The sequence below is a fragment of the Tetzosporium hominis genome, assembly GCF_002265435.1.
Taxonomy (GTDB): domain Bacteria; phylum Bacillota; class Bacilli; order Bacillales_A; family Planococcaceae; genus Chryseomicrobium; species Chryseomicrobium hominis.
In genome coordinates this window covers 1-56612 of sequence record NZ_NOKQ01000134.1, presented here as the reverse complement: position 1 = coordinate 56612, position 56612 = coordinate 1, and the positions used below count along the sequence as shown (strand labels likewise).

Genomic DNA, 56612 nt, shown 5'->3' with positions numbered 1-56612 from the left:
GTTGAAGCACTTCACATTCACGTTTAGTCAGTAAGTGGAACGGTCGGCGAATGTCCGTTTGGTGGAAGTTGCCTTTGTTCTCACGTTCGCTTAAACGCTTAAACTCATTGACCAAGTTCTTTGTCACTTTTGGATGTAAGTAGTTGCCACCTTTATCAACAACTTTAATCCCTTGCACAATCGCATTGGCATCCATTTCTTTTAGCATGTAGCCAGAAGCTCCTGTTTTAAGTGCTGTCGAAACGAATGATTCATCGTCATGAATAGAAAGCATGATCACTTTTGCTTCAGGATGTTCGGCAATCAGTTCAGCAGTCGCATCAATTCCGCTTTTATTTGGCATATTGATACCCATTAAAATAATATCTGGCTGGTAATTCTCGTACAAACGCATTGCATCTGTACCGTCATCTCCTTCAGCCACCACTTCAAATGTCTCTTCGAAATCTAAAATGCGTTTAACTCCTTCACGGAATAACTGATGATCATCTATAATTACAATTTTCGTCATATGAATATCCTCCTATAGCAACACTTCAATTATCATTCTTATTCCTCATTTAGCTAAGAAATAAACGTACTTCCCAGTATTGCGGGTTCTTTTACAAAAACAGATGTTTCCACGTATAATAGGACGGTCTAAACGCCTTGAAAGTTCCGTATATCCACTCCTGCACGAGAGATCTACTCTTTCGCGTTACTAAGTCCAGAGTATCTAGCTTGATGATTAGTAGTGTTCAACTCCTAGTTAGAAGGTGCAAATCTATATCTCAAGTTACTCAATTTTAAGACCTGACAGAAACCATTATAGCACTAATTTCCCAAAAGCATATTAAAATTACATTACAGAACCATTTCATTTTTCGGAAGGAGTAGGCAATGAATTCAAATTATTATACAATCAAAAAGTCGTGCCAGCACGAAATACTGATTCAACGCTCACGATTTATCTGCCATTTAAAACGCACAAATAATGAACAAGAAGCACAAAAATTTATCAATTCGATTCGTTCTGAACATAAGTCAGCGAATCACAACTGTTTTGCTTATGTTATAGGAGAAAACAACGCCATTCAAAAAGCTAGCGATGACGGGGAACCTACCGGCACAGCAGGCGTCCCTATGTTAGAGGTTTTGAAAAAACAAGACCTCCGAAACGTTACAGCGGTTGTGACCCGTTATTTCGGTGGGATCAAGCTAGGCGGCGGCGGTTTGATCCGTGCCTACGGTAGTTCTGTCTCAGAAGGCCTCAGTGTAGCTGGAATTGTTGAACGTGTTCGTCACGTCCTCTATACGATAAGTGTCGATTATACACTCCTTGGTAAGCTTGAGAATGAATTGCGTCAAAATGTTTATCAGTTGCATGAAATTAGGTATACAGATAAAGTAGAGCTTTTGGTTTATGTTAATGAAAAGTCTACGGAAGAATTTGAGGAATGGATTACCTCCTTGACGAATGCGAATGCAGAAGTCTCTAAAGGAGAAATCTCATTTTTAGAACTCGATAACTAAGCAAAAAAATACTACTAACACTTAGATTGTGAAATTAACGAAGGGCTCGTCCCTTCAGGAGGCGTTAACAAATGAATAGATTATCTAAAAAGCAAAAATCTCGTTCACGCAAGAAAACCATTTTGTATTCTATCCTAATTGCGTTGGGAGCTTTTGCTATCTTATCTGCAACATACGGTGTCTACCTAGCAAAACGAGCTGAAGTGGCTGCTGACAGGAGTTATCAAGCACTCGCAGATCGTGAAAATGGTTCTGAACTTCGTGAAGAACAAGTGGAACCGCTGACGGACAATGTATCCATATTATTTGTTGGAATTGATGATAGTGAAAAACGTGGCTTTGGAGATGAAACCAGTCGCTCTGATGCTCTTATGGTCGCTACCTTAAATAATGAAGATAAGACAATTAAGCTTGTGAGTATCCCCCGTGATTCTTACGTATATATTCCTGAAGTTGGATATAGCGATAAAATCACTCATGCGCATGCACATGGAGGCACTCGAGTCTCTATAGAGACAGTAGAAGAATTACTCGACATCCCAATTGATTATTATGTAAAGATGAACTTCAATGCGTTTATTGATACGGTGGATGCACTCGGTGGCGTCACTGTAGATGTTCCTTATGATCACTTAGAACTTGATGAAAACGATGAATATACAGTTGAATTAAAAGAAGGTACTCAATTACTAGACGGTCGCGAAACACTCGCTTTAGCTCGTACCCGTAAACTTGATAACGATATCGAGCGTGGGAAACGCCAACAGATGATTTTGGAAGCGATTATTAAAAAAGCTGCTTCTGTTTCTTCGTTTACGAAATATGGAGATGTCATAGACGCTGTTGGAAGCAACATGAAAACGGATTTAACATTCGATCAAATGAAGTCATTCTTTGATTATGTTTCTAAAGGAAAGCCGCAAGTGGAAACACTGTCGCTAACTGGCTACGATGATATGACTACTGGAACGTATTACTGGCAGTTAGATGAAGAAAGCCTTGAGACAACTAAAACGGAATTGCAAACGCACCTTGAGTTAAAACCAGGCAGCTCTGAATATGCGGGAGATGCTACTAACAACGATAGCGAATAATTATCAAGCCTTTATCCCTTATGGATAAGGGCTTTTTTTGACGAGTGACAGCCATTTTTGAAAATGGTACGCTAAAGTGGTGGAGGGATGGAAATGGAAACTTTATTGTTTGAACAGAAAGAGCATGTTGCAGTTGTTACCTTAAATCGACCAGAAGCTATGAATGCATTTAACTACGACATGCTTGCAGAGCTTGGTCAAGTGGTAGACGCAATCCGCATTAATCCGGATATACGACTTGTAATTTTTAGAGGAGCTGGGGGCCGGGCATTTAGTGTCGGAGCTGATCTAAAAGAGCGCAAGACGTTGACTACGGAACAAGTGAAACGAAATCTTTATAAAATTGGTGAAGTCTTTACTACAATTGAAAATTTACCTCAACCTACTGTGGCTATGTTAAATGGATTCGCATTTGGTGGCGGTATGGAATTAGCACTCGCATGTGACTTCCGAATCGCTTCCGAAAAAAGTGTGATGGGTCTAACAGAAACGAGCCTTGCTATTATTCCAGGTGCAGGAGGAACACAACGACTCCCACGCTTGATAGGAGAATCAAAAGCACTCGAACTGATTCTTACAGCTAGAAAGTTATCAGCTAAAGAAGCGCTTGATTACGGACTTGTGACGAAAGTCAGCTCGGATTCTACGATTGTTGAAGAAACTGAAGCTTTCGTGATGTCGATATTAGCGAATGGCCCCATCGCCTTACAGCAAGCCAAGTTTGCTGTAAAAAATGGGATGAACGCAGATTTACAGACAGGTCTACAAATTGAACGCAAAGCTTACGAGCTTACGATTCCAACGGAAGACCGTGTAGAAGCCTTAATCGCTTTCGGTGAAAAACGGAAACCTCAGTTTAAAGGAAAATAAAAAGACGTCCAGCCGTTTAAGCTGGACGTTTCTTTATTTTATAGATACTCGTTGAACCATCCAATGATTTGCTCTAGACGTTCTTTACGTAAGTTTGGAAGTCCTGTTCGAGACAAGTTGTGGTCAGCTTGTGGGAAGCGGACAAACTCTACTTCTTTCCCCATGCGCTTGAGCGTAATATACAACTGTTGTGCTTGCTCGATTGGACAACGTAAGTCGTCCTCTCCGTGCAATATGAGGAGTGGCGTCTTCACTTGTGCTGCATATTTGAGAGGTGAGTGATCCCATAGCTTGTCGATATCATTCATATCGCTTTGAATCTGCCATTCCGTGAAGTAATAGCCAATATCAGATACTCCGTAGAAACTGATCCAGTTTGAAATGGAACGTTGAGTCACGGCCGCTTTAAATCGGTCCGTGTGTCCTACGATCCAGTTCGTCATGAACCCTCCATAGGAACCTCCTGTCACGCCCAAACGATCGGCATCGATCCAGTCATATTGTTTTATAGCATAATCTACTGCTGCCATGATATCTAAATAATCATTACCACCGTAGTCTCCACGCACTGCGTCAACAAACTCTTGACTATAGCTGTGACTGCCTCGTGGATTCACGTACAGGACTCCAACGCCTTGTGCAGCAAGAAGCTGCATCTCATGGAAGAACGTATTAGCGTAAAATGCGTGAGGTCCACCATGGATATTCGTGACTAAAGGAACTTTCCCTTCTGCCGCTTCTACTGGTTTGATGATCCAACCGTGAACGTCCCAACCTTTTGGCCCTTTGAATACAATCGCTTCTGGCGCAATCAAGTCTCGCGAAGCTACGTACTCTTCATTATGATGCGACAACAAAGTACGTTCTCCTGTAGTCACGCTTTGCACAAACAGTTCTCCGGGGAATGTCGGATCGCTGACTGTGATAGCTAGTTTCGAGCCATCCGGTGTCACATCATATCCGTAAACATGTTCCCCTTCTTGTGTCACTGGATACAGTTCGCCTTCTAGGCTTGCAAAGTATACTCGCACGTCTCCGTATGTCGACACTTGGAAGTATAAGTGGTCATGCTCCGTCCATACGACTGCAGGTGCACTTGCCCCTTGCTGGATATCTGCCACCACATAATCTCCTACCGGTGCATCAAGGCCCTCTGTTAACGACTGAACTTGTTCCGTTTTAAAGTTGTAAACATAGAGTTGACTGTGAGTAGCATTCTCAAAAGTACGAGTGGCGCCGACAAACGCTAAATGGTCTCCAGACGGACAGAATGCAGCTCCACCGTAATAACCTGGCTCGAGTGAAAGAGTTTTGGATGACTTCGACTCGATATCGACTACCGTGAGATCGGATTCAAAAACGTCATCATTCTCTAATGGCGATGTAGAGGTAACGATTTGTTTACCGTTTGGAGATACGGCATGTACTTGTTGATGATCATTGTCTGATGACCATCTTTCAAAAGTGCCTGCCTCCACTTCTACGACTCCAATTTGAGAAAAACGGTCTTGTTTTACTAACCCACTACCATCTTGAATATATTTCATCTTGCCTGCTTTATACGGCTTTGGAAACTCCTCTTTCTTATCTTCTTGCTTCTCCCAACCAGTCTCATTATGATAGCTAGCTGTAAACCAAATCTTTTCTTCTGTTGGATGCCATACATAAGAGGATACTCCATAAGGTAGTTCCATGACTTGTTTAGCTTCTCCCCCGTTTACTGGAAGGATGTATAATTGATTGCCTTCATCACGAGTCGATAAGAAAGATAAATAACTTCCTTCAGGCGACCATTTGATAGAAGAGATACGTTCTTTGCGTGTCGTCCATTTGTTCTCTTTCTTAGTTTCTTCGTCCACCACATAAATACTGCTTTCGTATGTATTCTTTTTAGAATCAATTGATGTTTTTACATACGCGACCTGGACACCATTTGGATGCCAAATTGGAGTTGTAACGGAATGAATCTGTTCGATATCGGATATAGTAACTTTTTCTTTTTTCATGGTGATGCCTCCCAATTATTTCGACTATCAAAATACCTTTTCAGTATACTGTAATTTATGCAAATAGCCAAACTATTCACAATAAGACCCTTTTCTCTATGAGAGAAAAGGGTCTTTGGTTATACAGATTGTTCTTTTAGAGTTCTGCGTAAAATCTTACCTGTAGTATTTTTCGGTAATTCTTCTAATACTTCAATACGAGTCGGCACTTTGTATTTAGCTAACTTCTCCCGGCAGAAGGATTGAATTTCTTCAGTCGATAAAGTTGCATCTTTTAAAACAACAAACGCTAACACTTGCTCTCCAAAGTTCGGGTCTGGAACGCCGACAACGGCTGCTTCCAAAATCCCTGGATGCGCAAATAGCACTTCTTCTACTTCTCGTGGATACACGTTATAGCCACCCACTATGATCATGTCTTTTTTGCGATCGACAATATAGAAATAGCCTTCTTCGTCCTTTTTAGCTAAGTCCCCTGTGTACAACCAGCCGTCACGAATAGCATTTGCAGTTTCTTCAGGCATTTTGTAGTAGCCTTTCATCACGTTAGGACCACGTACAATCAGTTCTCCAACTTCACCAATAGGAAGTTCTTCACCTAGCTCGTTAACGATTTTATTCTCGACATTGATGATCGACGTACCAATAGAACCTGCTTTGCGTTCACGATCGAGTGGGTTAAAGCAAGTTACAGGAGACGCTTCTGAAAGCCCGTAACCCTCTGAAATTCGCACGTTGAACTTGTCTTCGAAATTATGAAGAAGCGCAACTGGTAAAGAGGATCCGCCTGAAATAGCAAGGCGAACCGTTGAAAAGTCCTCAGGGTTTGCATCTGGGTATTGGTATAAGAAGTTGTACATAGTTGGGACACCTGCAAATACTGTAGCTTGCTGCTCTTTCGCCACTGTGAACACATCTCCTGGAGAAAACTTTGGCACAAGAAGAATCGTAGCACCTGTCACTAAAGGAGCGTTGACGACTACTGTCAATGCGAATACGTGAAAGACCGGTAACGTAGCAAGGACACGATCATCTGGTGAGAACCCTAAGTATTCAGCTACATCTCTTGCATTTGAGAAGATGTTCTCGAACGTTAACATAGCACCTTTTGGATGACCTGTTGTTCCTGAAGTATATAAGATGACTGCCGTATCGTGATCCTCTACCTCCACAGGCTCAACAGCTTGACCTTGATGAACTAATACTGAAAACGGTTTCACTTTTGACTGCAGATCACTTGGAAGTGCTCGTAGTTTGTCAGCCGTCTCCGCAGCAGTTTCACAAATAACATACTGTTCTACTTTAGGGAATGCACCGGCTGCACGTTCAACTAGTGGCAATAGGAGATCCAGTGCCACGACTACCTTAGCATCACTGTTTTTGATGATATACGAAATCTCATCTGGTGTATAAATAGGGTTGATTGGAACCGCTGTTGCTCCGATACGCATTGTAGCGTAGAGCGAGATTAAAAAATGTGGTGTGTTGCCTAATAAAAATGCAACATTGTCTCCTTTTGCTACGCCAAGCGATTGAAGAGCTCCGGCAAACTTTGCAACGGTTCCTTCGAATTCTGCGTAACTCGTGTCTTTCCCCATAAAATTGTAAGCAGCTTTTGTTGGATTTTGAGCAGCCTGTTGCTGCACGCGTTGAACTAAACTCATACGATACCCCTTTCAAAATTGAATGAATAGTCATTCATTTCATACAACTTATTTTACTAGATATTCTGGGGAAACGCAATGCTTCAATTAGATGTGGAAGGCGTTCGCTCAGAAATGCTTCGGAAATCAGGCGCTCCAATTGAGGCGCTCTTTGCCTCGGTTGGAGTGAATGATTTGTGAATGTATTTCTAACGCCTGCAACTCGATTACTCCAGATGTGGAAGGCGTTCGCTCAGAAATGCTTCGGAAATCAGGCGCTCCAATTGAGGCGCTCTTTGCCTCGGTTGGAGTGAATGATTTGTGAATGTATTTCTAACGCCTGCAACTCGATTCCAATTAGATGTGGAGCCAACTGTCTTAGTAATAAGGTATTCCCCATCAAAAAACCCATCTTCACCGAAGCGAAAATGGGTTTGAACGTAGTATGGAAATACTTTAGTTAAGTGATTATTACATTAAGTACTTTCATTATGACATTAAGTCCGCCCACTATGACATTAACTGGCTTCATTATGACATTAACTTCACCCATTTTGACATTAGTCGCTTTATGGAAACCAATATCATCCTGTATGAAGCTGGAGATGCGCAAAATAACGCCAGCGAATCAAGAAATAATAAACTGCCTGGATACAAGTAAAGGCACCTAGAACAATCAGCATCTCCATCGCAATAGACATCGCTGCAATATCTACCCACACAGCTTGTAAAAATAAGAACGAGAACGTGGCATGTAGCATGGCAAGTCCCCATGGTAAAAAGAATTGAGGATATAACTGTCTATTCGCGATCCGTCGCAGTTCTTGATTAGTCAGACCCATGTGGCGAAGTACTTCAAATTGACGCCGATCTTTTTCAAGATTGGTATAAAACTTAAAGTAAATGAAACTTCCGGCCGCTAAAATCAATACAGCTGCCACCAGCAGCCCCGTAACTAACAGCAAAGAGAAAGTGGAACTGATATAACTGTAATTGAGTCCTGGATTATCAAAATAAAACGGGAGCTTTTCATCACCTTCATAAGAAGCGATCATTTCTCGGTCTAGTGTCAATCCCACCTTATCTGTCCGTAACCAATCGGGTACATGAAAGGCAAAAATAGTCGTCACACTAGACGCCCAATCACCATACAAATAGGGGTTCACGACGCGCTCAAAGTCTTCATCAGACAAGACATAGGCGGGTCCATCAAAAGCGGCCTCTGGTAACGGGAAGTATTGATAGCCTTCATCTACATGAAAATAGATCGTGTTTTCTCTAAGATGAATGAGTTGCTCTTGACCGTCTTCAACTTCTTGGCCAAATCGCATTCCTTCCCCCGGTTCTAAATCAATCAGGGGCTCTTTCAAAACGGCCGCTATCGTATTGATATCCGTTTCTCGCAAAAGCTGTACCGGTCGATTCGTAGCAGCGGAAGTCTGTTTAGTGACAGGTGCAGTGAGTAACGTATACGTTAAATTCTCTTTGTAGAAATCACTGGTGAGTTGATCGATATGAGTGGCTTCATAGGGATTTCCAGACTCACTTACATAAAGAACACTGATAGGATTGATTTCCCGATACTGATTGGCAAAACTCGTTAGTGATGCCACCACTCCTACCGAAATAATGGCCAGAGTAGACACCATAGTGACGATGAAATACATCCGTGCATTTTCACGAATTTTCTCGATGGCGTCTGAAAAGGTCACGATTCGTAACGAACGCCAATAGAGCTGTTTATTTCGTTGGAGTGCATGAATTAAGTAAAGCATTCCGTCTTTAAAGAAGTAATAGCTCCCTGCTATTGCACAAAGGATAATGACTGGCGACCACCACACGTTCATCCGGTAAAGACAGTAAAGAACCAGCCCATACGCAACTACCAGTAGTGCAAAAGACAAAAAGGCACCAACTTTAGAATAGTGCGCCGTTTCGCTAGATTGCTTGGCTCCAGACAAAAGCTGAATAATGGCACTTTGACGTATAAAGATGGAACCTGCAATCGAAATGACGATAAATAATGTGGTAAATACAACAGCAGTTAACAAAAATGGTTCCGGACTAAAATATAAAGGTAGTGTATCTAATACAAGCATCGCTCGGATGACCATAAAGAACAGCTTCGTAAAGATATAGCCAAAAAAGATTCCTGTCGCTAAAGCAACGACTCCTAAAATCATCGTTTCAATAAAGATTAATCGCTGCAATTGACTGCGGTCCATGCCAAGCTGTTGAAGAATACCAAACTCTTTCGAACGAGCCTGTAAGAAAGCGCTCAATGAGTACAACAAGAAGAACAACGTAAAAATCACTAACACTACGTCTGCAGCAGCCATTCCCATGAACGCAATATCTTGAATAAATTGATTTTCAATAGATGGATGAAACAGGAGCATTGAGTAAATGAAAAAGACCATAACTGAGAAACTGCTCGCCATAAAATAGGCTGCATACACTCGGCGGTTACGAATTACATTACGATAAGCGAACTGTAGAAAGGTCATTTACGTTCCCTCCAAGCAACGACAGCAAATTCAGGATCCGCTGGAAGAAAGTTTGACGCAAATCTTCTTTGTAGATCTCATTAAAGTATTCTCCATCTTTGATAAACAACACACGGTCACAATAACTTGCAGCAATCGGATCATGTGTCACCATGACAATAGTCGTCGTCCGTTCACGATTAATTTTGGTTAACAATTCAAGAACATCTTTAGATGCTTTGGAATCTAGATTTCCTGTAGGTTCATCTGCGAGAACTAGCTGCGGTTGATGAATCAGAGCACGACCAATTGCTGTTCTTTGAGCTTGTCCACCTGACAGTTCATGAGGAAAGTGATTCCGCACCTGTTCTAAATGAAGATCTTGAATCAAACGATCCACTCGTTCTTTCATCTCATCCACTGGCTGATTGGCAAGCGTTAGTGGAAGGACCATATTTTCTTCAACTGTCAATGCAGGCAACAGATTAAAGTCTTGAAAGACAAATCCAAGCTGCTCTCTTCGAAAAATGGCAGCCTGTCTTGCTGATAGTGTCTGCGGATTTTGATTATTAATTGTAAGAGATCCTGAAGTTGGCTGATCGATAGTCGATAAGAGATTTAATAGCGTCGTCTTTCCAGAGCCTGACGGACCCATAATAGCTAAAAACTCTCCTTGCTCCACTTCAAATGACAGTTGATTGATTGCAGAATGAGCCACTTTCCCATCATATATTTTTGTGATGTGATCTGCTGTAACAATGGCCATAACTCACTCGCCTACCTTTTCAAATTCTATAAATGACAACGAGACCGTTGTCCCTCTTCCAACTTCAGACTCTATTGCTAAAGTGTGTCCCAGTTTCTGAGACACTTCTTGAGCAATATAAAGCCCCATGCCTGTTGACTCCCCGGTCTTCCTTCCGTTTTCCCCTGTAAAGAAAGCTCGAGTAACGCGCTTGATATCGCTTTTTGGAATTCCAATTCCTTCATCTCGTACAGAGAGTGTACACCCACTTTCGCTACAATCGGATGTAATCCAAATCTTTGATTGCGGTGTAAATGAATATTTTACGGCATTTGTGATAAATTGAGAGATAATGAACTGAATCCATTTGCGGTCAGTCGACACTACTAAACTCGGATCCACTTCCACAACAGGGAACACTTGCCGCTTAATAAACAAGCGTTTGTTTTCATTGACGATAGTACTAACAAGTTCTTTTAAGTTCACTTTTTCAATGCGAAGATCTTCTTCAAACGTATCCAGTCTCGCATTCATGAGAACCGCTTCTAGAGCCCTCTTGATTCGTTCAATCTCTTCAGAAACCGATTGACTGTCGAGTTTTTCATCTTGTTGGAGCATCAAATCGATGACCGCAATTGGCGTCTTCATTTGATGCACCCAGCCGTTCATGAACTGAAGATGTCGTTTTTGTGCCGCATAGAGGCGCTGCACTTCTTGCTGATACACTTTATACAATTGTTGCAAGTACAGATGCTCTTGTTGCTGCTCCGGCGAAGGATACATCTTTTCTAGTAAATCTTCCATCGCTTTTGGCGGTGTCAAAATTCGTTTGTAGTATTTATACTTCCGTAGATACAAATAGAAATGGATGACTACTGTGAGAATCGTCGACAAGACGACCACATAAATCACAGTATTCACCGACCGAAATCCGTCCAACACAAAAATTAACGAGCAGAGCAACGAAATAAAGACAGGGAACAGTAATGAGATAGTGTGTTCGCGAATAAATAACCGAATCACTAAGCTTCCTCCGGATGCAGAAGAAAACGATACCCCGCCCCACGAACGGTTTCAATAGAAGAAAGGATTTCGTAATCTTGTAGTTTTTTTCGAACACGTGTCATATTGACATTCAACGTATTCTCGTCGACAAAGGATTGATCGTCCCATAATTCTTCAAGAAGCTGTTCGCGTGAGACCACTTTAGGATGCTGACTAAACAACAGTTCCAAAATGACACACTCTTTTTTCTGAAGTGGAATCAGAGTTCCCCGACTCTCAAGTTCTAAGCGTTCCATATACAAGGTGTGTTTCCCAAGCTTAACCGTCCGCTCTTCTTGCTTCAATGCGTATTCACCAAAACTTCTGCGGATGTGGCTCTTTATTTTAGCTAAGACGATTTCATAATGAAATGGTTTCGTGATGTAATCGTCTCCTCCATTTTCAATAGCAAAGACTTGATCCATCTCCGAGGTTCTAGCAGATACAAAAATGATCGGACATGTCGTCACCTGACGGAGCTCTCGACACCAAAAATAGCCGTCATATGTAGGCAAGTTGATATCGAGAAGAATTAAGTGAGGGTCCCATTCCTGTGCCTCTTTAGAAATCGAATCAAAATCTTCCACGATTTTGGTATCGTATTGATACTTCGCAAGCATTCCTGCAAGCATCTCTGCAATTTTTTGGTCATCTTCTACAATATAAATCCGGTGCTTGTCCATCCAATCCCCCCTTTTATAAAAAAAGCCCTCTCTTAAGGAGAGAGCGTTAAAACGTTATTCTGCATATTAATAGATAAGAGATAAAAAGTCTTCGCGTGTCACGCCACCAAAATACGTTGGGATGTCAATGTCCGCTAGTGCTTCGTCGATAGCAGTGCGTGAATAGTCGACACCAATCAGACGTTTTTCCACATCTACCATGTCTCCCACACCAAAGAAGTCTCCAAATATCGCTGCTTCTTCAATCTTCCCTTTGCTCACTTGTAGCTTCAAATCGATGGATCCTGCAGGGAAACGGTGAGAGTGATCCAAGTTAAACTTAGGTGATTTTCCGAAGTTCCAATCCCACGTCTGATATCGTTTTTCAGATAGTTTGTGGATGTTTTCCCAGTCCTGCTCTGTTAATTCGTAATACTCAATGTTATCGGCGCCATTAAAAATAGAGACCAGAAGTGCTTGCTTAAACTCTTCAATGCTCATCGGTTCATCCAGGAACTCAGAGATATTGGCAACACGGCTGCGAATCGACTTGATTCCTTTGGATTCGATTTTATCTTTACGCACTTTTAATGCAGAAACAACAGCATCCATCTCTGAATTAAAAAGTAACGTACCATGGCTGAACATGCGCCCCTTCGTAGAGAACTGCGCGTTTCCTGAAATCTTTCTGCCTTCAGCAAGAATATCGTTTCGGCCGCTTAATTCCGCGTCAATACCCATCTCTTTTAATGCATCGACGATTGGCTGCGTAAACTTTTTAAAGTTACGGAAGCTTTCGCCGTCATCTTTTGTAATAAAGCTAAAGTTTAAGTTCCCAAGGTCATGGTATACAGCACCTCCACCAGAAAGACGGCGAACTGGAATGATCCCATTTGCCTCGACAAAGTCTGTGTTGATTTCTTCAATTGTATTTTGATTCCGTCCAATGATGATGGAAGGTTGATTGATATAGAACAGGAAGAATGAGTCCTTTTCCACGTCCATAGTGGTTAGTGCATATTCTTCAATTGCTAGATTAATTCGCGGATCTGTGATTCCTTTATTATCAATAAATAACATCTTCAAAACTCCCTTCACGACTATTTTACATGATTCTTAAAGTTTTGGGTTGACAAAGTATCCTGTGTTATATTACACTTCATACAAGTTAAACAGTTATATAACAGATGGAGGTGGACTAGATGATTGAAAACGTTGTAGAATATTTCCGTAACTTACCTGCAAAGCAATGTGCAACTTGTGGTGAAAAAATGGAAGAGATGCACGAATGCTATCAAGACCAGTGTGATACATGTAGCTCACAAGCCTAAAGGAGATTTACAAAAATGAATAGAAAAAAGTAACCGGGTTCCCTATACGACTAGTGGAAACCCGGTTTTTATTTTATTTATGGTCCATTCCATGATCCATAGAGTCTGATGAATCATCTTCAAGCACTTTTGATAAATTCGGATCTCCCACGACAAACTTCACTTTCGGCATTACATGCATTCCTCTGGCTGTTGTGTGAGCGAACATGTAATAAACACCTTCTTTGTCGAATGTATGCATAGCCTGGTAGACGCCATCTTCCGTAAGTTCAGCTTCTAGCATGGTGCCTTCTTCTCGCAGTCCGGATTCCCATACTTCAAATTTCACTTCATCTGCATCTTCCACAGCTTCTCCTTCTTGAGTAACACGTGCAGCAAGTTCTACTTCCTCGCCTGGCTGCAGACTCTCATCTGTAAGTACTTCAACTTCTACAGGCTCTAAAGAAGGATCTTGCTGGTGCATGTCATGTTGTGAAGACGCTTCATTTGTACAACCTGCTAATACTGTTACTACCGCCAAAGCGGCTAACCATTTTTTCATTGTCTACTCTTCCTTCCATAATGGGAGTGCAATTTGGATACGCGTTCCTCCAGTTTCTGCACTTTCTATTGTTAATGTTCCGTTTGAAGCTTCCACAAAATTTTGAACGATTGTGAGTCCAAGTCCTGATCCGCCATCATCACGTGAACGCGCTTTATTCACACGGTAGAACCGTTCTGTCACATGTGGAAGATGTTCTGCCGGAATGCCTGGTCCTTCGTCTTCAATCTCGAATACAGCGAACTCACTTTGTTCTTTCAGACGAATGTAAATTGCTTTCTCAGAAGGGCTATAGTTGACCGCATTGTCTAAGACGTTCAATAGCATTTGAAGTACCGCTGCTTCATCAGCCCAAATGATCAACGAGTCATCTGCGTTGACTAGTGTGGTCATCTGCTTTTCTTGAATACGAGGTTGCATGATTTTTAGCGCCTGCTGAATGAGATCAGATGCCACTAATGGCTGTGGATGAAGGGATACATCCTCATCCCGAGCGACAAACAACAAATCTTCCGTCAACTTTTTCATGCGCTCTGCTTCAGATGAAAGCAGACTGAAAACTTCTGGATAACTACTTTTTGGTAGAATGCCACGCTCCAATGAATGACTATAGCCAACAATAGAACTCAGTGGTGTCCGAAGTTCATGAGACACGATCGCTAAGAACTCTTTTTTCCTAGTATCTTCGCTCTCAACGGCTTCTGCCATTCGGTTAAATGCTTGACTGAGCTGACCGATTTCATCCGTCTGTCCTGCCTGAACCCGCGCTGTGTAATCTCCTTTTTCAAAACTTTCCGTTGCCTGTTGCAAGTCTTTTAAAGGTCTAAGCACAGAGTGCAAGATTACGCGACTAAGTAGTGCGAAGAAAATAAACAGAAATCCCCCACTAACGCCTACTAGCAACAAGTGCCCTTGCAAAAAGTTCAGGATAGGAGAAAGCGGGACATAACTGTAAAGAATCCCATTTAAGCGTTCGTCTTTTACAATAGGTGTGATAACGCTCAACACATCTCGATCAAATCGAGATTCATAGCCTCGCTTCACCAAGACTTCCCCATTCACTAATCGTTGTCTGTCTTCACCGCTAATTAAAGCATTGTAGTTAATCTCAAAAGGCAGACATGCACTCAGCTCACGAGGATTTTGGACCGCAAAGATTTCACTTGTAGAGTACACATTGTACGCATCAACTGCTTCAATCAATTCAGGTGAGACTTCCCCACCTGCTTGCATGACAAAGTTCTCAGCTTGTTGTTCAAGTGTAGCTTGGACTTCCTGCACATAAATCGATTCATAAAAATAATAAGATAATAACGTGATAATGGTGATGATCAGTGCGATCGCCGCCACAAAAATCAACCATACTTTTGTGGTGAGACGATTCATGACAGGACCTCAAACTTATAGCCGATTCCCCACACGGTATGAATATACTGGTCCGCAGGAGGTCCGAGCTTAATTCGTAACGTCTTGATATGCGTATCTACAGTCCGCGTCGTGCCTTCGTAGTGCTCTCCCCAAATATGGGCAAGAAGTTCTTCACGGCTGAATGCACGTCCTTCACTTCGCATGAGAAGCGAAAGAAGTTCAAGCTCTTTTAACGTCACTTGCACTTTTTTACCAGCGACCACAACGCTTCGTGCACTCAGATTTATAGTCAACACACCACGCGTCATCTCAGATAGAGGTACTTGCAATTTTTGAGATCGCTTTAGTATGGCTTGTATCCGCGCATGCAATTCCTCACTATCAAATGGTTTTGTCACATAATCATCGACTCCAGCTTCAAAACCTTTCAGCTTGGAATCTCGGTCATCTAGTGCGGTCACAAACAGGATGGGCACTTCAGATCCACTACGAATCGCTTCACTTAGTGCAAAGCCATCCATCTCAGGCATCATGCCGTCCACTAAAATCAGATCTACGACTACTGTCTGCAGCGTATGAAGAGCTTCTTTACCTGAAGCAACCGTCACGACATGATAGCCTTTTTGGCTCAACTGGAGGTCGAGTAAACGACGCATCGAATATTCATCATCGACTACTAATATAGTGGTCATTTGGTCGCCTCCCGAATAAGTAGCTGCAGCGGACCGTCTCCGGTCTTCGCTTCATCCACCACTTGCATATCTACGATCTTATAAAGTGTATCATCGTCATATCCTGCCACATAGAGTGCTTGATCTGTAGCACCTAGAGTAAACGGGTTAGAAGCCACAGTCAGAACGTCTGTAACTGCATCTTCATTCAACTGATAGAGTTGATTGCTACCATGACTGAGAACATACAACAATTCGTTCTGTTCTGTAAAAGCAATAGGCATCATCGGCATATCTATACTAGTAACAGCAGTGCCTGTTGCTCTATTAAGTACCTGTGTCTCGGAGTTAACGGTTGCCCCACTGCCATGCCCTCCAATATATAACGAATCGGAAGTAGCATAAATCCCTTGAGATGCCTTAGCGACTTCAAACTGTTCGATTTCTTCAAACGTGGATTGATCGATGACGGAAACATGGGAGTCTTGGTAGTTCACAACATACAACAACTCATCAAAAGAAGTCATCGACATTGGATAGTCTCCTGTTTGTATAGAGCCTGCTTCTTCTAAATCAAGCGTAAACCGTTTCACTGTATTTGTCACACTGTTTGCCAGATAGATGCCTGTCTCGTCGACATAAGCAGAGACGACGCCTTCTTCCACAGATAGGTCTCCTACCGGTCGTCCTGTAGTTAAATCGTAAACGGTGGCTTGCCCAAGTCCGTAGCCATATAACAGGATTTTATCATCCTTTAGTAGTGCCATTCCTGTATAAGGTTCCTCAAACCTCCACTGTCCTTGCTCTTTGAAATCTTCTGTATAAAAAGAGAGTGTGGTATCGAGTTGACTATAGACGAGCAGCTGAGGACTATCGCCTTCCCTTACAGCATCAAAATGAGGAGTGCAGCCTGCCAGCAAGAGAACTCCCACCCCTATAATCCATCGCTTCATTGTGTCACCTCTTCTCCTTAAGTGTATGAGAGATCTGTGAAAAATGTTTGAAATCCTCTTGAACATTTCGAAACAAAAACCACATCCTATGACAGATGTGGTTTCAAATACGCAATCACTTGATCTTTAGCACGAATAGCTTGATCGATGCAGTCCGGAAGACCTGAGCCTTCAAAGGAAGCACCCGCGAGCTGTACCATAGGGAACTGCTCTGCGAGTTCTTGACGTGCTTTTTGCAGTCGTTCTTTATGACCCACTAAATACTGGGGCATCGCTTTTTGATAGCGTGTCACGACAGTGAATTCAGGATCTCCTGTGATTTGAATCACTTTTCTAAGATCATTCAACACAATTTTTTCAATCTCATGGTCTGGAAGCTCGACAATAGATTCATCGCCGGACTTTCCAACAAAGCTTCGAAGAAGGACTTTGCCATCAGGAGACGTAGTCGGCCACTTTTTATTAACCCACGTGCATGCCGAAATCGCATAATCACTTTTGCGAGAGACCAAAAACCCAGTTCCCTCTTTTTCTTGATTCACTTGAGATTTTGAGAATGCCATTGCAACTGTCGCAACCGAAGATAGAGGTACTTCCTCAAAGTGTTGTAAAATACCATGTTCTTCAAAAATCTCAGCTGTCTGATGATGCAGTGTTGTAAATATGGCACTGTCTACATCCAACGATTCACCAGAAGTGAAGACTAAACGAAGACGGTTTTCTGGTAACTTCTGCACCGTCTCTAATTTCGTGCCTTTAGATACTGTCACATCCGGAATGGCTTCTTCCAACGCTTCCACTATGGTCTGCAGACCACTTGAGAACGTTTGAAAAATACCTTGCGGTTTTCGGTTTGCTGCTTGTGGAGTCGAGCTTGCAGGACGTGTCTTTTTCATTCCGAGCATCAGGCTGCGGTGCTTTTTCTCCACTTCATAGAACTGTGGAAACGTAGCATGCAGACTTAATTTATCGATGTCTCCTGAGTAAATTCCAGCAAGTAGCGGTTCTACTAAGTTTTCCACAACCTCTGCTCCAAATCGTCGACGGAAAAATGTACCAAGCGGTTGATCCTCGTCGATCCCGGAACGAGCCATGACAAGGTCTCCTGCAGCACGTAATTTTCCACTCCATGAAAACAGACCTGTTGTGACAAAAGGTTTCCATTCTGTAGGAATTCCCATGATGGAACCACCAGGAATCGGATGTAACTGATCATTTACCAATACGAAAGATTGACCTGTCGCATTATGGACCAGTTGGTCATCGATTCCAAGTTCTTTTGCGAGAACGCCCATACTCTTCTTACGTTCTAAGAAAGAGTCTGGGCCTCGCTCTATAATAAAGCCATCTTTTCGAAGAGTTTGGATCTTTCCACCTAAACGTGAACTGGCTTCAATCAGATATATATCGATTGGTAAGTTTTCTTCACGGCACTGCTTTTGCAGATAATAGGCTGCTGATAGACCCGTAATTCCTCCACCAATGATGGCTACTTTTTTTCTGTTCTCCGCCATTACGTTCATCTCTTCCTATTTCAGTTTTACTTTGACAGTACTTTGTTTATGGCATCCACAGCTGCTTCAATAAATAAAGGATCTGTGTTTGGCATCGCTGGTCGGTAATAGTTGGCATCTAGACGATCACAGACAATCTTACATTCGTAATCGTTATCGTAAAGGACCTCTAAGTGATCTGCCACAAACCCTACTGGAGTGTAAACAAAGCTACGGTATCCTTTTTTCTCATAAAGTTCTTCAGTTAGATCTTGAACATCCGGACCAATCCAAGGCTCTGGAGTCTGGCCAGCACTTTGCCAGCCCACTTCAACGTTTTCAACACCTGTTGCTTGTTGGATCAAGTGTGCTGTTTCTTTTAACTGCTCTGCATACGGATCTCCGTTAGCTAGAATTTTTTCTGGTAAGGAGTGTGCAGATACTACAAGTACAGCTTTTGCACGTTCTTCGTCTGACATAGCATTGAATGTGTTTGAGATTTCACGGTTCCAGTACTCGATGAATTTCGGCTCATTGTACCAGCTTTCCACGGATTTGATTTCAATTCCGTATTTAGCCGCTTCTTCTTTAGCACGTCCATTGTATGACTTGATAGAGAATGTAGAGAAGTGTGGAGCTAGCACGATAGAGACAGCTTCTTTGATTCCATCTTTCGCCATCGCTTCTACAGCATCTTCAACGAATGGTTCAATGTGTTTTAAACCGATATATAACACATACTCTACTTCGTCTTGAGAGCTGTTCATTTTTTCATGGATTGCTTTTGCTTGATCTTCAGTAATTTTCGCTAATGGAGAGATTCCTCCAATAGCACGGTAACGGTCTGTTAAATCTTGAAGTGCTTCTTCGCTTGGCTTGCGGCCATGGCGAATATGCGTATAATAACGCTCAATATCTGCTTCTGTATAAGGCGTACCATACGCCATTACGAGTAATCCAACTTTTTTCTTCATCAAAAGACACCTCAATTCGATTTTTGGGAAATCAGTTCACGACTATATGTGTGGACTAGGTCTGTCAATCGTTTCAATACATCTGGATCCACTTCTGGGAATACACCATGTCCCAAGTTAAAAATGTGACCTGGATGAGCAACCCCTTGCTCGACAATCCGTTTTGCTCGTTTTTCAATTTCATCCCAAGAGCCGATCAAGTACGATGGGTCTAGGTTACCTTGTACGGTTTTTGTGATGCCACGCTGACGCGCTTCTTCAATAGACAATCTCCAGTCAAGCCCTACAACATCAACTGGTAGGTCGTGCCATTCGTTAGCCAAGTGACTTGCGCCAACTCCAAATGTAATTAGTGGAACACCTGTTTCACGGAGTTCAGAGAAGATACGTGTCATGATTGGTTTAATATAAATACGGTAGTCTTCTACATTCAACGCTCCGACCCAAGAGTCGAAGATTTGAATAGCACTTGCACCTCCTTGAACTTGCGCTTTAATATCTGTGATGATCATATCTGCTAGTTTGTCCATTAGAGCAAACCAAGCTTGCGGTTCACTGACCATGAAAGCTTTTGTTTTGTTATAGCTCTTTGAAGGACCGCCTTCAATCATGTAACTTGCCAATGTGAACGGCGCACCCGCAAAACCGATCAATGGCACAGTCAATTGTTCCTTCGTCAAAATCTTGATCGTCTCTAATACGAAAGGAACGTGTTCTTCTGGATTGAACTCTTGAAGCTTCTCTACGTCCGCTACGGAACGAATTGGATTCGAAATAACAGGACCGATTCCTGCTTTGATCTTCACGTCCACACCCATACCAGGTAGAGGCGTTACGATATCTTTGTAAAGAATTGCCGCATCCACGTTGTAGTTATCTACAGGAAGCTTCGTTACATACGCACATAGCTCTGGCTGATGCGTAATCTCTTCTAATGAATACTTTTTCTTAATTTCACGATATTCTGGCTGAGAACGTCCAGCCTGGCGCATAAACCACACAGGAGTATGTTCCACTTGCTGTCCTCGTGCTGCACGTAACAGCGTATCATTCTTTATTTTCATGGTAGTCTACCCTTCCCTACACAATTAGTCTATCTATTACTTTAGAACTTCTCTCATCTATTGTATAGATTACAAAGCAAATTGTCATAGAATTGCCTTTCTATGAGTAGGAAAGTGTTTTCAAATTGTGAACAATGGGAAATACTTAAAGTAACAAGTAGAGGAGGCCATATTTATGAGCTATTTATATACCACATCCGGTACACCGGAATTTATGAAACAGTTACAAGAAAAATACAGCACAGAAAACATGCACGTTCTCTATGGATCTAATGGAACCATTCTGTTACACGAGAGTTCCGGCAAAACAAAGTTTCAAACACCAAGGTCCTATGCTGTACTTGCCTCACATGGACACTTCCAAGATGAAGGCTATTTTTACTTCTATCACATCCCAATTACAGACGAAGGGCGTCCAGTATTTGAGCATGAAGCACAGGAAATGATGAATGCACTATCTAGTGAACCTGGATTGTTCGCCCTACGTATCTTACGACCAGTAAAGGCGGATACGTATTTGATTCTCTCGCAATGGTCAGGGCCATCTAGCTATAAACAGTGGGCAGATCGTCACTTAACTCCATTAGAAACACTCGCTTCCAAACAAAATATTTTCACGAGTGCGCCATACACACACACTTACCGTACCAAAAATGAAGAAGCAGCCGATTAATCCGGCTGCTTCTTTTTCCGTACAAAATACCATTCAATTGAAACGACCGCCGCTACTACAGCAACTACAATCAAAACAGGTTCATGGAAGAGACAAGCAACTACTGCCCCTAACACTAGTGGTGCATAACTTACCATTCTTGCAAACTTCATCACCACTTGTTGTTTAGATACTTCAGGCTGTGGATACAGCATATCCATTCTGAAAATCTGATTAAACAGCAGTCCTTGATGCGTCTGGATCGCTATTGCAAAAGAAAATACCACGAGTAGTCCTGCTACGACATAAGTAAATGACAGGAACGGCACTAGAGCCAGTAATACTGCTAGACGCAGCCACATGTAGAATAACTCGTCTTTTCGAACAAAACTTCTGGCAATCAAGAACTGGTGCATATTTTCTTTTGATAACAGTCCATCTAGCCACGCTCGTCTAGACACCTTGCTTCTGACATGCGGGACTTCTGTAAAGTAATTAGCGAATTGATAGAACCGTTGCATCCGCTGTTGCTCCATATCGATCATTCGATCAAACGGAAACGGAACATGTGATTTATTCAGCATGACAATATAATAGATGACCGCTACCACTCCAAATAATCCTGCAATGAACCAATTAGAGGAAAGAAAGAAGTAAAATGTACCAAATACTACTCCTATTCGAATCAGAAAGTCTAAGCCACTCACTTGATCATGAGCCCAGAACGCATAGAACTTGCTTCGCACATTCCAAATCGCTAACACAATGACTAGTAATGCGAGGCCAATTAGTATCGAGGAAGACAGCGCTCCGACTCGAGTCAGAAGTGGTATGGTGACAACCATTACAACTAGTGAACGGACTATGACAATAAGTTCAGACCAACGCAGTGCCGGTCGGAGATACGTTCGCATTTGTTGTTCCATTGGTAAAAAGAAATAGTGATCTGCTTGTTTCAGTAGCAACGCTGGCCGGTTTGGAACCACAATAAGTGTCAGTACAACTGCCGAAACCAGAAACGCAGGAAAGTCTTCTGGAGGTGCTTGTAACCACTGACTATAGGAATATCCAGCTGCACCAATGACGAAGAGCAGCACCACAGCGATGTGACCAGATATGATGAACTGCATATAGCGCTGTAGTTCTATAAAATAATTTTGGAACCTCTTGCCGTAAATAGAAGCTAAATTAGGCATAGTCAACTTCCTCTGTCATTGCAATATAAAGATCATCGAGTGTAGCTCCTGGCATGTGAAGCGCCTGACGCAAGTCCTCCATCGTCCCTGCTGCTCGGACCTTACCGTTATGAAGCAGGATCAGCTTGTCACAATATTTTTCTGCTGTCGTCAAAACGTGCGTTGTCATTAAAATACCTGCACCTTTTGATTTTCTCTCTTCAAGTTGAGCAAGAAGCGCTCGTATTGCGAGAGGGTCTAGTCCTACAAAAGGTTCGTCGATGATGTAAAGCGTAGGGTTTGCCATGAATGCTGACATGATCATCACCTTTTGCTTCATCCCCTTTGAAAAGTGGGTCGGAAACCATTTCATTCGCTTTTCCATTCGAAACTCTTGTAGCAGTTTGTCTACCCTTTGTTTGGCAGTCTGTTCATCAATGTTGTAAGCAAGAGCCATCAAATCTAAATGTTCTTGCAGTGTCAATTCTTCATATAATACGGGCGTCTCCGGAATGTACGTAAAGGATTTTCGGTAGGCATCCGGCGCACTCGCCAATGTTTGATTATTTATTGAAATCGTTCCTTCATGGGGGTTAAGTAATCCAATAATATGCTTGATCGTGGTACTCTTCCCTGCACCGTTTAATCCAATCAATCCGACAAGCTCACCAGGCTCGACCGAGAAAGACAAATCATGAATTACAGCTTTTTTTGAATATCCACCTGTAACGTGCTCTAACTTTAGTAAAGACATAGTAGTAGCCCCTTTCAACAATTAGTGTAGCACCTTAACGTAAAAAAATCTCGAACCATTAAGCCGTATGGTAAACTACTCATAATGAATCCTAAAGGAGTGACACCAGATGACAGAATGTATCTTTTGCAAATTGATTTCAGGCGATATTCCAAGTACCAAACTTTACGAAGACGAGCATGTATTTGTATTTATGGATATCATGCCATTAACAAAAGGCCATATCCTCGTGATTCCAAAATCACATAAAGAATCTGTCTATGATCTTTCTGAAGACGAAGCTGCAAATCTATTCCGCGTCGTCCCAAAACTTGCGACTGCTTTAAAAGAAACGTTCCACCCTGCTGGCATGAACTTGTTAAATAACAACGGAGCACCTGCGGGCCAAAGTGTCTTCCACTTCCATTTACATTTGATTCCTCGTTACGACGAAACTGACGGATTCAAGGCAACTTGGAGAACTAAAGAAAAAGACTATCCATTAGAAAAGATTCAAGAACTAGCGCAACAATTGTCAGAAAAATTATAAGCAGAACCATTGTCAATTTCATTAAATCCTGTATACTGAAAGACAAGCTTTCGCTTGTGGCAAAGAGTGCACACAAGGAAAGAACTAGTTGAGAAAAGCAGAGGAGAGAGTAAAATGAATACTAAAAATCTTGTACTATCCGCAATGTTACTAGGAATTGGAACGGTGTTATACCTTGTAATCCCACCTTTCTTAGGGAGTATGAAACCTGACTTCCTATTAACTATGATGTTTGTCGCTATTTTATTAACACCAAACTTAAAACATACAGTAGTGGTCGGTTTAGCTACTGGAATCTTATCCGGACTGTTTACTACATTCCCTGGAGGATTTTTACCGAATGTAATTGATAAAGTGCTAACATCTCTAGTGTTCTTTGCCGTTTTACTTGCTGTTCAAGCTCTCGGTAAAAAACTTGCTGCACAAGCAGTACTCACTGCATTAGGAACTGCCCTTTCTGGTGCCATCTTCTTAGCAAGTGCCATCTTCATCATGGGAGCAGAAGTTCCTTTCGGACAACTTTATCTTGCAGTTGTACTTCCTGCCATTGCAGTGAACACGGTAGCATTTATTGTGATCTATCCAATCGTCCGTCAGACTTTGAAGCGTTCAAGCCTTCGGACTTCAGTAGCCAACTAACTTACAAAGAAGCCTATCTTATAAAAAGATAGGCTTCTTTTTATATAGACGCTCTTGTCGATTCATGTTTAAATAAATACGCATGTTGGTATACTTGTAACAAATACATAGTGTGGAAAGTGGGGGTCCATATGGACAAAAGTCGTTTTGTTTGGGGACTGTTGACAGGTGCTACAGCAAGCGCCGTTGCTATTTTATTTACTGCTCCAAAAAGTGGTCACGAAGTGCGCTCACAAATACGAGCAACATCAACGACAATCAAACATGATCTCTCAGATGTAAAAGCTCAGTTCCAAGAAGTAAAAGCTTCTTTACAAAGCCTGATTACAACTGCTAAAGAAATTACTCCAGAGGCCGTTCAAGGAATCAAAGAAAGCGTCGATACTTGGCAAAAAGAAACAGCACCGATTCAAATGAAAATCCAACAAGATATTGAAGCCATTCAAAAATCGATGGATGAATTGCAACAAGCGCTTCCTAAGAAAACAACAAAAGTCAGTTAGACAGATACCTTGTGTATCTGTTTTTTTATTTTTATCGCAATAGTATTGTGGTCCCTATTTCCGTTTCTCCCCTTCCCTTGTTATACTAGAGAGTAGAAGTGTACAACGGACCTAACTACTATTCGAAAGGTGGCGAACCTTATGTCAGAAAATTATTCTCTAAAAGAAGCCATGATCTTTAGTCAACGTTTAGGGCAGCTCTCCAAAGCTCTATGGAAAGCGGTCGAAAAAGACTGGCAAACCTGGATCAAACCGTATGATTTGAATATCAACGAGCACCACATCCTATGGATTGCGTATCACTTAAAGGGTGCAACTATTTCCGACATTGCAAAATTTGGTGTGATGCACGTCTCAACGGCATTCAATTTCTCAAAAAAATTGGAGCAACGGGAACTCCTTGAATTTTCGAAACGAGATGACGATAAACGCAATACCTATGTCACCGTCACTGAAAAAGGCGCCAACCTATTAGAAGAAATGTATGAAAACTATCATAATACGTCTCACTCCGTCATCGAAGGCTCATTACCAATCAAAGCTATTTACGGTAGATTCCCTGAGTTCATGGACATGATGGCTGTGATACGGAACATTTATGGGGACGACTTTATGGATATCTTTGAACGCTCACTTTCAAATATCGAAAAAGAATTTGAATTTAATGAAAAAGATGAAAGCGCCATCAAATAATTTACAAATAACCACTTGATATTCTATTCAAAACGTCGTATTGTAGACTCTTGAACAATCAGTTTAGGAGTGTTAAACATGCAATGCTGGAAAAGCATTAATATAAAAAGACAATACGGCTATGACCGCTTGTTTTTAATTTCATCTTTTATTGTCTTTATGGTCTTCTCATTTACTTATATTGGCTTGTCTTTCTTCAGCGAAAGCGGCCGTTCTAGTGATTATTTTATTGGATTTGTCTTATCCTTTTTAGCAGTTTATCCAATTCACAAACTTTTGCACTATCTGCCTTTGTCTACATTAAAAGGCCGAGTACGCTTGAAACGTTATATGCATTTTCGCATCATCCCAATGTTTATGATCCGTATCTGTGAACCAATTGGTAAAGGTCGCTTCATTTTGGCTTTGTTAATGCCATTTATTGTGCTCTCTACAGTATTTATAGGCGGTGTTTATATCTTCCCTGTCTTTGCCCATTACTTTATTATTCTATTCGCTTACCACTGTGGCATGTGTGTAATCGACTTGATTTATGTCAAAGAGCTCCTTCATTCTCCTAAAAAAGCGTGGATTGAAGAGATTGAAGATGGCTATGAGATTCTAGTCGCTCCCCGCGCTTAATCATTTGCTAGCTTGAAAGAGTTTTGCTATGATGAAAGAGTTCATGAAGGGAGTTACAGTATGATTATTTTGGCACTTTTGGTTTTTGCCGCCTTCTATTTCTTTCAGATAAACCGTATGGCGTATGCATTTGTCACATCTCGTGATCTTTCAGAAGAAAAACAAACGAAAGTGTTTCGAATGGTCAATATCTGTATCACGCTCTTATTTGTAGCACTTTATGTAGAAATCACATATGCAGTATAAAAGAACGGACGCCTAATGGCATCCGTTCTTTTTTGTTACATCAAAAAAGTAGCTCCGACAATGATGAGCAAGATGAACAGAACGACAATCAGTACAAAACCTGAGCCGTTAGAATAGCTGTGACCCATATCGATCACCTCCTTGTGTTCTAACCTGTGCTCCATCGCCCGGCAATGAATAGGCAGTTGTGGAACTATTTTGTTTTTATTTCGTTTATGTTATAGTAAGCATTGTCTGAAACTAGTTAGGAGAGATACCATAATGAAGAAAACATTACTAACAACAGCTCTAGCAGCGTCTATCTTGACTCTTGGCGCATGCTCGGACGAAGAAGCTTCATCACCTGTGGTTGTAAGCTCTGAGTACGGAGATATCACGGAAAACGATTTGTACAATGAAATGAAATCATCTATTGGAGATCAAGCTCTTCAACTTCTAATGATTGAAAAAACATTAGATGCTGAGTATGATGTGACAGATGAGCAAGTTGAGGCCGCTCTAGCGCAAGATAAAGAAGAGCAAGGCGAAAACTTTGAAGCATACATTGCACAACAAGGTTACACTGAAGAATCGTATAAAAAGTTCTTGAAATTAAACCTTCTTCAAGAAGAAGCGTTAATTGATGGAGTAGAAGCTACGGATGAAGAAATCCAAGCTAAATATGATGCAATGAAAACAGAAGTCAATGCTCGCCACATTCTTGTAGAAGATGAAGCGACTGCTCAAGAGGTAAAGAAAAAGCTTGAAGATGGTGGAGATTTTGCTGAATTAGCAGCTGAATATTCAACTGAACCACAAGCCCAAACTTCTGGCGGTGACTTAGGTTGGTTCGGTCGCGGTCAAATGGTTCCAGAATTTGAAGAAGTAGCATTTTCTCAAGAACCAGGTGTGATCAGTGATCCAGTTCAAACGGACTTTGGTTTCCACATCATTGAAGTCGTTGAAAAACGTGAGATGGAAGAAACATTAGAAGATAAAAAAGACGAAATTGCTCGTGAAGTGAAGCTTGAAAAAGCGGACTCTGCAGCTCTATTCGGTAAAGTTGCTCAACTTATGAAGGATGCAAATGTTGAAATCAAAGATGAGGAATTAGAAGGTGCGCTTGCGAACTTCTTAGATTATGAAGAGCCAGCTGCTGAAGAAACAGAAGAATCAAGCAAGTAATCAAAAAATCCGACCTCGCGGTCGGATTTTTTGTATTTACTAGTTGAATTTATAACTTAAGACTAAATTGATAGATACCTATATAAAAGTGTAGGGGTGACTCCAGCGGGATTAAAGCGGAAGCTGAGACCTTGGCTCAGCCCGCGCCCGCGGAACGCTTCCCCTACACTAATACAGCTAACTTAAAGATTTCTAGAGCGGCGTTCTACACATCTAAGTGATATCGAGTTGCTAACGCCAGAAATCCACATCAAAACTATTCACCCCAACCGAGGCAAAGAACGCCTCAATTGGGGCGCCTAGTTTTGATGAAATTTCTTGAGCGGCGTTCTACACATCTAAGTGATATCGAGTTGCTAACGCCAGAAATCCACATCAAAACCATTCACCCCAACCGAGGCAAAGAGCTCCTCAATTGGAGCGCCTGGTTTTGATGAAATTTCTAGAGCGGCGTTCTACACATCTAGTTATCAAACGAAGGGCGATAGAACGACCGGTTCTCTAATGGGAAAAGACGCTCAGTAAACTCACCAGGAGTCGTCTTCTCAAGAGCACGATTTAACATAGCCATCTTCGCATCAATATTGTCGATGTAATGAAGAATTTCGGCTTCGCGAAGCATTGGACGCTTCGGACTGCCCCACTCTTCTTTTCCGTGATGCGACAGCACCATATGTTGAAGGAGCATCACTTCTTCCCCTTCAATCTCCAGCTCTTTAGCTGCCATTGCAATTTCATTGACCATAATGGAAATATGGCCAAGAAGATTTCCTTCAAGTGTATACGTTGTCGCTACAGGACCTGAAAGTTCAATAACTTTTCCAACGTCATGCAACATGATTCCTGAATACAAAAGGTCTTTATTTAAGGCTGGATATAGTTCCGTCAACGCTTTTCCTAAGCGCATCATCGACACGACATGGTCAAGTAATCCCGACGCATAATCGTGGTGATTGCGAGTCGCAGCTGGGTATGTGATAAAAGCCTGATGGTGTTTCTTCAGTAAATGACGAGTCAATCTTTGCAGGTTCGGATTGTTCATTTCAAAGATATAGGGAGTGAGCTCATTCATCAATTCTTCTTTTGATTTTTCAGAAGATGGGACTAGATCTGTGATGGTAATCCCTTCCTCGTCTTTTACCGGACGAATACTTTTCACTCGCAGCTGAAGTTTCCCACGATAGTCATGAATTTCTCCACCTACACGAACAATTTTTTGAGCCCCATATAGACGAGAGTGTTCTTCAGTTGTGTCCCATAACTTGGCTTCAATATCACCGCTTTTGTCTTGCAGAACCAAAGACATAAATGGTTTCCCCACTGTGGTAACCCCTGTTGTACTTTGTTTAATGAGAAGGTAGTGATCGACTGGATCGCCTACTCGTAATGTTGTAATGCCTTTCATGATTTACTCCCTTCCGTCTCCAGATGAACTCGTGTAGTTGAAGTGTCTGAAGACAGCCATTCTGGATGGCATGTAAAATAAACGAACGGTAAATGATTGTCGTTACTCACCAACCATTGTACCACTTGTTTAAAACGGTTCGCATCAAAATGAACGAATGGATCATCCATAAGTATAAGGAACGGCTTCTTTTTTGACAGTTCTTCTGCTAATGCAAAACGTAGTGCAAGATACGCCTGTTCCTTTGTCGCTTGGCTAAGCTGTTTGATTTCAAAACGTACACCTTGTTTTGATGAGGCACTAAATCGTCCATCTTGATACTGGAGTGCTTCATAAGCCCCAGCTGAGAATATGGCAAATAAAGTACTTGCTCGTTTTAACGTAATCGGGAAGATCTCTTCATGATAATACGCATAGCGCTTCTCAATTTGATTCTCTAAAGCCCGCCAAGCAGTAAAATCAACCACTAGATTGTGTAACGCCGAGCGCTCAAGCTCTAATTTTTGCAGAAGAATTCCTTTTTGCTCATCAGATAGTAATAGCTCCAGCTGCTGTTTGATCGTTACGAGCTCTTTTGTTGTTTCCTCCACCTTTTGTTGCAGCTCTTCCACTTGTACAAATAAAGCAGATTTAGTCAGTTCCTTGCGCTCTCGACCTTGCAAACGCTCGCTAAGCTCTGCTAATCGATTATGTCTCTTCTGTTCCTCATGTGTCAGGCGGACAAGTTGTTGAAACTCTTCAGGAGTAGCGATGTCATAGCGGCTATAAATTTCATGCAGCTCGTTCTCTATGAACTTCTGTTTGGTCTGGAGTTCCTGGCTCTGTCGTTGTTGATGTAGAGACTCTGTTTGCAGTAACTGTAATTCTTTTTTTACTTCATATAACTTGGACTGCTCCACTCGAGCTTCTCGAAATGCGTTGTCTAATTGCTTTCCGTTCGACCACGAGTTCGGGAAACATCGTTGCATAGCTTGTTGCTGCGACAGAACTTCTTGGAGTCGCTGTTCCGAAGCCCTGTAATTCAATTGTAGTTGTTGTAGTTTTCGAATCGCTTGAAAGACGTCTGATGCTCTGTACTCTGTTGGGTAACTGATTCCATAAGGTTTGAAAAACTCTTCAACTTCGGAAGCATTTGTTGAAGACTGGTTCTTTTTTGCAGGTAACACAAAAGTAATCACAAGAAGCATGATGGCAACCAAATAAAACATGATTTGATCTACTATCAAACCTGCAACAATAGTTCCGATGCTAAGTACTGTTAGCAGTGCCGTAAATGGATTTAGCTGCTTCTTTGTTGAACTTAATAATTCATCCAGTTGTTGCTCTTTTGAAAAAGATACATCATAGTTTTCCACTTTAGTTTCTAAATCTACTGCAGAAATAGATAGAGTGGCTACAAGCGGTTGTTGTTCACGAACTATCATCTCTAATTGTTCTTCGAGCTCAGCAAGCTTGGCTTGCTGCTCACGCCATCTCGTCTCATAGTCCAAAAACTCATCTAATTGCTGAAGTCGGTCATCTACACTGGCTAGCTTCTCCTGGTCCCATTCAATACTAGGAAGCTGTTGTAATTTCCACGACACATCTTGCAGACTCTCCACAAGGCGCCGCTCTGACTGTTGATCGTGTTCTTCTACCAATGTAGTTGTAGCCGTATGTCGTTGCAAGTTTTCCAGTTCGTCAAATAGCGGCTGCAATGCCTCTTGTTCTTCTGCTTCAAACAAAAGAGCTCTCGCTTGTCGGAGTTGTATCTCAAGAACAGTAGATTCTTGCTCCAATTGTAATTGCTTCGCTTTTAACATGTTGTAGCTCTGTTCCTGTTTATGAGACTCTTGCAGCTTTTTTTCTAAGTTTTTTACTTTTTCGAGCTGTTGATTGATCACAGGTTTTCGGCCACCTGGTTTGTATAAAGCCTGAGATTCCTTAATTGCACTTTTACGAAGTGCAGCAAATGGATTCTCTCCTGTTGTCCCACTTGCAAAGAAGAGCTCTGTCAAATCTTCCTGGGACAACTGATGAAGCTTTTGAAGATCAAACAAATCAAATACAAAGACAGATTCGACTTGATCTCGCGTCAGTCCTTTTAAAAGTTGTTGAAGGAAAATCTCATCTCCTATATAAAGGCCTTCCCTTTCAACTGAGACATTCCCTGCAGACTTGCCTTCAACGCGCTCAATTTTATAATCGACCCCGTCAAACTCAACTTGTAGCCAACCACCATAGCGACCTCCATCTAACGGTTCTAAACGATTACTCGCACCACGAGTCGGAAATCCAAATAAAATCTGTAGAATACCCTCGAACAAAGATGATTTTCCAGCTTCATTGAGTCCTTCCACTCTACTGCGGTCGGTAAAATGAAATGTCCGTTCTTTATGTTTTCCAAAGCCGTATAGGTGCGCTTTTTTAAGTTTCATAACTGATCACCCCAAGTCGCTAGTAGCGTCTGAATCCGCTCTTGTACCTCTACTTGTAACTGATCTTTTTGTATATATTTCTCTAGAGCGATTGGTAATTCAGGCAATTCGAGTTCTTCAACTAGTTCTTGAAGAACTGGTTCCAACTGCTCCATCCAACGAATCTGCAGTCGCGTTACTAAGATAGTTGAATAGGTCTCTTGAATTTGACTCGAGATATAGTCTCGAAGTTCGTCATCGGAAATCGAACCAAGCCATTCCAGTCGTCTTAATGAGATGGTCCAGTCAAGTAAGACAGATTCTTCCTTCCACGATTGTCGATCAATATCTCCAAGTAGTTCTTTTAGTAACAAATCAATGGACTGAGGCTCTTCAGTGAGGGTTTCTAAAGATTCAAATTGGAGTGTGGAGACCTGACAAAATTCACTACTCGTCTGATTCCCATCTATGCGAATATCTAAATAGCCTTGAGGTCCTTTCTCTTTACGGTTTCTGCCTTGCAAGGTTCCAGAATAAGCAATCATTGGATCTTGGTGTAAGGTTTGTCTCTTATGTATATGCCCTAGCGCCCAATAATCGTACCCATACTTTAGTAATTCTTGAATGGTGAATGGAGCGTAGACGTCATGCTCTAGTTGAGACCGTTCACTACCATGAAGGAGTCCGATGGCATAATCCGCTTGTGGATCTCTAGATGGATAATTTTCTATATAAGCTTCATGAACATGTCGTGTAGGATAGCTGAATCCCGAAACTTGGACAGTTTGCCCGTTTACTTTTAGGACATGAGAATGAGGACTCTCCTGAAATACATAAATCGTTTCTGGCAATTCAAATCGAGTCCACTTTCCACCCAAGTGGTCGTGATTTCCGTGTATCAAAAAAACAGGGATATTGAGTTCTGCAAGACGCTCCATTGATCTTTGGAAAAACCGCTGCGCATGAAGGCTTCGGTTTTCACCGTCATAGATGTCTCCCGCTAGTAATATGAAATCTGGACGCTTTGATTCTGCATCGGCTATCACTCTTTCAAATGCGTCAAATGAAGCATTACGAAGGCGATCCTGCCACTCTTCAGGTAGTTGGTGAATTCCAGAAAACGGGCTTTCTAAATGGATATCTGCAAGATGAAAAAAGCGAATTGACATGATATCCTCCTTAAATCGAATATTTGTTCTATTATATCATATCGACTTTTTCTGTATACTAAATGCTAGAGGAAAGGGGTGTATGGAATGCACACATATACGTTTACAGCATTTGAAAAGACAGGCAAGCTTTTAGCTGAAGAAAAATGGGAGTATGCTTCTGACGAAGAAGCGAAAGCTCAAGGGGAAAAGCGTGTAGAAGAAATGGGATTTGGTGAGACAACTCACCGTCTTGTGAACTCTTCAGGAAAATTGATACTATTTCATGTATAAGTTAGATGTGGAAAACGCCGCTCTAGAAATGTTGTAAAAATCAGGCGTGTCCGTAGAGGCGCTCTTTGCCTCTATGGATGCGACTGATTTTTGCGGGGATTTCTGGCGTTTGTAACTCGATTCAGTTAGATGTGGGAAACGCCGCTTAATAAAAATCTAAAAACAGTTTCTCTCTTTAATGAGAAACTGTTTTTTTAGTATCGTTTTTCTATTGGTTAAACTGTGGCTTACGTTTCGATACGAACGCATCAATACCTTCTAAATGGTTGCTAGCACTGCGCATTTTCGTCTGAGAGACTGCTTCTGCACGCAAAACAGCTTGAAGCTCTTGCGCTCTTGTTTCATGCAAAATAGACTTAGTTTCAAGCATTGCATCAAGAGGAGCTTGTTTTAACTTAGCTACGAGCATCTCGACTCCAGCTTGCAATCCACCGTCCTCTGTCAGATGATCAACAAGAGCCGCCTCATGGGATTCCTCGCCAGTCATCATCTTGCCTTCCCAGATCATTTGTTTCGCTTTAGGTACACCGACGCGTTCCTTCAAGAAGAAGTGACCGCCACCATCTGGTACTAAAGCAATGCCGATGAAATTCATCGCAAGCTTTGCGGACTTTTCCGCTAAAATAAAATCACTTGCCAAAACCAGGCTAAAACCAAGTCCTGCAGCCGCTCCGTGAACTGCAGCAATCGTAAGTTTTGGTAATGTGTAATAGGCATGTGCAAGTTTTTCGAGTTTTCTCATGACATCTTCGATTTCAAAGCTACCATCGTTTGCGAGCATGGCTTTGATATCGCCACCTGCTGAAAATGCCCGTCCTTCTCCTCTTAGAACGACGATTTGTGCCTCCTGGTCTTTGTGAAGAGCTGTGAAACACTCTGTTAATTCTTCAATCATCGTACCATTCATAGAATTCAATGCCTCAGGACGATTCAAAGAAATCGTGAGGACATTGCCTTGTCTGTCTAGTTGTAGTGTTTGATAAGTCATCTTTTCCCCTCCTCCTCTATCTATTCGACACCATTCCATTTTTCCCTTCAAAAAAACTCCAACCTTTGGACGGTTGGAGTTCGATGTTAGAACTGTTCGTAAAGTTCTTGAACTGGCTTTAGTAAAACGCGATTGATTTCTTCAATCAACTGGCTCAGCTTCATTTCAGCTTCTAACATAGCCAGAATTTTTTCATTAGATTGGGCAAGCTGTGCCGTCTTTTGAGCGTACTCTAACTCTTCGCCCGCAATTTCTTCACCTTTCACTTGCTTTTCTTGAAGCGTCATTTGAATTTTACGGAATGATTCAAATAAATCCTTCGCTTCTTGATCTTCTTTTACCGCTTGAATCGCTTCTTTCACACCTTGCATTTCTGCCGTCTGGCGCAGTGTCGTTTCTAATTTGTTAATATCGTCGTAGATGTTCATTTAAAGTCTCCTAACTGTTTACGATTAGTGCGATGATCCCTTGAACAATCCCAATCAGACCGCCAAGAACCCCACCAAGAATCGTGATCATTTTAAATTCTCTTCTAGATAAGCCTAACACAAGTTCCTCTAATCGCGAAACCGGGAAGGTGTTGACCTGTTCCTTGACAACTTGATCCAGCTTCAGTTTATCAAACAATTTCGGCAGTTCCGAATGCATGCGACTGAAGATGAAATCTAGAGTCTTCGGAACGAGAGTCTCGGTTAAGATTGCCGGAGCACTTGGGAACAGCTTAGTGATCGGTTCGTCCAAGTGAGTCCCAATAGCCACTTGCTCGTGGACATAGGATTTAACTTGAGCGATGATAGGATCCACGTCAAATCCTTCTAGCACATCATTTACTGGACGTTCTTTAATTTTGTTCCACTCACCTTGAATTAGATTCGTAATAAGCTGGTGGGTACCCGGTGCATCCATGAACTTCATGATTTCCGGCTGCAGTTTATTCGCTAGTGAATGGGAATCCCCCACCATCATTAAAATCATGTTTCCAAACGTTCCTTTCGATGCTAAGAAATCATCGACTAATTGTTTCAAAGTGCGTTTGCCATCATCTGACTGAACGAACTCTTTTCCTCTACTTAGTATCAAATCTGTGAGTTCTGGAATCTTGGCTTCCACTTTAATGCGCCAATCCTCTGGCATCAGTTCTGCCAAAGTTCCCGTTTCAAGTGTTGCTTTCATTTTCAAGGCTTGCTGATCAATCTGGCTATCAATTAACTGCGTGACTTTTTGTTCTACATCTTTGAATTCTGCTCGCTCTAACCACGTTCGAACCGAGACTCGATCTAAGCCTAGATGGTCATTGGTTTGTCTTTCAACTGTTTTATGAATTCTGTTCTTCACGTCTTCGCTTAAGTACCGCTTTTCAATCAATTCAGGCGTTAGTAAATAATGAATCACTAGCTTCCCAAGCTGCGAGGCAAGTTCATCGCGACGCTTTGGTATCAATCCTGGTGTAAAGGGCACTCGCCACTTTCCAATATACTTTGCTTCGTATGGACGAAATAACATTTTAATAGCAATATGATTGGTAAATGCTCCAATGATGGCACCAATTATAGCCATTGTTGTAATTGTAATTGCGATTTCCATGTCTTCACCTTGTTTCTATAGTCTGTAGCCATTAGTATAACAAAAAGAGAGGCCCTGAAGGAATCAGGACCTCTCATTAAACCAGTACAAATACCCTTACAGTCGAATGGCATGCTCCATCTCGTCATGCATAGCAATCCAAAACGGAGTGGCTTGTTGCGGTGTTCGGTAACGAAGGACTAGTGTTTTGTACGTGTCATCTGTTTGTTGTTCCAGCTGTTTGTAAAGATGGTACCCGTGGTATTTGTCTCGAATAGCGTGTTCTAATTCATGGATCACTCTTGAGATTCACCTCTTCACAGACTATGCTAAACTAAGAAAGACTATGAAAGGAGCGCCATTATGTTACAACATTTCAATTACAAATCCCTTTATGAAAATAAAGCCTTACCCGGATGGGAAGTCAGTTTTTATTACAAACACGAAAAATACCGAGCCGTCTATGAAAAAGATGGAACGATTCAATGGTTAGATGGAACACCTGAGAACGAACAACAAGTCAAATCGTTCATTCATGAACTTATGGTTTTTCATGTCTACGATTAAACGCGTCCCCGAAATGGGAACGCGTTTTTTGTTACGAGTATTTACGTAAAACGTTGTAAAGTTTTGATTTGATGTCACGCTCATCGCTTTTATGGATGGTGACGGGTACAAATGTCTCGTCTTGATCCAATGCTTCTGCTAAGAAACCACCGAAGCCGCGAGCTTTGCGGTCAATCTGCAAGTACAATTCTGCTCTATCCGCTGTCTGACTTAAGAAGACCACTTCCAGCTCATCCAGCTTGCCATAGAATTCTCCTGTCATCGGTACGTATTCAAACTCTTGCATGAACGGATACATACCGCGGAACTTACGTGAAGCTTGTTCACACTCCGCTTTACGTAAACGGAACCCAAGAGCTTCTACTTCCTTCAACACAGACGCTGCAAGTGGTGTTGGCTCCACTTGAATGAAATCTTTATCTGTCGGGTCTACTGCAGAAGCGATATCAAGAACTGTTTGAATCCATACACGTGTTGCCCCTTTTGTTACTGGCGTATCATAAGGAAGCGTGAACGAGAATGGGATTTCCTTGTTTTCGTTAGCTGCCAATGTAAAGCTATCTACCACTTTTTGTTTTTGAACAACCGCTTTGTCCGTATACTTGCGGTCATCCATTTCACGAGTATACGTCGTGTAAACAGCAAGGTAAATCGCGTCAATCTGCTGGTCTGTCTTTCCTCCGCTGATTTTTACGACACCTTCCATCAACTCTCCTGCACGGTAGACCGCTTTCGTTAACACGGTATCCACTTTTGCCGATCCAACACCCATACTTGCTAACATTTTATTGAAGAATGACATAGAAAACTCTCCTTTTCGTTTAGATACTACTAGTACGACTCAAGGATTCAAAAAGTTTCACGCAAGTTGAGCAGTTCCTGCTTGAAGACGATACATTTTTTCATATTGCCCTCCAAGAGCAATCAACTCGTCGTGGTTTCCGTTTTCAACAATCTCACCTTTATCCAAAACGAGGATACGATCCGCATTTTTAATAGTAGAAAGTCGGTGAGCAATAATAAACGTGGTGCGTCCTTTTTTCAGAACGTCCATTGCGTGTTGGATCAATTCTTCCGTCTCTGTATCGATATTAGATGTGGCTTCATCAAGTATTAAGATTGCCGGATCGAATGCTAATGCACGTGCGAACGAAATCAACTGACGCTGGCCTGAAGAAAGGGTGCTTCCTTTTTCGACCACCGGTGTGTCGAGTCCTTTTTCAAGATTCTTGAGCACGCGGTCTCCGCCAACAGCTTCAATGGCTTTTTCTACTTGTTCTCGAGTGATACGAGGATCGTTCAAACTGATGTTCGTTGCGATAGTTCCTGTGAATAAATACGGATCTTGTAGCACGATACCCATATGCTCGCGAACCGCTTGTCTCGATAAAGTGGTCATGTCTTGGCCATCAATGGAAATCGTCCCTTTAGTCGGGTCGTAGAAGCGGAAAAGTAGGTTCATGATAGAACTCTTACCGGATCCGGTATGCCCAACAAGAGCTACGGTTTCCCCTTTCTTTGCAGAGAAATTTAAATTCTTTAAGACGTATTCCTCTTCTTTATAAGCAAACCACACATCTTTGACTGTGACGTTCCCTTGATAACGCGGAATTCGTTCGTCTGAAACGATTTCTCCTTTTTCATCTAACAATTCAAAGACTCGAGAACCCGCTACTAATGAACGTTCGAGTTGAGAGAACTGATTAACGATACCCGTAAGAGGATTGAAGAGTCGCGTGATGTAGTCTACGAATGCATAGAGTGTACCTGCTGTCACAGCTGCTTCGGTGTCTACAGACGCTGCACCGAAGTATAAAATAAATCCTAAAAACATCATGTTTCGTAATACAAATACTAAGTTGAAAGACGTAGCTGAATCCAGCTTCAACAATTTACTTTGATAGTCAAAGTGACTTTCGTTCATTTGCGCAAATTCCCGAGCCATTTGCTTTTCTCTTCGGAATGCTTGAATGATTGACATCCCTTGAATCGATTCGTTAATCATCGCATTCATATCAGCAAGTTTTGTCCGAACAATTTGATTGTATTTCGATGCATACTTGCGGTAGCTGATCATCCAAATATAAACAACTGGAATGATAATAAGAGCCATAGCTGCTAGGCGCACATCGAGAATGAATAAGGCAATATAGACACCTGTAATGGAAATGATGCTCGTTGCGAACTGAGACAATACTTGCACGTACAGGTTTCGAATCGCTTCTGTGTCATTGGTGACACGGGCAACGATCTTTCCTGCTGGTAGATTGTCAAAGTAATGAACTGGCACTCGTTGGATGTGCTGGAACACGTCATTTCTAAGATGTTGAACGACGCGGTTGGCACCTATTTGCAACTGGATATACATGAAGTATCGGAAAATCGCCGCTACAATCTGCAAGCCAAAGAAAACAGCTAGTAGCTGGGCAATCACGACAAAGTCAATCTGCTCTGCTGTGATTTGTGTATCAATTATATATTTCGCGATAAAGGGACCAATCAAGTCCACTATGACCGCAATGGTGAGCAGACCGAGTCCACTCAAAATGGTTTTTTTGTATTTCAATGCATAGAGATAAAGTCGTTTTGAGGTTGTCATCTCTACACCTCCTCTAACTGCTGACGGTCAAACTGTTCTCGGTACCAACCACCTTTAGCAAAAAGCTCTTGGTGTGTCCCGTGCTCCACAACATGACCATCATCAAGAACAATGATTTGGTCCGCATGTTGGATCGCTGATAGACGGTGCGTTGTGATTATTGTAGTTTTTCCCGTTCGATTTTGTTGAATATTTTCAATGATTTTTGATTCTGTTTTGGCATCTACTGCTGACAATGAGTCATCCAAGATTAAGATATCCGGGTTTTTAATCAGTGCTCGAGCAATCGACACACGCTGTTTCTGGCCACCAGATAAGGAAACACCCTTCTCTCCGACCAATGTTTCAATACCTAATGGGAGATTCCCTAGATCTTTCTCAAAATACGCTAAGCGAATCGCTTCGTGGAGTTCTTGTTCCGTAGCATCTTCTTTACCAAATAAGATGTTTTCACGAATTGTCCGGGAGAACAAGACATGGTCTTGAGGAACGTATCCTATCTTCTGTAAAATATGGTCTCGTGACTGGTCAGCAATAGCGACGCCTCCGATTTCAACAGCACCTTTACCCATTGGGTATTCTTTTAATAGCTGCTTCACGAAAGTAGTCTTCCCTGCACCTGTCTTTCCAACAATCCCAAGTGTTTCCCCAGCATCGACGCGAAGTTGAACATCTTTTAAGTTGACGACTTGAGACGTCGGATACGTGAATTCCACATTTCTGAATCCAACTGTGGGCTCTGGACGTCCTGCTGCTGGTCGCATCGGTTCTACTACATCTTCCGGAGTTGATAATGTCTCCTGAACACGATCGAGCGATGCATTTCCGCGCTGCATGACATTGATCAATTCTCCAATAGCGAACATCGGCCAAATCGCGAGACCTAAATAGACATTAAACGTAACTAAGTTCCCAACTGTCATTTCACCTGTAGAGACGAGGTGCGCTCCGTAGCCAAGTGCGACCACGTAACTGATTCCTGTTCCTACTTTAGTGATGGGTCCGAACAAAGCGTCAATCCGTTCAACAACCATGTTTTTCTCATAAACCATCTCACTCATGTTGGCAAAGTTTTGCTCATCTTGTCGCTCTTGTACATAAGCACGAATTACACGCACTCCCGCAATCGATTCTAGCACTTGGTCATTTAGCTCACCAAAGGCATCTTGAGCTTCCATGTATTTTTCATGAATGATTTTGCCTAAATACTGCATAATCAAAGCTAGGATTGGGATTGGTAGTAACGCGAAGAAAGTCAGTTTCCAAGAAATTAAGAATCCCATTGCTAAGATGATGGCTGCCATATAGAGAGTCGAATCAATCAATGTCATGATTCCAAAACCGGCTGTTGTAGCAACTGCATTTAAATCATTTGTAGCACGTGCCATTAAATCTCCTGTACGATTTTTCTCATAAAACCCAGGAGTCATCGATAAAAACTTATTCATGAGTCGCGTCCGCAAAATCCGTTCAATCTTCACAGAGCCTCCGAATAACTGATACTGCCAAATAAAGTTGATGACGTAACCACCTAAAATAATGGCAGCGAACAAACCAACATACGTCCGAAGTGAACCTTCCGTCAGAGTACCCGCTGTAATGGCATCAATCGCTTCTCCGATGATCCAAGGTGGGATGACTTCAATAACACTCCCAATAATCAGTAACGTGATAGCCACCGTATACCGAATCCAATGTTCTTTAAAAAACCAATTTAATTTACCTAACACACTAAACATATTTCCTCATTCCTTTCACTAGCCACTCTCTAGAGACTCCGGTTTAGATACTTTTGAAATTCTGAACAATCCTTTCATCAATCCCACTCCTTCGTTTTTTCTAAATAATGGAAATTGATAAGCGCAAAAAAGCACATGCCCATAGAAATGGACATGTGCATAGAAACCACTAATAGTGGTTATATGGCATGTATCATATCTAGCAGGTAGGCATTCATATATGATTGTTGATTCTTAATAACTACGTTTTTCATGAGTCCTACCTCCATTCCTGATTATTTAGTACCTCTTTACACTAGCACAGTCAATTTTAGACTGTCAATACTATTTTTAATTTAATTAAACACCATAAACTAGTAACCCAAGTAATGCACTGATTGCCACTACTTTCAGCGGTGAAAACTTGAATGCTGTGAGCAGTGTGAAAGTAATCAATACGATAATAAAATCATATGAAGACTTCACGGCACTCGTGAATACTGGATCATATAAAGCAGCGAGTAAGATTCCAACTACAGCTGCATTCACACCTTTTAGTGCTGCTTGAATTCCCTTCTTAGTTCGGATAAATGACCAAAATGGCAGCGTCCCGATAACTAATAAGAAAGAAGGTAAAAACATGGCAAACACAGCAAGTAGTGCTCCTGGAACTCCAGCTGTCACTTGCCCTAAAAATGCTGACAGCGTGAAAAGTGGACCTGGCACAGCTTGAGCTAGTCCATACCCTGCTAGGAACAAGTCACTCGACATCTCAACTTCACGTTCAAGCATAGGAAGTACGACGTGTCCACCTCCAAATACAATGGAGCCTACTCGGTAATACGTATCTAAAATGCCTACATACACATTTTCAGTTAACGTTCGTACGAAGGGTAATGCCACAAGAAGTCCTGCAAACAGGACCCATGCTACGATTCCCGCACGTTTACCGAAACTTAAAGATAACTGCACCGCATCCGGCGCCTTCTCTCTACGGAATAAAAAGTATCCGACAACTCCTGCTACGATGATTACGCCGATTTGTCCCCATGCTGTAGGAATCAGCAATACGCCTATCGCAGCTGCAATGGCTATTCCAATTCGAATGGCATCTGGTGCCAAGTTTTTTTGCATACCGAGAAGTGCATGCGCCACAATAGCGACTGCTACAATTTTTAGGCCTTGAATGATGCCACTATCTGTCACATTGAATCCGACTACCAGATACGCAGCCAACATTAAAAATAGAACAGAAGGCAATGTAAATCCTGCCCATGAGACGATACCTCCAAGGATTCCACCTCGGATCATCCCAATTGCAATTCCGACTTGCGAAGATGCCGGACCCGGTAAGAACTGACATAATGCTACGATGTCGGCATACAATTTATCATCTAACCATTTTCTTTTTTCTACATATTCATCTCGGAAGTAACCGAGGTGAGCAGTAGGACCACCAAACGAAGTAAGCCCCAGCTTCGTAGATGCTTTTGCAATTTCACGTAAATTTCCCATAGCGCCTCCTGAAAAATAAGATTCTGCTTATATAGTAACAAAATACACTTTTGCATGGATAGTATTTAAGTTAAATTTACAAAGTTGTAACTTTCGAAACCAGATTTGACCATTTATTGACTTTGAATCTTGGAGTCTGTAGAATTAAGGACGAGATTCTTAACCAATTCATGTGCTCGAAAACGACTTCTTCGGAAGTCGTTTTTGTCGTTTACAGGGAGTTGCAAGGAGGAAACAATTTGGAACTGTATACAAATTTGCGCAAAGGGGAAAAAGGCGCTTGGCTCAGTATAGGTGTCTATATCCTTCTAAGTTCCGTCAAGTACAGTGTAGGCTTGATTGGAGACTCAGAAGCGCTACGAGCGGATGGACTAAACAACTTTACAGATATTATAGCGAGTGTAGCTGTGCTGATCGGCTTGCGGATCTCTCAGAAGCCACCAGACGATCAGCATGCTTACGGACACATGCGTGCGGAGACAATCGCTTCTCTGACCGCTGCATTTATTATGGCATTCATCGGGTTACAAGTTGTATTGCAGTCGCTTCGTGGATTTGCGAATCCAGTTCATGAAAGTCCTTCCCTTCTCACATTGTGGGTAGGGCTTGGGAGTGCGGTCGTGATGTATGGAGTGTACCGTTATAATGTTAAGCTTGCGAATAAGATTGACTCTTCCGCCTTACGTGCTGCTGCTATGGACAATCGTTCGGATGCTCTCGTGTCACTTGGAGCTTCTATTGGTATTATCGGAGCCATCGTAGGATTTCCTATCTTGGATACGATCACAGCATTTATTGTGGGAGTTATCATTCTCTACACGGCTTATAGTATCTTCTATGAAGCAGCTTTTGCTTTGTCTGATGGATTCAGTAGCGATGACTCAGAAGCACTTTCCGTCCTAGTATCCCATACGCCTGGAGTATTTCAGGTGCTTGACTTAAAAGGACGGATGCACGGCAATCAAGCTTTGATTGATGTCACGGTGACGGTGGATCCGTATTTGAATGTGATTGAGAGCCACTGGATTACAGAAGAGATTGAACGAAAAGTTCGAAAAGCAAAGCCCCATGCCATCGTCTTGGTCCATATCGAACCGGAGTATGATTTAGTAGAGGATGACATTTAGATGTGGAAGGCGTTCGCTCAGAAATCTCGTGAAAACCAGGCGCGCCAATTGAGGCGCTCTTTGCCTCGGTTGGGGTGAATGGTTTTCACGTGTATTTCTAACGCCTGCAACTCGATTACTCTTTAGATGTGAAGAACGCCGCTCTAGAAATTTTGTAAAAACCGGGCGTGTCCGTAGAGGCGCTCTTTGCCTCTATGGATGCGACCGGTTTTTGCGGGGATTTCTGGCGTTCGCAACTCGATTCCACTTAGATGTGAAGAACGCCACTCTAGAAACAATTTCAAAGAAAACTAAAGAAAAAGCGCTGTCCTCGGACGGCGCTTTTATCCTTTTCCACTAGGCTCTGTCAGACCATGTTTTACTGCATAAAGTGCCGCTTGCGTCCGGTCTTGCACATCGAGCTTGGAAAAGATATTGGATATATGCGTTTTCACAGTTTTCTCCGTAACAAACAAAGTAGAAGCAATATCTTTATTGCTCTTCCCTTTAGTCAGCTCAGCCAACACATCCTGCTCACGGGCCGTTAATGGATTTGTCAGATGCGGTTTCTCTTCTAGACTGTCCTTATCTAGTTCCGTCTGAGCTACAGGACTCAGGGGCTTCTCCCCCTTCATCAACTGCCGGATCACACTAGCCAGCTCATCCGGTTCAATATCTTTTAATTGGTACCCACTAGCACCTGCTTCAATCGCTGGAACTACATGATCGCGATCCGAAAAACTGGTAAGCATTAAAATATGAGTGTGAGGAAGTACCTTCTTAATTTCTCGGGTTGCCTGGATTCCATCTTTTGTCGGCATGACTAAATCCATTAACACGACATCTGGTTTGACTGCAGTTGCAATCGCAATTGCCTCTTCCCCGTCTTTTGCTTCTCCCACTACTTCAAAATCTTTTTGTGTCTTCAGAAAAAATAATAAGCCCCTTCGAACGACGTGATGATCGTCCGCAATCACGATGCGAATCATCGGACCCCTCCTTAATATGGAATTCGGACAAAGACTTCTGTCCCTTTTGCAGGAGAACTGATCCACTCAATCGTTCCCTCGACAGCTTTGACTCGTTCTTGCATACTTTGCATCCCAACAGATGCTAGGCTCTCAGGGATTTTCCCTGCTACAAACCCCCGGCCTGTGTCTTTTAAGATAAATAAAATATCCGTAGAAGTGATCGTCAAAAACAACTCAGCATCGAGTGTCCCTGCATGTTTGCGAATATTGTTTAATCCTTCCTGAGCTATACGAAACAAGGTCTCTTCAATGCGAGACGGCAGTTGGATGACTCCACTCACCTGTGTCTTGAGCGAGATCCCGAGCATCTCTGCGTATCCTTTAATACCTTCAAGTAGACCTGTTTCTAGACCTTTTGGTCGGAGCTGCCAAATAAGAGCTCTCATTTCAGTTAAAGCTTCTTGAGTGAGTTGATGGATATCAGAAAACGCTTGTTTCAGATCATGGTCTTCTGTCATTTCCATCGCACCTCGAGACGTTAATGTTACGGAAAACAACAACTGGTTCACAGAATCATGGAGGTCTCGTGCCAATCGGTTTCGTTCTTGAACAAGTGCGATTTCTTGCTCTTGTTTCGTCAAGTAGATGCGTTTAATGGCAGAGCCTATTTGAAAGGCAATGGATTCAAGTAAAGCCAGTTCACTCTGATCATATTCCACTGTGTGCGGTGTCGCCACATTCAAAAGTCCGAACTTTTCTTTTCCCGATTGCAACGGGACCGTCGCATGGTGGGTGATTCCTGCAGACGGCAAGGTGCTCTGCTTCCCTGCTTGTTCAATTCGCTGACATTCGATGATGTTCGATGCCTTTTGAAGTTCCCCGTTATTGTAGCGTGAGACACACCAACAGCCACCCCGCTTCATCGAGCGGCACTCATTCTCCATTAAGGCAGGTGGCAGGTTTTCTGCCGCAATGAGTTGGTGCTTGCCTTTTGCGTCAATAAAGAAAATCCAACCTGATGCAAAAATGCTACGTGTGAGTAGTTTTTTGAGTGCGCCTTGTAGCATCGTCTCCATCTCAGTTTCTTCATTTAAGAATTCGGCAATTTCTTTTAGTAACGTCATGTGGTCATCTAATGCTGGACTCATACGTCTCCTCCGTCCTTTTAAAAAAAGACTGGTCAATGACCAGCCTCTTAGCCTTTTTTATATTCTACTGTATAGACATCATGCCTACGATCTTTCAATTGCTTAACCGTTCCATCTTGACGCTGACGACGAAGGATTTCGAGATCCACGTCTCCAATTAAGACCATTTCCACGTTGGCTTCTGTCTCACCGACAATACCATCGCGTGCGAACTCAAAGTCAGAAGGTGCATAGATAGCAGACTGAGCATACTGTATATCCATATTTTCCGTTTGAGGTAAGTTCCCGATAGTTCCGGAAATGACCGTATAAATCTGGTTTTCTACAGCACGCGCTTGCGCACAATATTTCACACGCAAGTAGCCTTGGCGATCTTCCGTACAGAACGGGGTAAAGATGATGTTGGCTCCCATATCTGTAGCAATTCGAGCAAGTTCTGGGAACTCGATATCGTAACAGATTTGGATGGCAATCTTCCCACAATCCGTATCAAATACGCGGACAGAATCCCCCGCGCTGATGCCCCACCATTTGCGTTCATTTGGTGTGATGTGGATTTTGTACTGCTTATCGATGGAACCGTCTCGGTGGAACAAATAGGCAATGTTGTAAATCTCATCGTTTTCTTCTTTCACAAAGTGCGAGCCGGCAATGATGTTGATGTTGTACCGTACTGATAAGTCACTGAACAGCTCCATATACTGCGGTGTGTATTCTGTTAGTCTGCGAACTGCCTGAGACGGTGAGGGCTCTTCTAAGAAAGACATCAACTGAGTTGTAAAAATCTCAGGGAACACAACAAAATCAGACTGTGCGTCTGAGGCCACGTCGACAAAATATTCTACTTGGTTAGCAAATTCTTCAAACGAGTTGATTTTGCGCATCATGTACTGAACTACGCAGATCCGAACAGGATAGCTTGTTCGGAAGTGGCGTTTTGAAAGTGGAATGTAGTCCACGTTGTTCCATTCCATAAGCGTTGCAAATTTACCCGATGCTTTATCGTCTGGTAAATAGTTTGGATTGATCCGCATTAAAGTAAAGCCGTTCATCAACTGGAATGTCAGTACCGGGTCATAGATTTTATGACGTGACACAGCTGTCACATATTCACGAGGAGACATTTCATCCGAATATTTATGATAGTTCGGAATTCGGCCACCAATGATGATGGATTTCAGATTGTATTGTCTCGCAATATCTTTTCTTCCTTCATACAGTCGCTGGCCCACTTTCATTCGGCGATAATCCGGGTGCACCATGACTTCAATCCCGTATAAATTATAGCCATCCGGATTGTGATTCGTGATGTAGCCACCATCTGTGACATCAGACCAGGAATGGCGGTCATCGTACTCATCAAAGTTGATGATCAGACTCGAACAAGACCCAATGACTTTGCCATCGAGTTCAGCCACGAGTTGCCCATCTGGGAACACCGTCAAATGGCTTCGTAAATGCTCCACTTTCCAAGGCTCCATACCTGGGAATGACAAGCGCTGCATCTCTAAAATCGAATCTATATCAGCAAATGTCATCGGTCGGATGATCATATGCTTTTCAAATTGGGTGGAATCGAATTCTTCTTTCACACAAACCCCTCCTTCAGGACGTTATCCCTCATTATACCTTGTTGTGGAAGAGGTTGAAAATAATTTACTTGATTCTGTCTATTGTCTATACTTGAAGAGAAACTGCTCCTGAAAGGACAATCTATGTATGACTAAAAAGACAGAAAACGGGTTACTCGGTATTTTCGGGCTCGCACTAGTTGCTACTCTGGGTTCTCTTTATTTTTCTGAGATTCGTGGGTATGAACCATGCGAACTTTGTTGGTATCAACGCATTTTGATGTATCCTATTGTATTGATTTCAGGTATTGCTATTTACCAAAAGAATGCAAGAATCGCTTTGACAACACTGGTCTTCTCTTCTATTGGAGCGTTGACGAGCGGCTATCACTACGCCATTCAAAAAATTGATTTCTTTGGGGAACGAGCTCCTGCTTGCGGCGTTGTCTCCTGTACAGGCGAATACATCAATTATCTCGGATTTATCACGATTCCATTTTTAGCCTTAGTGGCATTCATCGGAATTGCTATCATCAGCTTGATTCTTGTCAAACACAACAAGGAGGACAAAACAGCATGAAAAAACTACTGATTTTCGGCGGTGTGATTGTCGCTGCATTTGTACTAATCATCGTCTTAACGAATCTTTCCAATCAGGAAAAATTGGCAAACAATCCGTACGACACGGAAGACTTATCACAATCTACCATTGATTTGATTGATGATGAGAACTACCAAAACATTATCTTGCCAGATGAACTACAAGAAAAACTAGATAACAAGGAATCTGTGACGGTCTATTTCTTTAGCCCAGAATGTAGTTTCTGTAAAGAAATGACTCCAGTCTTGATGCCTCTTGCGGATCAAGAAGATGTGGAAATCGTTCAGTATAACTTACTCGAGTATCCACAAGGTGGAGCGGACTTTAATATCCAATCGACTCCAACCCTTATTCACTTTAATGAAGGTGAAGAAGAAATGCGCGCTACTGGAGCGATCCCAGAAGCGGATATCTTGCGCTTCTTTGATGAAGTTGTAAAAAACTAAGTGCCCGAAGGAGTTCTCTATGAAGTTTCTTGTAAAGATTAAAAGCCCAGGTGTACTTACCATTGAAGAGTTGCTGAAGGACAATTGGCAGCTTGGGAAGAAGACCATCCATAACTTGCGCATGCAAAAGGCAGTCCAAACACCTGAAGGTATTCCACTCGATTGGAGTCAGCCATTGCAGCCGGAACAGCTGCTCCATATTCGTTTTGAAGACGAAGCGTCTCAGTACTTCCCAAATCCCAAAGTGCCTGTCCAGCCGTTTTACGAAGATGAGCACTTGCTTATCGTTGGAAAACCTGCTGGTATGAAAACACACCCGAACGACGTGACGGAAACCGCGACACTAATGAACGGTGTATTTCACTACCTAGACGCTAAAGGTAATTCGTACGCTGAACATGTTCACCGTCTAGATGAAGGAACAAGTGGGCTAGTATTGATTGCGAAGCATCCGATAGCTAAAAACTTACTCGATAGAATGCTTGAGAAAAAGCAAATCGTCCGGACGTATGAAGCTATTGTAGAAGGCGCTGTGAAGAATGATCATGGTACGATCAAAGCGGCCATCGCCTCTGACCGTCACCATCCTACTCGCCGTCGCGTCTCACAGACTGGCCAGACTGCCATTACCCACTATCAAGTAGTCGGGCGTAACCCTCAGATTACGAAAGTTCACGTATTACTTGAGACAGGACGCACACATCAGATCCGTGTCCATATGGCGCATATCGGCCATCCGATCGTAGGAGACACGTTATACGGAGCTAAAGCAATCAAAGCTCCCCATTACGCATTGCAAGCCTTCCGTATCCAGTTCCGCCATCCACTGACTGGTGAACTGGTGAATGTGGAAATCCCAAGAACCTAAAAAAACGCCGTTTCCCTTGAGGAACGGCGTTTTCTTTAGATTAAAAATCAAAATGGAAGTTGTCGGGATCTTTGCCGACCCGTTCATTACGGTTCAATGCATCAATGATCCGCATGTCTTCAGCAGAGAGCTCAAAATCATAAACATCTGCATTTTCTTCGATACGATGAGGCTTAACGGATTTCGGTATGACAACCAAATCTCCTTGTAAGTGCCAACGAATGATGATCTGCGCCGTCGACTTTCCGTGTTTTTCGGCCAAACGAACGAGACTTGGTTCTTTTAAAAGGTGTCCACGTGACAAAGGCGACCAGCTCGTCACTGCAATGTTGTGCTCTTTACAGAACTCACGCAGCTCAAACTGAGCAAGGCGCGGGTGACACTCTACTTGATTCATCATAGGCGCCACATTCGCGGTTGCCATGATTTTCTCTAAGTGGTGTGCATGGTGATTGGAGACACCCGTTGCACGGAGTAACTTCTCGTCGTATAAGCGCTCAATTGCTCGGTAAGTATCTACATACGTCTCTTCAACCGGCCAATGTGTAAGATAAAGATCTAAATAGTCCATGTTCAATAACTTCAAAGATTTCTCAAAGGCACGCAATGTCTGGTCATATCCTTGATCTGAGTTCCAAACTTTCGTTGTAACAAAGATTTCAGAGCGATCGATACCCGAATGGCGTACCGCTTCTCCTACCTCTTGTTCGTTGTCATATAAAGAGGCTGTATCGATGTGGCGATAACCGCTTTTTAGTGCATGTGAAATCGCTTGTAGCGCTTCATCTCGGTCTGTCATTTTGTAGACGCCAAGACCTAGGCGTGGAATTTCTATACCGTTTTGTAACGTCTTTGTAGATTGCAATGTCAGTTCCACTGATGTCACTCCTCGCGTTTTTGAATCTCTGGTGATTTATCGTGTTGGCTTGGATCTGCGACACGCTCATCTTGAGATAGTTCTCGCTCATCGCGCAATTTTTCCATTTGCTTGCCGAGCTGTTTTACTTCTTCCATGTTGGATGCCATAGAGCCGTTTTCTTTAGATGTGTTTTCTTTCGTCATGTGTCGTCTCCTCCTTTTTCTATCATGTTAGCCCAATTGACGTCATTTTGCCATAAATAGCCGAACGCTGGCGTTTCTTTTTTGTTTTTATTCCTGTATACTGAAAGGAGACTATTAAGCTAGGAGGCACAACCCATGAAATTACTTTTAATCCTCGGTGTATGTGTAGCATTCCTTTCTGCAATCTTTACTGCAGGCTATGATGATAAACCAGGTTCAACAACACAAAAATAAGTGAAAGAAGGACAGCCCCTATTTGGGAGGCTGTCCTTTTTTAATGTAGTCCTGGGTAGTTCTGCTGACGCAATGCTTCATATGCTAGAATCGCCGCTGTGTTCGACAGATTTAAAGAACGAATATTGTCGTTCATCGGAATCCGAAGCGCTCGGTCTGGGTGTGCTTCTCGAAATTCGACTGGAAGACCTGTAGTTTCACGACCAAAAATAAAGAAATAGTCTTTATTTGAATCGCTAAAATCAAAGTCTGTATGAGGTTTTGAACCAAATTTCGTTAGTAAAAAGAACTCTCCTTGTGGATATGCGCCAACAAACTCTTCAAGTGACTCGTGATACGTGATGTCGACATGCTCCCAATAATCAAGTCCTGCTCGCTTCAACATCTTGTCGTCTGTTGAAAATCCGAGAGGTTTGATCAAGTGCAGTTTGACACCTGTTCCTGCGCAAGTGCGCGCAATGTTTCCTGTATTTGCAGGAATCTGTGGTTGATAAAGTACGATATGGATGGCCATTATTGTTCTCCTTTTAGTAAAGCCTCTTGTATTTCTTCGATTACTAGTCCTTCTTTTTCTTGATCAAGTTGGTTTCGTAATGCTTCCATGCCCTCGGTCGAAGTAAGTTCCCCTAAAGCCCATGCTGCCGTCCCTCGCATAACCGGGCGTGGATCTTCTGAAAGAATAGTCATCAGCTTTGAGATAGCCTCTCGCTCTTTGAAGTGAACAAGTGCAATGATGGCGTTTCGCTGAATGGGATTCTTTCCTCGCCAGGCTCCTGACATGTGTCCATACGTTTCTTTGAATGTACGATTGGTATGTTCAAGCAGGGGCATTAAAAGTGGTTTTACGAGCTCTGGATCCGGTGTAAAGTCGTGTTGGTGTGCTGAATGTTTGCCTTTATTTTTCGGACAGACCGTCTGGCAGGTATCACACCCATAAAGACGGTTTCCGATTTTCGCACGGAACTCTTTGGGTACCATCGTCTTTGTCTGAGTGAGGAATGCGATACAGCGCTTAGCGTTCAGTTGGCCCCCTTCAATCAAAGCTCCAGTAGGACAGACATCTAGACACAATGTACAGTCTCCACACTCGTCTTCCATAGGTACAGAAGGTTCAAAAGGTAGATTCGTTAGCATCTCCCCTAGATAGACATAAGATCCAAACTCAGGTGTGATGATAGAACAGTTCTTGGCACTCCAGCCAATTCCGGCTCGCTCTGCCACGGCACGATCGGACAGTTCCCCCGTATCAACCATAGACTTCAATTTGGCGTCTGGGGCATGAACTAAGATAAATGCCTCTAGCTTTGCCAGTTTTTCTCGTAGTACGGTATGGTAATCCATTCCCCAAGAAGCTCTTGCAAAAATACCACGTCTTGCCCCACGTTTGCTTTGTGGTGCATCTTTCATTTTCGATGGGTATGCAAGCGCAATCGAGATGATTGTCTGCACACCATCTAATAATTGTACTGGCTCTGTACGCTTAGTAATGTCAGGTTCTTCAAATCCAGATGCGTAGCCAAGTTGTTGCTGTACAAGAAGACGCTGCTTCAAGTCAGGAAACGGTGCAGCAGAAGCAAAACCTATTTTATCGATTCCAATGGAATGGGCATAGTGAATGAGTTGTTGTTGAAAGTCGCGTACGTTCACCTGCCTCACCTCCTATGGTATGATTTCTATGTAGAAAGGGTGGGTGTGTATGCGTGTTGCATTAGAGCCACAGCTCGTTGAACTTGTACCTGAGCTAAAAATCGGCCTTATCCATTATACCAAAATTTCTGTAGGGGACTCGCCCCAAATGCTTAAAGGGCGCCTGCAACTGTTCCAAGAACAATTGTTTTTTGAAATCGAAGAGAAAGGTCTCTCCCATTTTGACCGTCTCAATTCATGGCGCTCTCTGTTTAAACTGACTGGATCGAATCCGTCACGGTACCGTCCATCGGCAGAAGCTCTCTACCGAAGAGTAGCCAAACAAAACTATTTCACACCAGTCCACTCCGGAGTCGACAGCAATACATTCTTTTCTCTTTATTACGGCATTCCGTTTGGGCTGTATGATACAAGCACCCTCTCAGGAGACGTTACGTTCTCTATTGGTACAAATGATACGAACTACGATGCATTGAACGGACGCACTACTTCCCTCACTGGAATTGTGCACTCTTCTGATGACGAAGGGGCATTTGGAAGCCCATATGTGGATTCGAAGCGTTCAGCTGTGACGACGAGTACGACTGAGGCACTCCATGTCGTTTACTTCACACCAGATATGGACGAAGAACAAGCAGACAAGCTACTACAAGCCGTGTCGTCGATGTTTATTCAAGTCCACGGAGGAGATTCATCTTCAGTCGTACTAACCAAGACAAAACCAGAAGGAATGATTTAGATGGCAAGATTTACACTAGCAGATGGAATTCGTCTGCGCAGTTTATTGACTAAGCAAGTACAAGAGCTCGAACAAGAGATGCTTCGCGTCGCGTTTACTGTAGCAGAAAAAGGACAGCCTTTACAGGAACAAAAACGCGGTGTGGAAGATGTGGATTTTGAAATCAAGCAGGTCCGCCAAGATATCATGCTTCTCGACCGTTTGATTTATGAAGCCAATATAGCGAATGCAATCGACTATCAAGGCGAAGCCATTCCACTAGTTGAAGCAATCGAGTATGCGATGCAGCTTCGTGCACAAGCCAAAATATACAAACAACTCGGAGCATCTTCAAAAGAACAACCGGAGTTTGGATACGGAGACACAGTCGCTTACATGCGCTATGCTCGCTTTGAACCAGATGAGTACCGGGAAAAAGCCCTTCAGTACGAACGTAACGCCAATAAAGTATCAGGACTTGTTAATGCGCAGAACTATCAAGTGGAGCTTCCATTCGACGCTTCCCGTTACGAATAACCTCTGTCAGGTGAGAGTCCTGACAGAGGCTGGTCCGGTCTCAACTACTTTATAGTGAAGCCAACCCATGACCCTTCACTCTTTACACAGTTACCCTTCTCTAGTGACCAACCAACTACTAGATGCTTATGCAAATTCAACCGGATCAGAAAACGCCTGGATGTCCTCGGACATCCAGGCGTTTTGTATTAATACGCGCGGCCGAACCACACGCTGTGTTTTGCTTCTTTTCCACAGTTGACACATGTTTTCTTCTCAGTCGGTGGATTGAAAGGAATGTTTCGCGTCGTGAATTTCGTCTCTTCTTTGACGTTCTCTTCACAAGCGTCTTCTCCACACCAGCCGCCAAGAATCCATCCAGGAATCTTTCCTTCTGTTTGTGAAGATTCGATATGTGCTTTTAACTCATCTAATGTATCCACATGCGTATGACTGTTCTCTTCACGGAAAGCTACCGCTTTGTCATAAAGTCGAGTCTGCATCACTGTTAACTCATTTTCAATCGATGCGACTAGGTCGTCAAGAGCGACTGCTGTCTTCTCTTCTGCATCACGTGCTTTCATAAGCGCTTGGCCATTCTCTAAATCACGAGGACCTAATTCTACGCGTACAGGAACACCTTTCAATTCCCACTCGTTGAACTTGTAACCAGGAGATTGATCCGAATCATCAAGTTTCACACGGATCCCTTTTGCTTTTAATTCAGCGAAGACTTTATCCAAGTTCTCAACGATTTCAGGCTTCTTCTTCCAAGGCCCTACTGGAATCAAAACAACTTGTGTCGGCGCCATTTTTGGTGGCAATACAAGACCTTGCTCGTCTCCGTGAACCATAATCATAGCACCGATCAAACGAGTAGACGTTCCCCAAGATGTCGTATGCACGTGAACGTGCTTGTTTTCTTTATTCAAGTACTTAATATCAAAGGCTTCTGCAAATTTTGTACCTAAGTAGTGAGATGTTCCAGCCTGAACAGCCTTCCCGTCCTTCATCATTGCCTCGATAGAATACGTATCTACCGCTCCAGCAAAACGCTCTGAAGGTGTCTTTTGGCCATCGTAAACTGGAATCGCAAGTAAGTCTTCCACAACTTCCTTATAGACTTGAAGCATCTGCATCGTTTCTTTACGGGCATCTTCTTCGTCTACATGTGCTGTGTGTCCTTCTTGCCATAAAAACTCAGAAGTCCGAATGAATGGCAGAGTCTTTTTCTCCCAACGGAATACGTTTGCCCACTGGTTGATAAGAACAGGCAGGTCACGGTAGCTCTTGATCCAATCAGAGTACAGATGCCCAATCATCGTCTCCGATGTAGGACGAAGTGCAAGACGCTCTTCTAACTGTTCTCCTGCAGCTTCAGTCACCCAAGGAAGTTCTGGTGAGAATCCTTCGATATGATCCTTCTCTTTTTGGAAGAACGACTCCGGAATTAACATTGGAAAGTACGCATTGCGGTGACCCGTCTCTTTAAAGCGACGATCCATCTCTGCTTGAATTCGCTCCCACAGTTCATAACCGTCTGGTTTGAATGCAATACACCCACGAACTGGTGTGTAATCCATCAAATCTGCTTTTTGAATTGTATCAATATACCACTTAGAAAAATCGTTTTGTTGCACTGACATAGTATTGCCTCCTTTGATTTTGACAAAATAAAAAGCAGAAAAACACCCCAAAGGGCGTCTTCCTGCTGGATAGACACGGTACCACCTTCATTCGTCACGAGGACGATCTCAAGCGCTTTGTATCGGTAGCGGGCCGGCTGTGTTTGCACAGCATCTCCGTGGGAGGTTTCAGCACATAGGGACGGCGCAGCTCTCATCACTCACTGCACTTTCTGAACGTGTATGTCACTTACTTGACCACTTCAAAGACTCTTCTATATGAAATTCACTATAACAAAAAATCTGTAGTTGCGCAATATGATTAGATGGAAAGCCGGTCCTTCTCACTTCTACCATAGACAGCATAATAAAGACCTATGGTTACGAATGCCACAAAACCAAGACTCAGATACATTTGTGAAAAACTCACTATACCTAAAACAAAACCTAAAATATACGGGCCGAAGCCTAAACCAGCATCTAAAAAGATAAAGAATGTAGAAGTCGCCATACCCATACGTTCTCTTGGTGTAATTTTTACCGCTATCGCTTGTGTGCACGATTGAATATTCCCAAAACCAAAGCCAATCAGGGACGCTGCGATCAAAAAGCTTAAAGAGCTAGTTGCCGAACCCAGCACTACAAGTCCTGCCGCAAGCAATACTAATGCAGGATACATCACATAGTTGGCACCTTTCAAGTCCATTAGTCGTCCAGTGAAGGGACGAGAGACTAGTACTGAAATGGCATAGACTAAGAAGAACACACTCGCTGCTTTAATCAAATCTTGTTCAATAGCATAGAAGTTCATAAAGGATAGAACACTAGAGAAACAAAAGGCAACAGCAAGAGTGACGAAAGCTATTGGGATCGCGGATGGTTCTAAATAACGTCGAACTGAAAATTTCTGCTTAACACCAGGCTCTTTAGCTACATCAAGTTTCAGATTTGGAACTTGAACTACCAAGCCAGCTAGTAATCCAACTATACCTACACCAAAACAGATAGCGAAAATGGTTTGGAATGTAGTAACTTGAGTAAGTAACAAACCGACAAAAGGACCGATGGCTGTCGCCAGTGTGGAACTCATGCTGAAGTATCCAATTCCTTCCCCTCTTCTAGCCATCGGGATTATGAATGCTACGATAGTGGCTGCGGCCGTGCTAGCAATACCTAAAGAGATTCCATGAAGCAGACGAGTGATCAGTAATACTGGAATGGATGAAGAGAAAAAATAGAATAAGGTCACTGTATTAAAGAAGATAAATCCTATAATTAATGTTTTCTTTCGACCTATTCGCTCAATACGAGCTCCAATAAATAGTCTTCCAATTAAAGTACCCACTATAAAAATTCCAGTAACGAGTCCAGCTTGACTGGTAGTAGCATTAAACTCATCAACAGCGTAGAGTCCAATAATGACTACTAATAAGAAAAAAACGAGTGTCAGTAGAAAATTGACACTCGAGATCATGATAAAGTTCTTTGTCCATAATCGTTCTTGTTTCATTTCTACATCTCCTTCCTAAACAAAAGAAAAAAACTCTACCTGGCAGAGGTAGAGTCACGAACTACTTGTAAAGCTGATACCGGCGGTCGGGGTCGAACCGACACTCCCGTGAAGGAACTGGATTTTGAGTCCAGCGCGTCTGCCAATTCCGCCACACCGGCAAAGTAGTATTTATGGAGGCGGCAACCGGATTTGAACCGGTGATAAAGGTGTTGCAGACCTGTGCCTTACCACTTGGCTATGCCGCCAATTTTTTGGAGCGGAAGACGAGGTTCGAACTCGCGACCCCCACCTTGGCAAGGTGGTGTTCTACCACTGAACTACTTCCGCAAAATGGCTGGGGTACTAGGATTCGAACCTAGGCATGACGGAATCAAAATCCGTTGCCTTACCGCTTGGCTATACCCCAAAAGAGGGCGACCGATGGGAATTGAACCCACGAATGCCGGAATCACAATCCGGTGCGTTAACCACTTCGCCACGATCGCCATGGTAGTATTATATTCTACAAAACAAAAAAATCATCTAGAAATGGGGCGACCGATGGGAATTGAACCCACGAATGCCGGAATCACAATCCGGTGCGTTAACCACTTCGCCACGACCGCCACGATCTACAAATGATTGAATTGGCAGGGGCAGTAGGAATCGAACCCACACTGACGGTTTTGGAGACCGTAGTTCTACCTTTAAACTATGCCCCTAAATAAAAAATGGTGGAGGGGGACGGATTCGAACCGCCGAACCCTAAGGAGCGGATTTACAGTCCGCCGCGTTTAGCCACTTCGCTACCCCTCCACAAAACTATGGTGCCGGCGAAAGGACTTGAACCCTCAACCTACTGATTACAAGTCAGTTGCTCTACCAGTTGAGCTACACCGGCCTAAAATGGTGGCTCAGGACGGAATCGAACCGCCGACACAAGGATTTTCAGTCCTTTGCTCTACCAACTGAGCTACTGAG

At 42.6% G+C, this 56612-nt stretch carries 58 protein-coding genes and 9 tRNA genes (1 of these 67 running past the window's edge); 20 read left to right on the top strand and 47 right to left on the bottom strand.

Features of this window, described 5'->3' with window-relative positions; translation table 11 throughout:
* Positions 1-511: the 5' portion of a response regulator gene (locus CF394_RS01225; protein ID WP_094941449.1), read on the bottom strand. It extends 164 nt beyond the left edge of the window; only the first 511 of its 675 coding nucleotides appear in the window; it begins with the start codon at positions 509-511; its stop codon lies off the left edge, out of view.
* Between the two features lie 368 nt (positions 512-879).
* On the opposite strand from CF394_RS01225, the gene CF394_RS01220 reads away from it, so the two are divergent.
* The 3 genes from CF394_RS01220 to CF394_RS01210 all read left to right on the top strand — a co-directional run bounded on the left by CF394_RS01220 (position 880) and on the right by CF394_RS01210 (position 3476).
* Positions 880-1512: a YigZ family protein gene (locus CF394_RS01220; protein ID WP_094941448.1), complete on the top strand. Its 633-nt coding sequence runs from the start codon at positions 880-882 to the stop codon at positions 1510-1512.
* A gap of 71 nt (positions 1513-1583) precedes the next feature.
* Positions 1584-2606, top strand: a complete 1023-nt coding sequence (locus CF394_RS01215; RefSeq protein ID WP_094941447.1) for an LCP family protein — start codon at positions 1584-1586, stop codon at positions 2604-2606.
* A gap of 93 nt (positions 2607-2699) precedes the next feature.
* Positions 2700-3476, top strand: a complete 777-nt coding sequence (locus CF394_RS01210; RefSeq protein ID WP_094941446.1) for an enoyl-CoA hydratase-related protein — start codon at positions 2700-2702, stop codon at positions 3474-3476.
* 38 nt (positions 3477-3514) lie between these two features.
* Here CF394_RS01210 and CF394_RS01205 read toward each other — a convergent pair whose 3' ends face one another.
* From CF394_RS01205 to lplA, 7 genes are all read right to left on the bottom strand, one after another.
* Entirely contained in the window at positions 3515-5482 is a 1968-nt protein-coding gene (locus CF394_RS01205; RefSeq protein ID WP_094941445.1) for a S9 family peptidase, read from the bottom strand.
* Between the two features lie 119 nt (positions 5483-5601).
* Positions 5602-7146, bottom strand: a complete 1545-nt coding sequence (locus CF394_RS01200; protein WP_094941444.1) for a fatty acid--CoA ligase family protein — start codon at positions 7144-7146, stop codon at positions 5602-5604.
* Positions 7147-7709: 563 nt separating this feature from the next.
* Positions 7710-9632, bottom strand: a complete 1923-nt coding sequence (locus CF394_RS01195; RefSeq protein WP_094941443.1) for an FtsX-like permease family protein — start codon at positions 9630-9632, stop codon at positions 7710-7712.
* Entirely contained in the window at positions 9604-10377 is a 774-nt protein-coding gene (locus tag CF394_RS01190) for an ABC transporter ATP-binding protein (protein ID WP_094941442.1), read from the bottom strand. The genes CF394_RS01195 and CF394_RS01190 overlap by 29 nt, the downstream gene beginning before the upstream one ends.
* 3 nt (positions 10378-10380) lie before the next feature.
* Complete coding sequence (locus CF394_RS01185) at positions 10381-11379, bottom strand: sensor histidine kinase (RefSeq protein ID WP_094941441.1); 999 nt, start codon at positions 11377-11379, stop codon at positions 10381-10383.
* Entirely contained in the window at positions 11379-12083 is a 705-nt protein-coding gene (locus CF394_RS01180) for a response regulator transcription factor (protein WP_094941440.1), read from the bottom strand. The genes CF394_RS01185 and CF394_RS01180 overlap by 1 nt, the downstream gene beginning before the upstream one ends.
* Before the next feature lie 66 nt (positions 12084-12149).
* A complete protein-coding gene (gene lplA / locus CF394_RS01175) occupies positions 12150-13142 on the bottom strand; it encodes a lipoate--protein ligase (RefSeq protein ID WP_094941439.1) in 993 nt (330 codons plus the stop codon).
* Positions 13143-13264: 122 nt separating this feature from the next.
* Between lplA and yhfH the strand changes: the two genes are divergently transcribed.
* A complete protein-coding gene (yhfH, locus tag CF394_RS01170; RefSeq protein WP_094941438.1) occupies positions 13265-13393 on the top strand; it encodes a protein YhfH in 129 nt (42 codons plus the stop codon).
* A 73-nt stretch (positions 13394-13466) separates the two neighbouring features.
* On the opposite strand, the gene CF394_RS01165 is transcribed toward yhfH, so the two are convergent.
* The 7 genes from CF394_RS01165 to hemE form a co-directional block, all read right to left on the bottom strand.
* Positions 13467-13934 (bottom strand): FixH family protein, encoded by a 468-nt coding sequence (locus tag CF394_RS01165; RefSeq protein ID WP_094941437.1) that lies wholly within the window; start codon positions 13932-13934, stop codon positions 13467-13469.
* 3 nt (positions 13935-13937) lie between these two features.
* Positions 13938-15320, bottom strand: a complete 1383-nt coding sequence (locus CF394_RS01160; RefSeq protein WP_094941436.1) for a sensor histidine kinase — start codon at positions 15318-15320, stop codon at positions 13938-13940.
* Positions 15317-15994, bottom strand: a complete 678-nt coding sequence (locus CF394_RS01155) for a response regulator transcription factor (RefSeq protein WP_094941435.1) — start codon at positions 15992-15994, stop codon at positions 15317-15319. The genes CF394_RS01160 and CF394_RS01155 overlap by 4 nt, the downstream gene beginning before the upstream one ends.
* Entirely contained in the window at positions 15991-16926 is a 936-nt protein-coding gene (locus CF394_RS01150) for a YncE family protein (protein WP_094941434.1), read from the bottom strand. Before CF394_RS01150 ends, CF394_RS01155 begins: the two co-directional genes overlap by 4 nt.
* Before the next feature lie 86 nt (positions 16927-17012).
* Entirely contained in the window at positions 17013-18440 is a 1428-nt protein-coding gene (hemY, locus tag CF394_RS01145; RefSeq protein WP_094941433.1) for a protoporphyrinogen oxidase, read from the bottom strand.
* 26 nt (positions 18441-18466) lie between these two features.
* A complete protein-coding gene (hemH, locus tag CF394_RS01140; RefSeq protein ID WP_094941432.1) occupies positions 18467-19393 on the bottom strand; it encodes a ferrochelatase in 927 nt (308 codons plus the stop codon).
* An 11-nt stretch (positions 19394-19404) separates the two neighbouring features.
* Positions 19405-20457, bottom strand: coding sequence for a uroporphyrinogen decarboxylase (gene hemE, locus CF394_RS01135; protein ID WP_094941431.1), 1053 nt, complete (start codon positions 20455-20457; stop codon positions 19405-19407).
* 175 nt (positions 20458-20632) lie between these two features.
* Between hemE and CF394_RS01130 the strand changes: the two genes are divergently transcribed.
* Complete coding sequence (locus tag CF394_RS01130; RefSeq protein WP_094941430.1) at positions 20633-21130, top strand: antibiotic biosynthesis monooxygenase family protein; 498 nt, start codon at positions 20633-20635, stop codon at positions 21128-21130.
* Here CF394_RS01130 and CF394_RS01125 read toward each other — a convergent pair.
* The gene (locus CF394_RS01125) at positions 21127-22305 is read right to left on the bottom strand and encodes an ABC transporter permease (RefSeq protein WP_094941429.1); all 1179 of its coding nucleotides are present in this window, start codon (positions 22303-22305) and stop codon (positions 21127-21129) included. The genes CF394_RS01130 and CF394_RS01125 overlap by 4 nt on opposite strands.
* Positions 22298-23038, bottom strand: a complete 741-nt coding sequence (locus CF394_RS01120; protein WP_094941428.1) for an ABC transporter ATP-binding protein — start codon at positions 23036-23038, stop codon at positions 22298-22300. The genes CF394_RS01125 and CF394_RS01120 overlap by 8 nt, the downstream gene beginning before the upstream one ends.
* 109 nt (positions 23039-23147) lie before the next feature.
* Between CF394_RS01120 and CF394_RS01115 the strand changes: the two genes are divergently transcribed.
* The 6 genes from CF394_RS01115 (at position 23148) to CF394_RS01090 (ending at position 26269) form a co-directional block, all read left to right on the top strand.
* Positions 23148-23567, top strand: a complete 420-nt coding sequence (locus CF394_RS01115; RefSeq protein ID WP_094941427.1) for an HIT family protein — start codon at positions 23148-23150, stop codon at positions 23565-23567.
* Positions 23568-23681: 114 nt separating this feature from the next.
* Entirely contained in the window at positions 23682-24206 is a 525-nt protein-coding gene (locus CF394_RS01110) for a tryptophan transporter (RefSeq protein WP_094941426.1), read from the top strand.
* Positions 24207-24337: 131 nt separating this feature from the next.
* A complete protein-coding gene (locus CF394_RS01105) occupies positions 24338-24709 on the top strand; it encodes a YtxH domain-containing protein (protein ID WP_094941425.1) in 372 nt (123 codons plus the stop codon).
* A gap of 141 nt (positions 24710-24850) precedes the next feature.
* Positions 24851-25402, top strand: a complete 552-nt coding sequence (locus CF394_RS01100) for an HTH-type transcriptional regulator Hpr (protein WP_094941424.1) — start codon at positions 24851-24853, stop codon at positions 25400-25402.
* A gap of 78 nt (positions 25403-25480) precedes the next feature.
* Positions 25481-26023 carry a DUF3267 domain-containing protein gene (locus CF394_RS01095; protein ID WP_094941423.1) on the top strand — a complete coding sequence of 181 codons (543 nt, stop codon included), beginning with the start codon at positions 25481-25483 and terminating at the stop codon, positions 26021-26023.
* Positions 26024-26083: 60 nt separating this feature from the next.
* Positions 26084-26269 carry a hypothetical protein gene (locus tag CF394_RS01090; protein WP_094941422.1) on the top strand — a complete coding sequence of 62 codons (186 nt, stop codon included), beginning with the start codon at positions 26084-26086 and terminating at the stop codon, positions 26267-26269.
* Between the two features lie 35 nt (positions 26270-26304).
* Here CF394_RS01090 and CF394_RS01085 read toward each other — a convergent pair whose 3' ends face one another.
* On the bottom strand, positions 26305-26397 hold the full coding sequence (locus CF394_RS01085) for a YjcZ family sporulation protein (protein WP_106408199.1): 93 nt from the start codon (positions 26395-26397) through the stop codon (positions 26305-26307).
* Positions 26398-26530: 133 nt separating this feature from the next.
* Here CF394_RS01085 and CF394_RS01080 point away from each other — a divergent pair, with 133 nt between their 5' ends.
* The gene (locus tag CF394_RS01080) at positions 26531-27433 is read left to right on the top strand and encodes a peptidylprolyl isomerase (RefSeq protein WP_094941420.1); all 903 of its coding nucleotides are present in this window, start codon (positions 26531-26533) and stop codon (positions 27431-27433) included.
* Between the two features lie 463 nt (positions 27434-27896).
* Here the strand turns inward: CF394_RS01080 and yhaM are convergent, their stop codons facing one another.
* The 3 genes from yhaM to CF394_RS01065 are packed head-to-tail and all read right to left on the bottom strand — an operon-like array spanning position 27897 to position 32403.
* Complete coding sequence (gene yhaM, locus CF394_RS01075) at positions 27897-28838, bottom strand: 3'-5' exoribonuclease YhaM (protein WP_094941419.1); 942 nt, start codon at positions 28836-28838, stop codon at positions 27897-27899.
* Complete coding sequence (locus CF394_RS01070) at positions 28835-31255, bottom strand: AAA family ATPase (RefSeq protein WP_094941418.1); 2421 nt, start codon at positions 31253-31255, stop codon at positions 28835-28837. Before CF394_RS01070 ends, yhaM begins: the two co-directional genes overlap by 4 nt.
* Entirely contained in the window at positions 31252-32403 is a 1152-nt protein-coding gene (locus CF394_RS01065; protein ID WP_094941417.1) for a metallophosphoesterase family protein, read from the bottom strand. The genes CF394_RS01070 and CF394_RS01065 overlap by 4 nt, the downstream gene beginning before the upstream one ends.
* 87 nt (positions 32404-32490) lie before the next feature.
* Here CF394_RS01065 and CF394_RS01060 point away from each other — a divergent pair, with 87 nt between their 5' ends.
* Positions 32491-32676 (top strand): YhzD family protein, encoded by a 186-nt coding sequence (locus tag CF394_RS01060; protein WP_094941416.1) that lies wholly within the window; start codon positions 32491-32493, stop codon positions 32674-32676.
* A 208-nt stretch (positions 32677-32884) separates the two neighbouring features.
* Here the strand turns inward: CF394_RS01060 and CF394_RS01055 are convergent, their stop codons facing one another.
* From CF394_RS01055 to CF394_RS01040, 4 genes are all read right to left on the bottom strand, one after another.
* Positions 32885-33664: an enoyl-CoA hydratase gene (locus CF394_RS01055; protein ID WP_094941415.1), complete on the bottom strand. Its 780-nt coding sequence runs from the start codon at positions 33662-33664 to the stop codon at positions 32885-32887.
* 86 nt (positions 33665-33750) lie between these two features.
* A complete protein-coding gene (locus CF394_RS01050) occupies positions 33751-34092 on the bottom strand; it encodes a YlbF family regulator (protein WP_094941414.1) in 342 nt (113 codons plus the stop codon).
* Positions 34093-34102: 10 nt separating this feature from the next.
* On the bottom strand, positions 34103-35248 hold the full coding sequence (locus CF394_RS01045; RefSeq protein ID WP_094941413.1) for a DUF445 domain-containing protein: 1146 nt from the start codon (positions 35246-35248) through the stop codon (positions 34103-34105).
* Positions 35249-35344: 96 nt separating this feature from the next.
* Positions 35345-35527 (bottom strand): hypothetical protein, encoded by a 183-nt coding sequence (locus CF394_RS01040; RefSeq protein WP_094941412.1) that lies wholly within the window; start codon positions 35525-35527, stop codon positions 35345-35347.
* A gap of 63 nt (positions 35528-35590) precedes the next feature.
* On the opposite strand from CF394_RS01040, the gene CF394_RS01035 reads away from it, so the two are divergent.
* A complete protein-coding gene (locus tag CF394_RS01035; RefSeq protein WP_094941411.1) occupies positions 35591-35794 on the top strand; it encodes a DUF5342 family protein in 204 nt (67 codons plus the stop codon).
* A gap of 31 nt (positions 35795-35825) precedes the next feature.
* Here CF394_RS01035 and CF394_RS01030 read toward each other — a convergent pair whose 3' ends face one another.
* The 4 genes from CF394_RS01030 to chrA form a co-directional block, all read right to left on the bottom strand.
* Positions 35826-36596 carry a sporulation protein gene (locus CF394_RS01030; RefSeq protein WP_094941410.1) on the bottom strand — a complete coding sequence of 257 codons (771 nt, stop codon included), beginning with the start codon at positions 36594-36596 and terminating at the stop codon, positions 35826-35828.
* Between the two features lie 57 nt (positions 36597-36653).
* Positions 36654-38393, bottom strand: coding sequence for an ABC transporter ATP-binding protein (locus tag CF394_RS01025; RefSeq protein ID WP_094941409.1), 1740 nt, complete (start codon positions 38391-38393; stop codon positions 36654-36656).
* Between the two features lie 2 nt (positions 38394-38395).
* The gene (locus CF394_RS01020) at positions 38396-40132 is read right to left on the bottom strand and encodes an ABC transporter ATP-binding protein (RefSeq protein ID WP_094941408.1); all 1737 of its coding nucleotides are present in this window, start codon (positions 40130-40132) and stop codon (positions 38396-38398) included.
* 339 nt (positions 40133-40471) lie between these two features.
* Entirely contained in the window at positions 40472-41626 is a 1155-nt protein-coding gene (gene chrA / locus CF394_RS01015) for a chromate efflux transporter (protein WP_094941407.1), read from the bottom strand.
* 239 nt (positions 41627-41865) lie between these two features.
* Here chrA and CF394_RS01010 point away from each other — a divergent pair, with 239 nt between their 5' ends.
* Positions 41866-42753 carry a cation diffusion facilitator family transporter gene (locus CF394_RS01010; RefSeq protein ID WP_094941406.1) on the top strand — a complete coding sequence of 296 codons (888 nt, stop codon included), beginning with the start codon at positions 41866-41868 and terminating at the stop codon, positions 42751-42753.
* A gap of 323 nt (positions 42754-43076) precedes the next feature.
* Here CF394_RS01010 and CF394_RS01005 read toward each other — a convergent pair whose 3' ends face one another.
* From CF394_RS01005 to CF394_RS00995, 3 genes are read right to left on the bottom strand one after another with little or no spacing between them, the layout of a single operon-like run.
* Positions 43077-43721, bottom strand: a complete 645-nt coding sequence (locus tag CF394_RS01005; RefSeq protein ID WP_094941405.1) for a response regulator — start codon at positions 43719-43721, stop codon at positions 43077-43079.
* Between the two features lie 11 nt (positions 43722-43732).
* Positions 43733-44851, bottom strand: a complete 1119-nt coding sequence (locus CF394_RS01000; RefSeq protein WP_094941404.1) for a GAF domain-containing sensor histidine kinase — start codon at positions 44849-44851, stop codon at positions 43733-43735.
* Positions 44852-44898: 47 nt separating this feature from the next.
* A complete protein-coding gene (locus CF394_RS00995; protein WP_094941403.1) occupies positions 44899-46443 on the bottom strand; it encodes a carbon-nitrogen hydrolase family protein in 1545 nt (514 codons plus the stop codon).
* Positions 46444-46570: 127 nt separating this feature from the next.
* Here CF394_RS00995 and CF394_RS00990 point away from each other — a divergent pair, with 127 nt between their 5' ends.
* Genes CF394_RS00990 through CF394_RS00980 form a run of 3 tightly spaced genes read left to right on the top strand, consistent with a single transcriptional unit; the run spans position 46571 to position 48337 of the window.
* Positions 46571-47002 carry a disulfide oxidoreductase gene (locus tag CF394_RS00990; protein ID WP_094941402.1) on the top strand — a complete coding sequence of 144 codons (432 nt, stop codon included), beginning with the start codon at positions 46571-46573 and terminating at the stop codon, positions 47000-47002.
* Positions 46999-47469: a thioredoxin family protein gene (locus CF394_RS00985; RefSeq protein ID WP_094941401.1), complete on the top strand. Its 471-nt coding sequence runs from the start codon at positions 46999-47001 to the stop codon at positions 47467-47469. The genes CF394_RS00990 and CF394_RS00985 overlap by 4 nt, the downstream gene beginning before the upstream one ends.
* 19 nt (positions 47470-47488) lie before the next feature.
* Positions 47489-48337: an RluA family pseudouridine synthase gene (locus CF394_RS00980; RefSeq protein WP_094941400.1), complete on the top strand. Its 849-nt coding sequence runs from the start codon at positions 47489-47491 to the stop codon at positions 48335-48337.
* Between the two features lie 40 nt (positions 48338-48377).
* On the opposite strand, the gene CF394_RS00975 is transcribed toward CF394_RS00980, so the two are convergent.
* The 4 genes from CF394_RS00975 to queG form a co-directional block, all read right to left on the bottom strand.
* Positions 48378-49208 (bottom strand): aldo/keto reductase, encoded by an 831-nt coding sequence (locus tag CF394_RS00975; RefSeq protein WP_279327634.1) that lies wholly within the window; start codon positions 49206-49208, stop codon positions 48378-48380.
* An 11-nt stretch (positions 49209-49219) separates the two neighbouring features.
* Positions 49220-49399: a hypothetical protein gene (locus CF394_RS00970; RefSeq protein ID WP_094941398.1), complete on the bottom strand. Its 180-nt coding sequence runs from the start codon at positions 49397-49399 to the stop codon at positions 49220-49222.
* Positions 49400-49673: 274 nt separating this feature from the next.
* Positions 49674-50147 carry a tRNA (uridine(34)/cytosine(34)/5-carboxymethylaminomethyluridine(34)-2'-O)-methyltransferase TrmL gene (gene trmL, locus CF394_RS00965; RefSeq protein WP_094941397.1) on the bottom strand — a complete coding sequence of 158 codons (474 nt, stop codon included), beginning with the start codon at positions 50145-50147 and terminating at the stop codon, positions 49674-49676.
* On the bottom strand, positions 50147-51280 hold the full coding sequence (gene queG, locus CF394_RS00960; protein WP_094941396.1) for a tRNA epoxyqueuosine(34) reductase QueG: 1134 nt from the start codon (positions 51278-51280) through the stop codon (positions 50147-50149). Before queG ends, trmL begins: the two co-directional genes overlap by 1 nt.
* 49 nt (positions 51281-51329) lie before the next feature.
* Between queG and CF394_RS00955 the strand changes: the two genes are divergently transcribed.
* A complete protein-coding gene (locus tag CF394_RS00955; RefSeq protein ID WP_094941395.1) occupies positions 51330-52019 on the top strand; it encodes a B3/B4 domain-containing protein in 690 nt (229 codons plus the stop codon).
* Positions 52020-52535 (top strand): hypothetical protein, encoded by a 516-nt coding sequence (locus tag CF394_RS00950; protein ID WP_094941394.1) that lies wholly within the window; start codon positions 52020-52022, stop codon positions 52533-52535.
* A gap of 188 nt (positions 52536-52723) precedes the next feature.
* On the opposite strand, the gene proS is transcribed toward CF394_RS00950, so the two are convergent.
* The 11 genes from proS to CF394_RS00895 all read right to left on the bottom strand — a co-directional run bounded on the left by proS (position 52724) and on the right by CF394_RS00895 (position 56532).
* Positions 52724-54160 (bottom strand): proline--tRNA ligase, encoded by a 1437-nt coding sequence (gene proS, locus CF394_RS00945; RefSeq protein ID WP_094941393.1) that lies wholly within the window; start codon positions 54158-54160, stop codon positions 52724-52726.
* 301 nt (positions 54161-54461) lie between these two features.
* Entirely contained in the window at positions 54462-55649 is a 1188-nt protein-coding gene (locus CF394_RS00940; protein WP_094941392.1) for an MFS transporter, read from the bottom strand.
* A gap of 77 nt (positions 55650-55726) precedes the next feature.
* Positions 55727-55810 (bottom strand) — tRNA-Leu (locus tag CF394_RS00935).
* A 13-nt stretch (positions 55811-55823) separates the two neighbouring features.
* Positions 55824-55897 (bottom strand) — tRNA-Cys (locus CF394_RS00930).
* A gap of 7 nt (positions 55898-55904) precedes the next feature.
* A tRNA-Gly gene (locus CF394_RS00925) sits at positions 55905-55979 on the bottom strand.
* A gap of 4 nt (positions 55980-55983) precedes the next feature.
* A tRNA-Gln gene (locus CF394_RS00920) sits at positions 55984-56058 on the bottom strand.
* 6 nt (positions 56059-56064) lie between these two features.
* Positions 56065-56137: transfer RNA gene (locus tag CF394_RS00915), tRNA-His, on the bottom strand.
* A 44-nt stretch (positions 56138-56181) separates the two neighbouring features.
* Positions 56182-56257 (bottom strand) — tRNA-His (locus CF394_RS00910).
* Positions 56258-56279: 22 nt separating this feature from the next.
* Positions 56280-56353 (bottom strand) — tRNA-Trp (locus CF394_RS00905).
* Between the two features lie 10 nt (positions 56354-56363).
* A tRNA-Tyr gene (locus CF394_RS00900) sits at positions 56364-56447 on the bottom strand.
* A gap of 9 nt (positions 56448-56456) precedes the next feature.
* Positions 56457-56532: transfer RNA gene (locus tag CF394_RS00895), tRNA-Thr, on the bottom strand.
* Positions 56533-56612: the final 80 nt, after the last annotated feature.

Coding starts and splice junctions, on each gene's coding strand:
- CF394_RS01220 (WP_094941448.1), top strand. CDS start 880: ATGAATTCAAATTATTATACAATCAAAAAGTCGTGCCAGCACGAAATA.
- CF394_RS01215 (WP_094941447.1), top strand. CDS start 1,584: ATGAATAGATTATCTAAAAAGCAAAAATCTCGTTCACGCAAGAAAACC.
- CF394_RS01210 (WP_094941446.1), top strand. CDS start 2,700: ATGGAAACTTTATTGTTTGAACAGAAAGAGCATGTTGCAGTTGTTACC.
- CF394_RS01205 (WP_094941445.1), bottom strand. CDS start 5,482: ATGAAAAAAGAAAAAGTTACTATATCCGATATCGAACAGATTCATTCC.
- CF394_RS01200 (WP_094941444.1), bottom strand. CDS start 7,146: ATGAGTTTAGTTCAACGCGTGCAGCAACAGGCTGCTCAAAATCCAACA.
- CF394_RS01195 (WP_094941443.1), bottom strand. CDS start 9,632: ATGACCTTTCTACAGTTCGCTTATCGTAATGTAATTCGTAACCGCCGA.
- CF394_RS01190 (WP_094941442.1), bottom strand. CDS start 10,377: ATGGCCATTGTTACAGCAGATCACATCACAAAAATATATGATGGGAAA.
- CF394_RS01180 (WP_094941440.1), bottom strand. CDS start 12,083: ATGGACAAGCACCGGATTTATATTGTAGAAGATGACCAAAAAATTGCA.
- lplA (WP_094941439.1), bottom strand. CDS start 13,142: ATGTTATTTATTGATAATAAAGGAATCACAGATCCGCGAATTAATCTA.
- yhfH (WP_094941438.1), top strand. CDS start 13,265: ATGATTGAAAACGTTGTAGAATATTTCCGTAACTTACCTGCAAAGCAA.
- CF394_RS01165 (WP_094941437.1), bottom strand. CDS start 13,934: ATGAAAAAATGGTTAGCCGCTTTGGCGGTAGTAACAGTATTAGCAGGT.
- CF394_RS01160 (WP_094941436.1), bottom strand. CDS start 15,320: ATGAATCGTCTCACCACAAAAGTATGGTTGATTTTTGTGGCGGCGATC.
- CF394_RS01155 (WP_094941435.1), bottom strand. CDS start 15,994: ATGACCACTATATTAGTAGTCGATGATGAATATTCGATGCGTCGTTTA.
- CF394_RS01150 (WP_094941434.1), bottom strand. CDS start 16,926: ATGAAGCGATGGATTATAGGGGTGGGAGTTCTCTTGCTGGCAGGCTGC.
- hemY (WP_094941433.1), bottom strand. CDS start 18,440: ATGGCGGAGAACAGAAAAAAAGTAGCCATCATTGGTGGAGGAATTACG.
- hemH (WP_094941432.1), bottom strand. CDS start 19,393: ATGAAGAAAAAAGTTGGATTACTCGTAATGGCGTATGGTACGCCTTAT.
- hemE (WP_094941431.1), bottom strand. CDS start 20,457: ATGAAAATAAAGAATGATACGCTGTTACGTGCAGCACGAGGACAGCAA.
- CF394_RS01130 (WP_094941430.1), top strand. CDS start 20,633: ATGAGCTATTTATATACCACATCCGGTACACCGGAATTTATGAAACAG.
- CF394_RS01125 (WP_094941429.1), bottom strand. CDS start 22,305: ATGCCTAATTTAGCTTCTATTTACGGCAAGAGGTTCCAAAATTATTTT.
- CF394_RS01120 (WP_094941428.1), bottom strand. CDS start 23,038: ATGTCTTTACTAAAGTTAGAGCACGTTACAGGTGGATATTCAAAAAAA.
- CF394_RS01115 (WP_094941427.1), top strand. CDS start 23,148: ATGACAGAATGTATCTTTTGCAAATTGATTTCAGGCGATATTCCAAGT.
- CF394_RS01110 (WP_094941426.1), top strand. CDS start 23,682: ATGAATACTAAAAATCTTGTACTATCCGCAATGTTACTAGGAATTGGA.
- CF394_RS01105 (WP_094941425.1), top strand. CDS start 24,338: ATGGACAAAAGTCGTTTTGTTTGGGGACTGTTGACAGGTGCTACAGCA.
- CF394_RS01100 (WP_094941424.1), top strand. CDS start 24,851: ATGTCAGAAAATTATTCTCTAAAAGAAGCCATGATCTTTAGTCAACGT.
- CF394_RS01095 (WP_094941423.1), top strand. CDS start 25,481: ATGCAATGCTGGAAAAGCATTAATATAAAAAGACAATACGGCTATGAC.
- CF394_RS01090 (WP_094941422.1), top strand. CDS start 26,084: ATGATTATTTTGGCACTTTTGGTTTTTGCCGCCTTCTATTTCTTTCAG.
- CF394_RS01085 (WP_106408199.1), bottom strand. CDS start 26,397: ATGGGTCACAGCTATTCTAACGGCTCAGGTTTTGTACTGATTGTCGTT.
- CF394_RS01080 (WP_094941420.1), top strand. CDS start 26,531: ATGAAGAAAACATTACTAACAACAGCTCTAGCAGCGTCTATCTTGACT.
- yhaM (WP_094941419.1), bottom strand. CDS start 28,838: ATGAAAGGCATTACAACATTACGAGTAGGCGATCCAGTCGATCACTAC.
- CF394_RS01070 (WP_094941418.1), bottom strand. CDS start 31,255: ATGAAACTTAAAAAAGCGCACCTATACGGCTTTGGAAAACATAAAGAA.
- CF394_RS01065 (WP_094941417.1), bottom strand. CDS start 32,403: ATGTCAATTCGCTTTTTTCATCTTGCAGATATCCATTTAGAAAGCCCG.
- CF394_RS01060 (WP_094941416.1), top strand. CDS start 32,491: ATGCACACATATACGTTTACAGCATTTGAAAAGACAGGCAAGCTTTTA.
- CF394_RS01055 (WP_094941415.1), bottom strand. CDS start 33,664: ATGACTTATCAAACACTACAACTAGACAGACAAGGCAATGTCCTCACG.
- CF394_RS01050 (WP_094941414.1), bottom strand. CDS start 34,092: ATGAACATCTACGACGATATTAACAAATTAGAAACGACACTGCGCCAG.
- CF394_RS01045 (WP_094941413.1), bottom strand. CDS start 35,248: ATGGAAATCGCAATTACAATTACAACAATGGCTATAATTGGTGCCATC.
- CF394_RS01035 (WP_094941411.1), top strand. CDS start 35,591: ATGTTACAACATTTCAATTACAAATCCCTTTATGAAAATAAAGCCTTA.
- CF394_RS01030 (WP_094941410.1), bottom strand. CDS start 36,596: ATGTCATTCTTCAATAAAATGTTAGCAAGTATGGGTGTTGGATCGGCA.
- CF394_RS01025 (WP_094941409.1), bottom strand. CDS start 38,393: ATGACAACCTCAAAACGACTTTATCTCTATGCATTGAAATACAAAAAA.
- CF394_RS01020 (WP_094941408.1), bottom strand. CDS start 40,132: ATGTTTAGTGTGTTAGGTAAATTAAATTGGTTTTTTAAAGAACATTGG.
- chrA (WP_094941407.1), bottom strand. CDS start 41,626: ATGGGAAATTTACGTGAAATTGCAAAAGCATCTACGAAGCTGGGGCTT.
- CF394_RS01005 (WP_094941405.1), bottom strand. CDS start 43,721: ATGATTCGCATCGTGATTGCGGACGATCATCACGTCGTTCGAAGGGGC.
- CF394_RS01000 (WP_094941404.1), bottom strand. CDS start 44,851: ATGAGTCCAGCATTAGATGACCACATGACGTTACTAAAAGAAATTGCC.
- CF394_RS00990 (WP_094941402.1), top strand. CDS start 46,571: ATGACTAAAAAGACAGAAAACGGGTTACTCGGTATTTTCGGGCTCGCA.
- CF394_RS00985 (WP_094941401.1), top strand. CDS start 46,999: ATGAAAAAACTACTGATTTTCGGCGGTGTGATTGTCGCTGCATTTGTA.
- CF394_RS00980 (WP_094941400.1), top strand. CDS start 47,489: ATGAAGTTTCTTGTAAAGATTAAAAGCCCAGGTGTACTTACCATTGAA.
- CF394_RS00970 (WP_094941398.1), bottom strand. CDS start 49,399: ATGACGAAAGAAAACACATCTAAAGAAAACGGCTCTATGGCATCCAAC.
- trmL (WP_094941397.1), bottom strand. CDS start 50,147: ATGGCCATCCATATCGTACTTTATCAACCACAGATTCCTGCAAATACA.
- CF394_RS00955 (WP_094941395.1), top strand. CDS start 51,330: ATGCGTGTTGCATTAGAGCCACAGCTCGTTGAACTTGTACCTGAGCTA.
- CF394_RS00950 (WP_094941394.1), top strand. CDS start 52,020: ATGGCAAGATTTACACTAGCAGATGGAATTCGTCTGCGCAGTTTATTG.
- proS (WP_094941393.1), bottom strand. CDS start 54,160: ATGTCAGTGCAACAAAACGATTTTTCTAAGTGGTATATTGATACAATT.
- CF394_RS00940 (WP_094941392.1), bottom strand. CDS start 55,649: ATGAAACAAGAACGATTATGGACAAAGAACTTTATCATGATCTCGAGT.